The organism is Mesorhizobium sp. M0848 (assembly GCF_040319805.1).
Taxonomy (GTDB): Bacteria; Pseudomonadota; Alphaproteobacteria; order Rhizobiales; family Rhizobiaceae; genus Mesorhizobium.
Window position 1 is genome coordinate 1 of record NZ_JAMYOM010000029.1, and the last position, 56011, is coordinate 56011.

The 56011-nt window shown below is 63.3% G+C and carries 55 protein-coding genes (1 of these 55 cut by a window edge); 28 read left to right on the forward strand and 27 right to left on the reverse strand.

Annotated elements, in window-relative coordinates; genetic code table 11:
- Window positions 1-255: 255 nt before the first annotated feature.
- On the forward strand, window positions 256-1062 hold the full coding sequence (locus NKH95_RS27555) for a C40 family peptidase (protein ID WP_352628847.1): 807 nt from the start codon (window positions 256-258) through the stop codon (window positions 1060-1062).
- A gap of 58 nt (window positions 1063-1120) precedes the next feature.
- On the opposite strand, the gene NKH95_RS27560 is transcribed toward NKH95_RS27555, so the two are convergent.
- Window positions 1121-2122, reverse strand: coding sequence for a helix-turn-helix transcriptional regulator (locus tag NKH95_RS27560; RefSeq protein WP_245486339.1), 1002 nt, complete (start codon window positions 2120-2122; stop codon window positions 1121-1123).
- 146 nt (window positions 2123-2268) lie between these two features.
- On the opposite strand from NKH95_RS27560, the gene NKH95_RS27565 reads away from it, so the two are divergent.
- Genes NKH95_RS27565 through NKH95_RS27580 form a run of 4 tightly spaced genes read left to right on the forward strand, consistent with a single transcriptional unit; the run spans window position 2269 to window position 3742 of the window.
- The gene (locus tag NKH95_RS27565) at window positions 2269-2412 is read left to right on the forward strand and encodes a hypothetical protein (protein ID WP_023813481.1); all 144 of its coding nucleotides are present in this window, start codon (window positions 2269-2271) and stop codon (window positions 2410-2412) included.
- 11 nt (window positions 2413-2423) lie between these two features.
- Window positions 2424-2768, forward strand: coding sequence for a hypothetical protein (locus NKH95_RS27570; protein ID WP_128305307.1), 345 nt, complete (start codon window positions 2424-2426; stop codon window positions 2766-2768).
- A complete protein-coding gene (locus NKH95_RS27575) occupies window positions 2761-3279 on the forward strand; it encodes a hypothetical protein (RefSeq protein ID WP_023813479.1) in 519 nt (172 codons plus the stop codon). The genes NKH95_RS27570 and NKH95_RS27575 overlap by 8 nt, the downstream gene beginning before the upstream one ends.
- A gap of 22 nt (window positions 3280-3301) precedes the next feature.
- Window positions 3302-3742 carry a hypothetical protein gene (locus tag NKH95_RS27580; protein WP_164893054.1) on the forward strand — a complete coding sequence of 147 codons (441 nt, stop codon included), beginning with the start codon at window positions 3302-3304 and terminating at the stop codon, window positions 3740-3742.
- Between the two features lie 13 nt (window positions 3743-3755).
- On the opposite strand, the gene NKH95_RS27585 is transcribed toward NKH95_RS27580, so the two are convergent.
- Window positions 3756-4553 (reverse strand): helix-turn-helix domain-containing protein, encoded by a 798-nt coding sequence (locus NKH95_RS27585; protein ID WP_128305308.1) that lies wholly within the window; start codon window positions 4551-4553, stop codon window positions 3756-3758.
- 113 nt (window positions 4554-4666) lie between these two features.
- Here NKH95_RS27585 and NKH95_RS27590 point away from each other — a divergent pair, with 113 nt between their 5' ends.
- Complete coding sequence (locus NKH95_RS27590; protein ID WP_352893850.1) at window positions 4667-5527, forward strand: SMP-30/gluconolactonase/LRE family protein; 861 nt, start codon at window positions 4667-4669, stop codon at window positions 5525-5527.
- A gap of 354 nt (window positions 5528-5881) precedes the next feature.
- Here the strand turns inward: NKH95_RS27590 and NKH95_RS27595 are convergent, their stop codons facing one another.
- A complete protein-coding gene (locus NKH95_RS27595) occupies window positions 5882-6775 on the reverse strand; it encodes an NAD(P)/FAD-dependent oxidoreductase (protein WP_352893852.1) in 894 nt (297 codons plus the stop codon).
- A 106-nt stretch (window positions 6776-6881) separates the two neighbouring features.
- On the opposite strand from NKH95_RS27595, the gene NKH95_RS27600 reads away from it, so the two are divergent.
- Entirely contained in the window at window positions 6882-7553 is a 672-nt protein-coding gene (locus tag NKH95_RS27600; RefSeq protein ID WP_502895366.1) for a TetR/AcrR family transcriptional regulator, read from the forward strand.
- A 270-nt stretch (window positions 7554-7823) separates the two neighbouring features.
- Here the strand turns inward: NKH95_RS27600 and NKH95_RS27605 are convergent, their stop codons facing one another.
- The 4 genes from NKH95_RS27605 to NKH95_RS27620 form a co-directional block, all read right to left on the reverse strand.
- Entirely contained in the window at window positions 7824-9545 is a 1722-nt protein-coding gene (locus NKH95_RS27605; protein WP_352893853.1) for a SulP family inorganic anion transporter, read from the reverse strand.
- A gap of 69 nt (window positions 9546-9614) precedes the next feature.
- The gene (locus NKH95_RS27610) at window positions 9615-9893 is read right to left on the reverse strand and encodes a helix-turn-helix domain-containing protein (RefSeq protein WP_023813472.1); all 279 of its coding nucleotides are present in this window, start codon (window positions 9891-9893) and stop codon (window positions 9615-9617) included.
- 150 nt (window positions 9894-10043) lie between these two features.
- A complete protein-coding gene (locus NKH95_RS27615; protein WP_128305314.1) occupies window positions 10044-10757 on the reverse strand; it encodes a phosphatase PAP2 family protein in 714 nt (237 codons plus the stop codon).
- A gap of 14 nt (window positions 10758-10771) precedes the next feature.
- Window positions 10772-11113 (reverse strand): hypothetical protein, encoded by a 342-nt coding sequence (locus NKH95_RS27620; RefSeq protein WP_013528672.1) that lies wholly within the window; start codon window positions 11111-11113, stop codon window positions 10772-10774.
- Window positions 11114-11285: 172 nt separating this feature from the next.
- Between NKH95_RS27620 and NKH95_RS27625 the strand changes: the two genes are divergently transcribed.
- Both NKH95_RS27625 and NKH95_RS27630 read left to right on the forward strand, forming a co-directional pair.
- The gene (locus NKH95_RS27625; RefSeq protein ID WP_128305315.1) at window positions 11286-12680 is read left to right on the forward strand and encodes a sensor histidine kinase; all 1395 of its coding nucleotides are present in this window, start codon (window positions 11286-11288) and stop codon (window positions 12678-12680) included.
- Window positions 12677-13336, forward strand: a complete 660-nt coding sequence (locus tag NKH95_RS27630) for a response regulator (protein ID WP_023813468.1) — start codon at window positions 12677-12679, stop codon at window positions 13334-13336. The genes NKH95_RS27625 and NKH95_RS27630 overlap by 4 nt, the downstream gene beginning before the upstream one ends.
- Window positions 13337-13616: 280 nt before the next feature.
- On the opposite strand, the gene NKH95_RS27635 is transcribed toward NKH95_RS27630, so the two are convergent.
- Window positions 13617-14093 (reverse strand): hypothetical protein, encoded by a 477-nt coding sequence (locus tag NKH95_RS27635; RefSeq protein WP_352893855.1) that lies wholly within the window; start codon window positions 14091-14093, stop codon window positions 13617-13619.
- A 557-nt stretch (window positions 14094-14650) separates the two neighbouring features.
- Here NKH95_RS27635 and NKH95_RS27640 point away from each other — a divergent pair.
- Window positions 14651-16654, forward strand: a complete 2004-nt coding sequence (locus NKH95_RS27640) for a PhoX family protein (protein ID WP_352893856.1) — start codon at window positions 14651-14653, stop codon at window positions 16652-16654.
- 226 nt (window positions 16655-16880) lie between these two features.
- Entirely contained in the window at window positions 16881-17105 is a 225-nt protein-coding gene (locus NKH95_RS27645) for a hypothetical protein (RefSeq protein ID WP_013528677.1), read from the forward strand.
- Here the strand turns inward: NKH95_RS27645 and NKH95_RS27650 are convergent.
- The gene (locus NKH95_RS27650; protein ID WP_023813465.1) at window positions 17097-18287 is read right to left on the reverse strand and encodes a flavin-containing monooxygenase; all 1191 of its coding nucleotides are present in this window, start codon (window positions 18285-18287) and stop codon (window positions 17097-17099) included. The two genes, NKH95_RS27645 and NKH95_RS27650, sit on opposite strands and share 9 nt — an antisense overlap.
- Before the next feature lie 351 nt (window positions 18288-18638).
- Here NKH95_RS27650 and NKH95_RS27655 point away from each other — a divergent pair, with 351 nt between their 5' ends.
- Entirely contained in the window at window positions 18639-19676 is a 1038-nt protein-coding gene (locus NKH95_RS27655) for a phosphatidylglycerol lysyltransferase domain-containing protein (RefSeq protein ID WP_352893857.1), read from the forward strand.
- Window positions 19677-19829: 153 nt separating this feature from the next.
- On the opposite strand, the gene NKH95_RS27660 is transcribed toward NKH95_RS27655, so the two are convergent.
- Both NKH95_RS27660 and NKH95_RS27665 read right to left on the reverse strand, forming a co-directional pair.
- Window positions 19830-20591 carry an ABC transporter permease gene (locus NKH95_RS27660; protein ID WP_128305642.1) on the reverse strand — a complete coding sequence of 254 codons (762 nt, stop codon included), beginning with the start codon at window positions 20589-20591 and terminating at the stop codon, window positions 19830-19832.
- 14 nt (window positions 20592-20605) lie between these two features.
- The gene (locus NKH95_RS27665) at window positions 20606-21532 is read right to left on the reverse strand and encodes an ABC transporter ATP-binding protein (protein WP_023813461.1); all 927 of its coding nucleotides are present in this window, start codon (window positions 21530-21532) and stop codon (window positions 20606-20608) included.
- Between the two features lie 259 nt (window positions 21533-21791).
- Between NKH95_RS27665 and NKH95_RS27670 the strand changes: the two genes are divergently transcribed.
- Both NKH95_RS27670 and NKH95_RS27675 read left to right on the forward strand, forming a co-directional pair.
- On the forward strand, window positions 21792-23153 hold the full coding sequence (locus NKH95_RS27670) for a cytochrome ubiquinol oxidase subunit I (protein WP_352554369.1): 1362 nt from the start codon (window positions 21792-21794) through the stop codon (window positions 23151-23153).
- Window positions 23154-23162: 9 nt separating this feature from the next.
- Window positions 23163-24167, forward strand: coding sequence for a cytochrome d ubiquinol oxidase subunit II (locus NKH95_RS27675; protein WP_128305637.1), 1005 nt, complete (start codon window positions 23163-23165; stop codon window positions 24165-24167).
- A gap of 37 nt (window positions 24168-24204) precedes the next feature.
- Here NKH95_RS27675 and msrA read toward each other — a convergent pair whose 3' ends face one another.
- From msrA to NKH95_RS27695, 4 genes are all read right to left on the reverse strand, one after another.
- The gene (gene msrA / locus NKH95_RS27680; RefSeq protein WP_352893860.1) at window positions 24205-24942 is read right to left on the reverse strand and encodes a peptide-methionine (S)-S-oxide reductase MsrA; all 738 of its coding nucleotides are present in this window, start codon (window positions 24940-24942) and stop codon (window positions 24205-24207) included.
- Window positions 24943-25084: 142 nt separating this feature from the next.
- Window positions 25085-25342 (reverse strand): hypothetical protein, encoded by a 258-nt coding sequence (locus tag NKH95_RS27685; RefSeq protein ID WP_352442941.1) that lies wholly within the window; start codon window positions 25340-25342, stop codon window positions 25085-25087.
- Between the two features lie 104 nt (window positions 25343-25446).
- On the reverse strand, window positions 25447-26145 hold the full coding sequence (locus NKH95_RS27690) for a DUF1223 domain-containing protein (protein ID WP_352893863.1): 699 nt from the start codon (window positions 26143-26145) through the stop codon (window positions 25447-25449).
- Window positions 26146-26490: 345 nt separating this feature from the next.
- Window positions 26491-27660 (reverse strand): TadE/TadG family type IV pilus assembly protein, encoded by a 1170-nt coding sequence (locus NKH95_RS27695; RefSeq protein WP_352893865.1) that lies wholly within the window; start codon window positions 27658-27660, stop codon window positions 26491-26493.
- A 259-nt stretch (window positions 27661-27919) separates the two neighbouring features.
- On the opposite strand from NKH95_RS27695, the gene lepA reads away from it, so the two are divergent.
- Both lepA and NKH95_RS27705 read left to right on the forward strand, forming a co-directional pair.
- The gene (lepA, locus tag NKH95_RS27700; protein ID WP_128305633.1) at window positions 27920-29725 is read left to right on the forward strand and encodes a translation elongation factor 4; all 1806 of its coding nucleotides are present in this window, start codon (window positions 27920-27922) and stop codon (window positions 29723-29725) included.
- A gap of 448 nt (window positions 29726-30173) precedes the next feature.
- A complete protein-coding gene (locus tag NKH95_RS27705) occupies window positions 30174-30695 on the forward strand; it encodes an AAA family ATPase (protein ID WP_352893867.1) in 522 nt (173 codons plus the stop codon).
- On the opposite strand, the gene NKH95_RS27710 is transcribed toward NKH95_RS27705, so the two are convergent.
- Window positions 30679-31170 carry a hypothetical protein gene (locus NKH95_RS27710; RefSeq protein WP_352893869.1) on the reverse strand — a complete coding sequence of 164 codons (492 nt, stop codon included), beginning with the start codon at window positions 31168-31170 and terminating at the stop codon, window positions 30679-30681. The two genes, NKH95_RS27705 and NKH95_RS27710, sit on opposite strands and share 17 nt — an antisense overlap.
- Before the next feature lie 57 nt (window positions 31171-31227).
- The gene (locus NKH95_RS27715) at window positions 31228-32379 is read right to left on the reverse strand and encodes a hypothetical protein (protein ID WP_352893871.1); all 1152 of its coding nucleotides are present in this window, start codon (window positions 32377-32379) and stop codon (window positions 31228-31230) included.
- 327 nt (window positions 32380-32706) lie between these two features.
- On the opposite strand from NKH95_RS27715, the gene NKH95_RS27720 reads away from it, so the two are divergent.
- Entirely contained in the window at window positions 32707-33219 is a 513-nt protein-coding gene (locus tag NKH95_RS27720; protein ID WP_352893873.1) for a hypothetical protein, read from the forward strand.
- A gap of 635 nt (window positions 33220-33854) precedes the next feature.
- Here the strand turns inward: NKH95_RS27720 and NKH95_RS27725 are convergent.
- From NKH95_RS27725 to NKH95_RS27765, 9 genes are all read right to left on the reverse strand, one after another.
- A complete protein-coding gene (locus NKH95_RS27725; RefSeq protein WP_352893875.1) occupies window positions 33855-35495 on the reverse strand; it encodes an ABC transporter substrate-binding protein in 1641 nt (546 codons plus the stop codon).
- A gap of 482 nt (window positions 35496-35977) precedes the next feature.
- A complete protein-coding gene (locus tag NKH95_RS27730) occupies window positions 35978-36925 on the reverse strand; it encodes an alpha/beta hydrolase (RefSeq protein WP_352893876.1) in 948 nt (315 codons plus the stop codon).
- A gap of 67 nt (window positions 36926-36992) precedes the next feature.
- On the reverse strand, window positions 36993-37673 hold the full coding sequence (locus NKH95_RS27735; protein WP_352893878.1) for an isochorismatase family protein: 681 nt from the start codon (window positions 37671-37673) through the stop codon (window positions 36993-36995).
- Between the two features lie 259 nt (window positions 37674-37932).
- Entirely contained in the window at window positions 37933-39237 is a 1305-nt protein-coding gene (locus tag NKH95_RS27740) for a M24 family metallopeptidase (protein ID WP_352893880.1), read from the reverse strand.
- A gap of 318 nt (window positions 39238-39555) precedes the next feature.
- Complete coding sequence (locus NKH95_RS27745) at window positions 39556-40527, reverse strand: GlxA family transcriptional regulator (RefSeq protein ID WP_128305626.1); 972 nt, start codon at window positions 40525-40527, stop codon at window positions 39556-39558.
- A gap of 296 nt (window positions 40528-40823) precedes the next feature.
- On the reverse strand, window positions 40824-42005 hold the full coding sequence (locus NKH95_RS27750; protein ID WP_352893882.1) for a trans-sulfuration enzyme family protein: 1182 nt from the start codon (window positions 42003-42005) through the stop codon (window positions 40824-40826).
- Window positions 42002-43423, reverse strand: coding sequence for a pyridoxal-phosphate dependent enzyme (locus NKH95_RS27755; protein ID WP_352893883.1), 1422 nt, complete (start codon window positions 43421-43423; stop codon window positions 42002-42004). The genes NKH95_RS27750 and NKH95_RS27755 overlap by 4 nt, the downstream gene beginning before the upstream one ends.
- Window positions 43424-43783: 360 nt before the next feature.
- Window positions 43784-45118, reverse strand: coding sequence for an FAD/NAD(P)-binding protein (locus NKH95_RS27760; RefSeq protein WP_352893909.1), 1335 nt, complete (start codon window positions 45116-45118; stop codon window positions 43784-43786).
- 31 nt (window positions 45119-45149) lie between these two features.
- The gene (locus NKH95_RS27765) at window positions 45150-45653 is read right to left on the reverse strand and encodes an RrF2 family transcriptional regulator (RefSeq protein ID WP_128305622.1); all 504 of its coding nucleotides are present in this window, start codon (window positions 45651-45653) and stop codon (window positions 45150-45152) included.
- A gap of 909 nt (window positions 45654-46562) precedes the next feature.
- On the opposite strand from NKH95_RS27765, the gene tauA reads away from it, so the two are divergent.
- The 9 genes from tauA (at window position 46563) to NKH95_RS27810 (ending at window position 54100) form a co-directional block, all read left to right on the forward strand.
- Complete coding sequence (gene tauA, locus NKH95_RS27770; RefSeq protein ID WP_352893885.1) at window positions 46563-47576, forward strand: taurine ABC transporter substrate-binding protein; 1014 nt, start codon at window positions 46563-46565, stop codon at window positions 47574-47576.
- A 116-nt stretch (window positions 47577-47692) separates the two neighbouring features.
- The gene (locus tag NKH95_RS27775; protein ID WP_352893887.1) at window positions 47693-48502 is read left to right on the forward strand and encodes a taurine ABC transporter ATP-binding protein; all 810 of its coding nucleotides are present in this window, start codon (window positions 47693-47695) and stop codon (window positions 48500-48502) included.
- Window positions 48499-49359: an ABC transporter permease subunit gene (locus NKH95_RS27780; protein WP_352442347.1), complete on the forward strand. Its 861-nt coding sequence runs from the start codon at window positions 48499-48501 to the stop codon at window positions 49357-49359. Before NKH95_RS27775 ends, NKH95_RS27780 begins: the two co-directional genes overlap by 4 nt.
- Window positions 49360-49388: 29 nt before the next feature.
- Window positions 49389-49574, forward strand: coding sequence for a hypothetical protein (locus NKH95_RS27785; protein WP_013528709.1), 186 nt, complete (start codon window positions 49389-49391; stop codon window positions 49572-49574).
- 181 nt (window positions 49575-49755) lie between these two features.
- A complete protein-coding gene (locus NKH95_RS27790) occupies window positions 49756-50043 on the forward strand; it encodes a GIY-YIG nuclease family protein (protein ID WP_352893889.1) in 288 nt (95 codons plus the stop codon).
- A 255-nt stretch (window positions 50044-50298) separates the two neighbouring features.
- On the forward strand, window positions 50299-51270 hold the full coding sequence (locus NKH95_RS27795) for a sulfonate ABC transporter substrate-binding protein (RefSeq protein WP_352893891.1): 972 nt from the start codon (window positions 50299-50301) through the stop codon (window positions 51268-51270).
- Window positions 51271-51361: 91 nt separating this feature from the next.
- Complete coding sequence (ssuD, locus tag NKH95_RS27800; RefSeq protein ID WP_352893911.1) at window positions 51362-52525, forward strand: FMNH2-dependent alkanesulfonate monooxygenase; 1164 nt, start codon at window positions 51362-51364, stop codon at window positions 52523-52525.
- Window positions 52522-53298, forward strand: a complete 777-nt coding sequence (locus NKH95_RS27805; RefSeq protein ID WP_352893893.1) for an ABC transporter permease subunit — start codon at window positions 52522-52524, stop codon at window positions 53296-53298. Before ssuD ends, NKH95_RS27805 begins: the two co-directional genes overlap by 4 nt.
- Before the next feature lie 10 nt (window positions 53299-53308).
- Window positions 53309-54100, forward strand: a complete 792-nt coding sequence (locus tag NKH95_RS27810) for an ATP-binding cassette domain-containing protein (RefSeq protein WP_352442350.1) — start codon at window positions 53309-53311, stop codon at window positions 54098-54100.
- A 205-nt stretch (window positions 54101-54305) separates the two neighbouring features.
- Here NKH95_RS27810 and NKH95_RS27815 read toward each other — a convergent pair whose 3' ends face one another.
- Complete coding sequence (locus NKH95_RS27815; protein ID WP_023813429.1) at window positions 54306-54482, reverse strand: hypothetical protein; 177 nt, start codon at window positions 54480-54482, stop codon at window positions 54306-54308.
- 309 nt (window positions 54483-54791) lie between these two features.
- On the opposite strand from NKH95_RS27815, the gene NKH95_RS27820 reads away from it, so the two are divergent.
- Window positions 54792-55151, forward strand: coding sequence for a septal ring lytic transglycosylase RlpA family protein (locus tag NKH95_RS27820; RefSeq protein ID WP_023813428.1), 360 nt, complete (start codon window positions 54792-54794; stop codon window positions 55149-55151).
- 234 nt (window positions 55152-55385) lie between these two features.
- A protein-coding gene (locus tag NKH95_RS27825) for a polyhydroxyalkanoate depolymerase (RefSeq protein ID WP_023813427.1) crosses the window boundary here: on the forward strand, window positions 55386-56011 show its beginning. 652 nt of this gene lie beyond the right edge of the window; 626 of the gene's 1278 nt are visible here — the first part of the coding sequence; it begins with the start codon at window positions 55386-55388; the stop codon falls past the right edge of the window.

The following is a 56011-nucleotide window of genomic DNA, read 5'->3' on the forward strand; positions in this document are numbered from 1 at the left end:
TCCTGGTCATCCTCAATGCAAAAGCACGCGATGCGCGCAACGAGTTCGTAATTGCAACTTGACACCCCAGATAGTCGCTCTCCCCGATCGACGGGGAGAGGAAAAGCGCGCGTTCACCGGCTTCATTCCTCTGCCTTCAGCGGGGAGACGGTGGCCGCGAAGCGCGCCGGATGAGGGCCTGCGCCCTATCAGCAACCCTGTCGCTCCACCCGTGCGCTAGCCCTCATTACCCGCCCATGCTAATCGCCATGGAGCATGACCGAGCCCGGCGACACGCTTCTGGATCGACTTGGCCGCTGGCTTGCCGGCCGGCTGCAGGAAGAATCGTCCGGCTACGAGCCCTACACCCCGTCCGATGCCGAAACGCTGCGCCGCACGCTTGAGCCCGGCGACATCCTGCTGATCGAGGGCAACCAGAAGATCTCGGCGGCGATCAAATACCTGACCCAGTCGACCTGGTCGCATGCGGCCTTCCATGTCGGCGACGCCTTGCCAGAGCCGCAAGACGGCTCGGAGCGGCCGCGGCTGATCGAGGTCACGATCGGCGAAGGCTGCGTCGCCGTGCCATTGTCGCGCTACCGCACCTACAACACCCGCATCTGCCGGGCGAGCGGGCTGGCGCCGGAGGATCGCGACAAGGTCGTCGCGTTCATGATCGGCAGGCTCGGCCTGAAATACGACCTCAAGAACATTTTCGACATGCTGCGTTTTTTCTTCCCGACACCGCCGGTGCCGGTGCGCTGGCGGCGCCGCATGCTGGCCTTCGGCTCCGGCGACCCGACACGGGCGATCTGCTCTACGCTGATCGCCGAGGCCTATGGCCAGATCCGCTATCCGATCCTGCCCGAGATCACCCGTGCGCCCGGCCGCGCCTCGGCGCAGTCGAATTACTCGCGCAAGGAGATCCTGCACATCCGCCACCACTCGCTCTACACGCCGCGCGATTTCGACCTGTCGCCCTATTTCCGCATCGTCAAGCCGACGCTGGAATATGGTTTCGACTACCGGGCGGTGACCTGGGATGACAAGGTTGCCGATCCCGGGGCGAAGGCCGCCGAATAAACGCGATCAAATGAGTCCAGCCGCGTGCACGGGAGCGCCGGCCGGCGGCGCTTTGGCGTCAGTGCTTGCAAGCCGCAGCGCGCACGTCCGAGGGAGTAGCGTCATAACGGCGACGGAACGCCCGGTTGAAATAGGAAAGGTCGTTGAAGCCGGCCTCGTAGGCGATCGCGGTGATGCTGCGTCCGGCATGGCGTGGATCGCCGAGCATGCGATGGGCGCGCGCCAGCCGCTGGTTCATCATGAAATCAATCAAGGATGTGCCATCGCTCTCGAACAGCTTGCGGACGTAGCGGGCCGACAGTCCGTGGCGGGCGGCGACGTCCTGCGCCGACAGGTCGACATGGCCACCATGCGCGACGATATCGGCCTTGATGGCGCGCAAGCGGGCAACGCTGACGCCACGGCCGCGTGCGATCTGGGCCGCATCCCTGGTCGCGCCCATGGCGAGTGCGGCAAGGTCGAAGACATGCGTCGCCGCAAGGTGGCAGGCCTCCGCGGTCAACTCGTCTCCGACCTCCTGGATCGAGCTGATATAGTCGAGCAACAGCCGCATCGCCCCGCTCTGGGTCGGCAAGGGCCGCATAAGGACCGCGGCCGGATCGCCGATCAGAGGCGAAAGCTGCTTGCGCGAAAAACTGAGATTGACGAAGCGGAACCCGCCGGCGCCGATCAGGTTGAGGCCAACCTCTTCACCGCTCATCATGAGCGCCTGGCCGTTGCCGACCGCCTCCTCGCGGCCGCGATGCTTCATCACACTGCCCCCGTCGAGGGCCGCCAGAAGAACGAAGTCGTCGTTGTCGATCAGCGACGACGTATGATGCACCCGGAATTCCGATGAGCTGCCGGTGGCGATGCCGAGGCCCGGCAACGCGCGCACCCGCATGTCGATCTGCGCCGGCGCCAGCGGATCGAGGTCCACCCTCAGAACGGTGCGGCCGTAAACCTCGCGCGTAATCTCGACGCGATCCCGCTCCGGAAACATCTCCGTCGCCAGCCTGAACGAAGCTGACGGCCCCATCGTCGCAGTCATCGACACCCCCATGCCCAAGAGCGCGGTCATATGCGCCGCGGCCTGCAAAACGTCAATCCCGGGCCGTTTTGGCCGCTTTCAGTGCCGTTCTGTCCAAGCTGACCCCCTTCGATGCCCCTAGTTTGCGGCGCGATTCCAAAACCGGAACCGCATTGGCGGCAATCCAAGGGGGCACGATGTTTCATTTGCAATTGTTCAAGACGCTGTCGGCACTGGCCGCGGCGGGCTTCAATCCGCGCGTCTATCTGCTGTCGATCGCCTTGGGCAACGCGGTGACCGATCATCGCGAGGCCAAGCTGCCGCCGCGCGCTGCCCGATGATGAGCAGCACCATGAAAAGGATCATTTTCCTGGCCCTGACCCTTGCCCTGGCGGGCTGCCAAACGGGCCAGGCCGACAACAACCCGGCATCGATCGCGAGCGCGGCCGGCAGCAAGAAGGCCCAGAACGAACCGACGACGGAAACGGCCTGCGCCGATGCCGCCAAGAAGGCGGCGAAGGCGCAGACCAATGCGGCTCTGCTCGGCGGTGTCCTGTCGATGGCGGGGGGTCTTGGCGGTCTGGCTGGCAATGGTGGGGTCATTGCCGGCCAGGCCGCCTCGATCGGCGGCTCGGTTCTGCAGTCCCAGGCGACGAGCAGTGCCCGGGCCGGCATTGCGGAGGATTGTTATGGCTGAGCGGCGTTTCGCAGCCATGCGCCGGCTGGCCGGCGCGCTCGCACTTGCCGGCATGATCTTCGACAGCCCGCAGGCCTTGGCGCTGACAGCGCGGGATGCGTCGGCGGTCGTCGGCCTGATCGAGGCCTTGCAACCCGAATTCGGTCAGTTCGCCTATGACGAGGAGATCGCCGCCGACTGGTACGAGCGCGATGCCGCGGACAAGGGCTTGATCGACACAGCCGGTTTCACCGCCGACAGCTGGAAGATCGCGCTTGGCGAGACCATGCGCGGGTTCCTGGCGACGATGCCGGTCGCAGAACTCGATGCCATTTTCGCCAAGCTCAGGAATGCCATATCCGGCATGAAGGAGCTGACCGACGCGCAGAAGACAGAGACCATCGACGCCATCAACGAAGAGGTCGAAGGGTTGATGGCTTTGCGGGCCGAGGGCGGCCCCTTCGCCGATGTCGTCAGGCCGCTGACGCCAAAAATCCGCAGCCTCATCCTCGGCCCGGCGATGGGGCGATAGGATGTTGGGCAACAGGAAACGGGTGGCGGGAAAAGCAACTCCGAGCGGGAGCCTCGAGGCCGAACATCGCGGCATTTTTCCAACCACGGCACGTGTCAGGCGGGGCAGCCCGATCGCGATGCTTATCTGCCTGCTGGCGTCCAGCTGCAGCCAGACGGCCGCCAGCCCGCCGATCACGCCAGAGCAGCATGCGCAATTGGCGGAGCTGGCGGCCGGCCCGGACTCGCCGGAGGGCCTTGGCGAGGCCCTGGCTGCAGTCGAGGCGACCAGGAAAATGCAGGACTGCAGGGCCAGCATGAACGAGACGGCCGGGCAGATGAAGATGATGGGCGCGGTCAATGGCGCGGTCGGCATCGCCGGCCGCATGGCAGGCCCAGGCGGCAAGACAGCGGCGAAAATGGTGGCCATCGGCACCGCCAGGGCCGTGCGCGGCAAGCTCAGCCGCCAGATGCAATCATGCTGAGACGATTGGCCGATCAGGCCGGCAGCGGCCGCCGTGTCTTGGCGGCCGGGTCGGTTGCTCTCGCACCGGCATCTCGCGCGTGCGGCCCGATCGGCATGATCGCCGGGAATGGCGTCGCGCCAAAGGCAAACGTCCATTTGTAGCCGACCAGCCCGTCTTCCGGCGTCGTGTGCTGGTCGTGATGGGCCAGCAGTTTGGCGCGATCGGCGAGGTCCTGCGCCTCGCGTCGCACCATCTCCGCCGTCTCCGGCCGCATCCGCCTGCTAAAGCTGACGAAGGTCGCTTCCTTGTCGATATGGGTGATCGCCCAGCCGATGAAGTTCTTGTTGGTCATCTCGAACAGCGGCCGCAGCGGCCCTTCGAAATTCCACTGGATCGGCGTCTCGACAAGCAATCTCGCCGTGAGCCCGCGGCCGAGCGCGATCAGGCCGAGCTCCTCGAGATCGCGCAGATAGAGGAACATCGAGGCTTCGCTCAGGCCTTGCGAGCGCATGATGCCCTCGGGCGTGAATTTTTCCGACAGCATGACGAAAATGAACAGCAGTGCCGGCCGGCCGGCGAGCCTGCGTTCGATCTCCGGCGCGATGTGGTTGACCGGCCCTGGCCCCCGGTTCATCGAGCCGAGCACGTTCTCCAGCTCGACACCGGCGGCAGCGCAGATCTCCACCAGCCGGTCGAGCTTGCAGTTGCGCTCGTGGAAGATGCGCTTCACCGTCGGCTCGGAAACCCCCATGCGTTCGGCAAGCTCGCGATAGGTGACGCCCTTCGCCTTCAGCGTCCGCTTCAACGCGTCGAAGATAAGGCCGTTCATGGAATGCACCTCTTGCCGTGGGTTTCGTATCGACTTTCGATACTAGCGGTTATCGGCCTTTCCGGAAAGTATCGAAAATCATAGCTCTCCGCCGTCATCACAGGAGAGCAGCCATGAACACCCTCGTCACATCAGCCTTTCTCGCCGTCATCGGCATCGCAGCCGCGCCTGCCGCCGAGGCTGGAGAACTCTGGCGCGCCACCGGCCTCGAACAACCGGAATCGGCACTGTTCGACGCAGCCAACAATCGCCTTATCGTTTCCAATATCGTCGGCAATCCCGGCGACGCCGACGGCAACGGCTATCTCAGCGTGCTGTCCGTGGACGGCAGGACGGTCACCCGGCACTGGACCGACGGCATGGACGCGCCCAAGGGTATGGCGATAGCGGGCGGCAAGCTCTATGTCGCCGACATCACCAAGGTTCGCGTCGTCGACCTCGCCAGCGGCAAGCTCGTCGCCAGCATCACGGTGCCGAACGCTGTTTTCCTGAACGACATGACATCGGACCAATCAGGCAACGTCTATGTCACGGACATGCTGGCCGACACGATCTATCGCATCGACGGCGAACAACCAGAACTGTTCGCTAGGGATGCGATGCTGGCTTCGCCCAACGGCGTCTTCGCCGATGGCGACAGGCTGATCGTCGCCTCCTGGGGCAAGGACATCAAGTCCGACTTCAGCACGGCGGAGCCGGGTGGGCTGCTGTCGGTCGACATCGCCAGCAAGGTGGTTTCGCCCTTGCCGGGCGCGCAGAAATTCGCCGATCTCGATGGCGTCATCGCCATCGGCGACACCATCTACGCCACCGCCTACATGACCGGCACGCTCTACCGCTATCAAGCCGGCGGCGCGCCGGAAGCGTTGGCGCACTTCAAACCGGGCAGCGCCGACATCGGTACCGACGGCAAGTCGATCCTCTATGTGCCGTTGATGAACGAAGGCGAAGTGGCTGCGCTGAAGCTCGACTGAGAGCCATGATCGGTGCCTCAGGGGCCGATCTCCGAGACGTTCGCCAACAGCCGATGGACTGTCGTTCATCGGCGAGGATCGCCAACTCGAACTCTTATTGTGGCTAGTAAACGACGTCGCCCGGATCGGCCCGCCAAGCGCCAATAGCGGACATTGCCGAGCAGATATTTTGATGTCGCCTTTGGGCCGGTAGCAGTCCGTCAGCTTCTAGTGGAGAGGCATCGAAAGCGGACATCGGGTTGCGGGCGTACCCACGGCTCAATTGGGGCCGGCAGCAGACTGGCTGGTATTGTCGGGCAGCCGACGGTGGCGACGACGTAGGGAGGCCGGTGCGGGAGAGGGGAATCTGTGTTCTCAAACCAGCATCGACTGCTGGGCGGAGATACCCGCCGTCGCGCCTTGCGATATTGCCGTGGTGACCGAGGCCATGGCCGGGTTCGCAAGATCGCCGGCAGCATAGATGCCGGCTGTGCTGGTTTCGCGGCGCTCATCGACCTTGATGGCGATGCCGAGGGGCGTATTGACCGTGGCGAGGCCCACTAATTCATGCAGGCTTGCGGACGGCTTGTTGCGCGGATGCGCGAACAGGATGTCGACCGCGGCATTGCGGCCGCTCTCGAGATTAACGGTGGTGATATGGCCCCGGTGATGGGCGATTTCGGCGATCCGGCCATCAACGACAGGTATGTTGCGGCGCGCCAGATCGGCCCGAACATCGGGTGAAATGTCGTGACCATCGGCGAAGACCGTCAATGTTTCGGTCCAGTCGTGGTACAGCCTGACATAATTGTGCGACGGCGGGCCGGACCAGACGACGCCCCAATGCTGGTCGGCGACTTCAAAGCCATCGCAATAGGGGCAGGGCACAATGGATGTGCCCCAGCTTTCGGCAAAGCCCGGAACATCCGGCATCTGGTCGGCGACGCCATAACTCAGGATCAGGCGGCGCGCCCCAAGGCGTTCGCCATCGCCAGTGAGGACCGAGAAATCGTCGATGGTGCCGGAGATGCTGTCGGCCCGGCCATTGACCAGCCTGATCGTGGGATAACGCGCCAGTTGCTTCCGCGCTTCGGCCAGGATGTCCAGCGGTGGCTTGTGATCGTGGCCGAGCAGACCATGCGAGTGGCCGGCGAAGCGGTTGCGCGGCAGGCCGGTATCGAGAACGGTGACCTTGCGGCGGGCACGTCCGAGCTGCAGGGCGGCGGCGAGACCGGCAAAGCTGCCGCCGATGATGATGACGTCATCCATGGTGATGGGCTCCGTGTGTGGATGAGGGATGGCTTGGCCTGGCTTGCACATTTTTGACACTGCGTGGTATCGTAATTCAAGAATTATGATACTGTCAAGGACTGGAATTGTCGTGACCGAAAACAGCCAGGGCCGGCGCGGCCGGCCCGCCAATGAGGCGCTTGGCCAAACGATAGTCGACGCCGCGTGCGAACTCTTTGAGGAATTGGGTTTTCATGCGACGACATTGGACAAGGTCGCCCAGAGAGCGAAGATATCCAAGCTCAGCATCTATCGGCACTTCGAGAACAAGGAGGCGCTGTTCAGCGCGGCCATCGCGGCCCGCTGCCATCAGTTTGCACCACAGGCCCTTTTTGAAGGCGTCGACGGTTCGGCCGAAGATCAGCTCATGGTGGTGGGATCATCCCTGCTTCGCACGCTGTTGAACCCGGACGTCCGCAGTGTCGAAGCCATGATCATGGCCGACAAGACGAATCAAAAGTCGTTAAGCAAGCTCCATTACGAAGCCGGCCCCGCCCATGTCATCGCCCAAATCGAGGCCCTGTTGCGTCAGTTGCACGCGAAGGCGGTTCTGAACGTGACCGATCCTCTCCGGTCCGCCCGCCTGTTTGCCGCGCTTATCAAAGGATCCGATCTCCTGATTATCGCACGCTTCGATGAGGCGAGAGCAGAGGACGACAACGAAATCGAATCCTATTGCCGGTCGGCCGTCGCCATGTTCATCGCCGCGCACGGTGGCACGACCACCCGGGCGGATAGCCCAGGAGTACTTGCATGATATTTGGGGCTCGCATTGACATCAACGCGACTATTATCGTTGGGCAGCGGGCTGACCGGCGGCGTAACCTGCTACCACCCCATTCGAGGCCTTAGTGCTGGCTTAGCAGACCGTCAGCTTTCGGGAAGCTGCAACGATAGTCTGAATGGCGGAAACGAGGGCGCAAAGCGGCCGTTCACGTCGCGCCGTGCGTGAGTCAACCCAGGGCCAAAACGTTTGCGTTCAACCGGCGGACACCTGTGTGGCCCGCCGACCGGCAAATCCCGATTTCTACTCTGCCTCCAGCTTCCCTTTCAGCTGCGCCCGCGCATCCTTGATCGAGGCGGCATAGGTCACCAGCGGGCGCTTGACGCCGTGGTTGATCAGCATACGCCGGATCTGCGGCGCGGCACCTGATATGATGAAGCGGACGCCGGCGCGTTTCGCCTTGTGGGCGGCGCCCTCGATGACGTTGGCCGCCGTCGAATCGAAGAACGGTACGGCCGAGCAATCGAGGATGAAGTTTTTGCGCTGGTCGGCGATGCGGTCGAGCACGGTGCCGACGGTCGACGCGGCGCCGAAGAAGAAAGCGCCGGAGATGCGGTAGACCACGGTGTCGGCGTCGGTCGCCTCGCTGGCATCGTAGGCGTTGGTGCTGTCGGCGACATCCTCCTGCACCAGCGGCTGATCGGCCTCGACCGCAATCGATTTGGCCATGCGGTCGATGAACAGGATCGACCCCAGCACGAAGCCGACGACGATGCCTTCAGTGAGATCGCGGAAGATGACGAGCAGGAAGGTCGCCATCAGCACCAGCGCGTCGCCGCGTGAGGCACGCAGCAAGGTGGCGAAGGCCTGTTTCTCGAACATGTTCCAGCACACGACCGCCAGCACGCCGGCAAGGGCGGCGAGCGGGATGTAGCTGGCGAGCGGCGCCGCCACCAGCATCAAAGCGAGCAGGATGGCTGAGTGGACGATGCCCGAAACCGGTCCGTGGGCGCCGGCCCGCACATTGGTCGCCGTGCGGGCGATGGTGCCTGTGGCGCAGATGCCGCCGAACAGGGCGGACGCGATGTTGGCGAAGCCTTGCGCCACCAGTTCGCAGTTGGAACGATGCCGTCGGCCCGTCATTCCATCGGCGACCACCGCCGACAGCAGCGATTCGATGGCGCCCAGCAAGGCGAAGGCGATGGCATCCGGCAGCACGTCAATCATCCTGTCCAGGCTGACCGGTGGCAGAGCGGGCATTTGCAGGCTGCGCTGGATGCCGCCAAAGCGGGTGCCGATCGTCTCGGCGGGCAGCGAGAGAAGCGCCACGACCAGCGATGCCAGCCCGATGGCGATGAGCATTGCGGGCGATGTCGGCCGCCAGCGTTTCAGGCCGGCGATGGTGACGATGGTCAACACCGCCACCAAGGTCGCCGCCGGGTTGATGGTGCCGGCCGCCTCGGCGACCGCGATCAGCTTCGGCACCAGCGGTCCCGGCTCCTTGCCGGCAAGCTTCAGCCCGAACAGTTCGACGATCTGTCCTGAAAAGATGATGACGGCGATGCCGGCGGTGAAGCCGACCGTCACCGGATAGGGAATGAATTTGATGTAGGTGCCGAGACGAAGATAGCCGATGGCGAGCAGGAAGACCCCTGCCATCATCGTTGCCAAAAGCAGCCCATCGATGCCGACGCGGGCAACCGTCGCTGCCACCAGCACAATGAAGGCGCCGGCCGGACCGCCGATCTGGAAGCGGCTGCCGCCGAGCGCAGAAATGATGAAGCCGCCGACGATCGAGGTGTAGAGGCCGCGCTCGGGAGCGACCCCCGAAGCGATCGCGATCGCCATCGACAAGGGCAGCGCGACGATGGCGACCGTCAGCCCGGCAATGGCGTCCGCCTTGAAGTCGGCGAACGTGTAGCCCTCGCGCCAGACCGTCACCAGCTTCGGTGTGAACAATTCGGAAAATGTCGGCTTTATCGACCTGTGGGCCGGTTCATGCACTGCCCGCTGCGTCTGATCCATGGACTGCCTTTCGCACCCTGAAAGGCGGCGGGATCGTCGGCAGGGCTGTCGGCGGTCGCCGTCGCGACTTTATGCCGGCTCAGCCTTGGGACCCCGCGGCACGGCAGGCTTGAGGCGCACGCCCCGGCCGCCGCGCTCGCTGGTCTGGTTCTCGCCGATCAGCTCCACCCCGGCCTCGTCGAGAGCCTGGATGACCTTCATCAGCGTGTCGACCACGCCCCTGACCACGCCATCGCTCGCCTCCATGCGCTGGATGGTCGGAAGCGAAACGCCGGCGCGCTCGGCGAGCGTCTTCTGATCGATGCCGGCCAGCGCCCTTGCGGCACGCATCTGCGCGGCAGTGATCATCGGCCGGAATCCCCGTCTGAGTCTGCAGAAATGAGGTATAATACCATCATTGTGATGTTTCAAGCATTAGTATGAACGTCTGGACGTAAGGCGCGGCGCATTGACTGACCATTTTTTCAGATACTTTCCCGGGCTGATCAACCGGCTGATCTAGTCTCCAGTCTCGCCGTCCGGGTGCTGCCCACGCCATCGCTGCCACGCCCGGGCAGCGAGCCAGCAAAGCATCGCCCAGACGAAGCCCGCGCACCAGCCGGCAAGCACGTCCGATGGCCAGTGGACGCCAAGATAGATGCGGCTGATGCCAACCAGCAGCGTCGTCAGCACCGCCAGCGACAGCACATAGATCTTCGTCGTTCGACCGGGCAGGAAGCGTGCCGCCAGCGCGCCGAGCGTCAGATAGGTCACCGCCGACAGCATGGCGTGGCCGCTCGGAAAAGACAGCGTCGTTTCGTTGACGAGATGCGAGACGAGTTCGGGGCGCGGCCGGTCGATGCCGGCTTTCAGCAGGCTCGACAGCACCTGACCGCCGGCCACCGCCACGAAGATGAAAAGGGCGGTCGCCGGCCTGCGGATAAGCAGGAGATACACGATGACCGCCGTCACGATCAGCACCAGCACGCTGCCGCTGCCGAGGCTGGTGATGTCGCGCATCGCCCCTTGCAGCCACAGCGGGCCGACCGGGCTGTCGGGGCGGCCCGCCTGGCGGAAGGCGAGCAGGATTTCGGTATCGAAGGCGTGCGGCGTGGTGGCGCGCGCCATCTCCATCAGCTCCTCGAATCCCCACAGGCCGGCGGCGATGACCAGGCCGGCCAGCAGCACCGGGAATTCAACCCGGTTGAGCAAAGCGTTCGCGGCGTTCTTCATCGGCAATTCGCCCGTTACAGCCGGCCTTGCAGATAGGGTCCGAGCGTGATCAGCGCCACCGCTGCGATCGCCAGCATGATCCCGGTCGCCTGCAGCGCATTGACGCGCTCGCCGAAGAAGACCAGTGCCACGACGTTCACCGAGACCAGCTGGATGACGGCGGAAAGGCTGAACGACACCGACATGCCGAATTCGCGGATCAGCCGCAGCATGATCAGATTGCCCAGCGAATAGAGTGCCAGCGTCAGCGCGATCTTGCCAAGGCTCGGCGCCAGGCCCCATTGCTTGGCGGCTGTCGCCGCCAGCAGGAAAATGACCGTCGAAAAGCCGAGCTGCAGCAATCCTGAAAAACTCAACGCTCCGTCCCCTCTCGAAGCGGCTCCCGCCGCGTGTGTCGCGGACGTTGTTTCCCAAGCGCGCCGGGACGTCAAGCGACCTTGACCAAACGAAGCTCTTGGCAATGGCAAGCCGGAAGCTCAAAGTACTACCATCGCCCAATCTGTCGGTTCGAAGGGCGGTCAGGGGCTCATGATTCGCAGTTTTCAAAACCTGGTGCGGCGCTGGAGCGAGCTTTCCCTTGCCCTGCAATTCGTCATTGCCGGCGGCTTTGGCCTGCTGGCTGTCATGTTGGTGGTGGGCACCTGGGTGACGGCGCAGATCCGGGACGGCGTCATCCGCAATTCGGCCGCCACGACGGCGCTCTATGTCGACAGCGTGATTGCGCCGCTGCTTCCCGACTTGCGCAAGGAGCAGGAGCTCAGCGAGTCCGTCAAGCAGGCGCTGGACGAGACGCTTGGCCAGGGCGCGCTTGGCAAGCGCCTCGAATCGTTCGTGCTCTGGCGCCGCGACGGGACGGTTCTCTACGCCAAGGAGACGGCCCTGATCGGCCGCCGCTTCGGTCCGAGCGACAATCTGCGTTCCGCCTTCGAAGGCAACGTCGTCGCTGAATTCAATACATTCGATGATGATGAACGCGAGGAGAAGGCTACCCGCTTGCCCTTGCTGGAGATCTACAATCCCGTGCGCGAGCCCTGGTCGGGCGAGGTGGTGGCGGTCACCGAGTTCTATGAGATCGCCGACGATTTCCAGGCCACCCTGGCGTCCGCTCTGTGGTCGAGCTGGCTGATCGTGGCCGGCGCGACCCTGGCGGCATTCCTGCTCCTGTCGGGCATCGTCCTGCGCGGCAGCCGCACCATCGACGACCAGCGTGGGGCGCTACGCCGCCAGGTGTCGGAGCTGCAGGATTTGGTGGCGCAAAACAGTGCCTTGCGACTGCGCGTGCAACGGGCCTCTCGCCGCGCCACCGCGCTCAACGAAAGATATCTGCGCCGCATCGGCGCCGACCTCCATGACGGCCCGGCCCAACTCGTGGCCCTGGCGGCGCTGCGCATGGACAGCCCGATATTTTCCAGCGATGGCCATTCGGGCGTAAGCCGTTCGACCGAGGTCGCGATGATCCGCAAGACACTGGAGGATGCGATGCGCGAAATACGCGGCATCTGCACCGGCCTTGTCCTTCCGCAGATCGAGACGGCTGCCGCAAACGACATTCTGCGGCTGGCCGTCAAGGAACACGAGCAGAGGACGGGAACGTCGGTGACGCTGACGCTGGCCGGACAGTTGCCGGAACCCGGCGCTTCCGAGAAGATCAGCATCTATCGTTTCGTTCAGGAAGGGCTGAACAACGCCTATCGCCACGGGCTAGGCAAGGATCAGGCGGTGAGCGCCGGGATGAAAGGTGGCAGGCTTTTTGTCGAAGTGTCGGACGGCGGGCCGGGTTTCGATCCGGCGGCACGGGTCGAGGGTCTCGGCCTCGCCGGCCTCAGGGAGCGGGTCGAAAGCATTGGCGGACAGTTCGAAACCTTGACCGGGCCGCAAGGTACGCGTTTGGTGATCCGTCTGTCGGTCGAGGAGCAAGCATGACTGGTACCATCCGCATCGCCATTGTCGACGATCATCCCCTCTTTCGCGAAGGTGTGACGCGCAGCCTGTCGGAGATCGGGGGCTTCGAGATGGTTGGCGAGGGCGCCACGGCGCAGGATGCCGAACGCCTCGCCACGACGGTGCGGCCCGACATCTTGCTGCTCGATATCTCCATGCCGGGCGGCGGGCTGACCGCGGTCGCAAGCATCCTCGCCAGCCATCCCGCCCAGAAGATCGTCATGCTGACCGTTTCGGAGGCCAATGCCGATGTGACAAAGGCGCTGAACGCAGGGGTGAATGGCTATGTCCTCAAAGGCGTCGGGTCGCGCGGGCTCGCCGACATCCTGCGCAATGTTGCAGCCGGCGAAAGCTATCTGTCGCCGACGCTGTCGGCCCGGCTGCTTTCGGATCTCCAGTCCCAGCAGCCGACCGACGGCATTGCGGAACGGCTGCGGCAGCTCACCGATCGGCAGACGGAAATCCTGCGGCTGGTGGCGGAGGGGCTGAGCAACAAGGAAGTCGCCTTGCGGCTTGAGCTGCAGGAGAAGACCGTCAAGCATCACATGACCGGGGTGCTGTCGAAGCTCAATGTGCGAAACCGCACCGAAGCGGCCTTGATGATGCGTGAGTTGCGCGACCGCGACAGGCCTTCTTAGAGCATTTCACCGTTTCACGGAAACGGCGAGCTGCTCTAATTCTTTGTTTTGACGCGATTCTAGACGGAAAACCGCTTCACACTTTTCCTAGAATTGCTCCAGGCCAGGTACGGAGAAATGCGCAGCGGTTTCCCGTCCCGGATTGCGCAAAAGCACGTCGCGCCTCGGGACTGCAGCCATTGCGGTGCCGAAAACCGGGACGCTGGCCAAAAACGAGGTCACCTCCGCCGGGGGGCGGCGGAGGTGACGTGCAAAGCTGACCGTTGCCTGTTGGCCAGCTTCACAAGGCCTTGAGACGATTGGCATCGGCCGGGGTAGCCTGGCGGTCGATGATCGTGCGACCGAGCGCGTCCTTCATGCTGAAACGACCGTTCTCGAGCTTTTCCGTTATGCCGTCGGGGTGCCGGACCGTGATCTTGTTGCCGGTCACGTCGACCTTGTCACCGGTCTTTGCATTGACATGGCTCCCGCTCTTACCCTGATTGGATCCTGATTTGCCGCTGTTGCCGCTGTTGCCATTCCCATTGCCGTTGCCGCTATTGCCGCCGCCGGAATTGCCGCCGTTGCCGCCCCCACTGTTGCCTCCGCCCCCACCACCACCGTTGCCGCCGCCACCTTTGCCGGCGTATGCGCTGGCGGTCTGGATGCCGGAAACGGAGCCGTCCAGGACAATTTGGTAGGGAGCAATCGTCAACGCCAGCGCCGCTGCCGATTTGAGCGCCAGCCGGCAACAACGGGTCGTGACCGATCTGTGCATTTTGATCTCCGACGACTGAGCCCGGCGCGCCCCACCCCAACGTTGCAGTGCAACAACATTGCCGAAAGACGCGGCGCCCGGAAGCGACCTCCGACCGTTGCGGTTGTCAACTAGGACCTTTGCAAGCGCAAGATTGGACTAAAGTCCCAAGCCTATGCTACATTAGCTTTGCATGAACGGCGCCGCGACCGCCATCGCTAAACGGGAGACTCGCTTTCCCGACGCCTGACGACGGCAGACGCCGAACATCAAGTCACCTCCGCCGGGGGCGGCGGAGGTGACTTGTCGAGCCGGCTTTGTCCGTTGATCCGTTGGCAACGACTGACGTCATGCGCCGTTGTAAGATGCGCGCGAAACATGCCGCCGAAGGTCTCCTTCCTCTCGAAAAGACGATTCCGGAGCAGCTCACGGCCTTCGGGAATGCTGAGCCAGCGCTGCGCGCAATGCCTGTCGCGTCTGAAAGGTCTCCCGATGTCACGAAAATGTGACCCGGCGATTATAAGGGGGTCAACAGGTACCCCACGCTCCAGCCACCCGACAGCCAGAGGCAAGCCACGATGACTGACCTTCGCTCCCCCGACACCCGATTCCGCACCAGCCTGCTCGAGGAAAACGACGGCCCGGCCATCAACGCCTCCGACAACCGCACCATGGGCGAGATCATCGCCGCGCGGTTCTCGCGCCGCGGCTTCCTCAAGGGCTCGCTGGCCGTCTCGGCCATCGCCGCCACCGTCAGCCCGCTGGCGCTGATCAGCGCCGACGAGGCCAGGGCAGCGGGAGGCTCGGCCTTCGCGTTCGACGAACTCGAGGCCGGCATCGACGACAAGCACCATGTCGCGTCGGGTTACGATGCCGATGTCCTGCTGCGCTGGGGCGATCCGTTGTTTGCCGATTCGCCCGACTTCGACCCGACGAAACAGTCGGCCGAGGCCCAGGCGAAACAGTTCGGCTACAACAATGACTATGTCGGCTACATCCCGATCGACGGCTCGGCCGAACATGGCCTGCTGGTGGTCAACCACGAATACACCAATCCGCATCTGATGTTCCCGGGCATCGTGAAGATCGTCGAAAAGGACGGCAAGAAGTCGGCCGAAGTCGCACCCCTCTCGAAGGAGCAGGTCGATGTCGAGATGGCCGCCCATGGCGGCACCATCGTCGAGATCCGCAAGGACGGTGGCAAATGGCAGGTGGTGCGCGACGGCAAGCTCAACCGCCGCATCACCTCCAACACCGAAATGACGCTGTCCGGCCCGGTTGCCGGCCATGACCGCGTCAAGACCAATGCCGATCCGTCCGGCACCAAGGTGTTCGGCACGTTCAACAATTGCGCCGGCGGCGTCACGCCCTGGGGCACCTATGTGATGGCCGAGGAGAACATCCATGGCTATTTTTCCGGCGAGCTGCCGGAAGGCCACAAGGAAGCCGCGAACTACAAGCGTCTCGGCATTCCCGAAGGCGCCTATGAATGGGCGGCGCATTACGAGCGTTTCGACCTCGCCAAGGAACCCAACGAAGCCAACCGCTTCGGCTGGATCGTCGAGGTCGATGTCAACGACCCGACCTCGACGCCGAGGAAGCGCACCGCCATGGGCCGCTTCAAGCATGAGGGCGCCGAATCGATCGTCGCCAAGGACGGCCGCGTCGTCTTCTATCTCGGTGACGACGAGCGCTTCGACTATGTCTACAAGTTCGTGACCAGGGCCGCGTTCAATCCGAACGATCGTGCCGCCAACAAGGACCTGCTCGACGATGGCACGCTGCATGTCGCCAAGTTCGCCGAAGACGGCACGGTCGAATGGCTGCCGATCGTCTTCGGCCAGGGGCCGCTGACGGCTGAAAACGGTTTTGCCAGCCAGGCCGACGTGCTGATCGAGACGCGCCGCGCCGCCGACCTGCTCGGCGCCACCAAGATGGACCGCCCGGAAGACGTCCAGCCCAATGGCGTCAACGGCAAGGTCTATGTCATGCTGACCAACAATTCGAAGCGCAAGGCCGACCAGGTCGACGCTGCCAACCCGCGCGCCGAAAACGCCTTCGGCCACATCATCGAAATCGCCGAGGACGGCGGCGATTTCACCGCCGCCAAGGGCAAGTGGGAAGTGCTGCTGAAATGCGGCGATCCGGCGGTCGCCGATGTCGGCGCCACCTTCTCGACAGCAACGACGGCCAATGGCTGGTTCGGCATGCCCGACAATTGCGCGGTCGATTCGGCCGGGCGTCTCTGGGTCGCGACCGACGGACAGGGGCCGAAAGCCACCGGCCGCACCGATGGCCTGTGGGCAGTGGACACCGAGGGGGCGGCGCGGGCGACCTCGAAACTGTTCTTCCGCGTGCCGATCGGCGCCGAGATGTGCGGTCCGCTGTTTGCGCCCGACGACCAGACCGCCTTCGTCGCCGTCCAGCATCCGGGCGACGGCGGAGAGGACTGGGAAGCGTTCGGGCGCCCCTCTTACTATGAGGACCTGTCGACGCGCTGGCCCGACTTCAAGCCCGACATGCCGGTGCGGCCGTCGGTGGTCGCCATCACCAGACAGGGCGGCGGCAAGATCGCGGTCTGATTGCCCACTCGCATGGGCAGCAGCGGAGCAGAATTTGCGCCGCTGCTGCGCCTTGAAGCCGCGGCATGTATCCCTTGGGCTGCGGAGCAGCTCCAGAGGTCTGCGCCGCGTCGCTTCGCTCCTTGGCTCCGCCCCAGGATGACGAGGCGACGGGGGAAGTCGGTCAAGCCTTGGGAAAGATTGGCAATTTAAACGTGGCGCTCTAGGTCTTTATCAGGAGATCGCCATGTCGAAGTCTGTCTATGACCGTGGCTTGCTCAAGCCAGCCGATATCGCCAAGCTGCAGCGCGTGTTCGACGAGGCCTGCCGGCGGCGCGAGGCACATCCCGATTCCGCCGACGCGCGGGAAATCGCGCTTAACCTGCTCGCCCTGCACAATGCCGGCATGGTGGAAGAAGACATGCTGATGGAAGCCGTCGGTTTCCGGCGGCTGGAACCGAAATCAGCGTGATGCGCTGGATTGGTGCGGGGCCGACCTTGCAATTCGTTTGGCGATCGCCTTGGCCAGGATGCCGGCATTGGCGAAGCAGCCGCGAATGCTTGGCCGCATGCCGGTGAACCACAGACCGGGCAATTTTGGATCGGCTTGGCCACCGTTGAAGAGCGGAACGCCCTTGGCGTCGAGCACGCCGAGCTTGCCGACCATGGGCTCCAGCCCGGTGCGGTAGCCTGTCGCGGCAATGACGATGTCGGGATAGATCAGGCTGCCATTGGCCAGGATCACGCCATCGCGGGTGAATTCCCGTATGCCCGGCACGACGGTGATCTTGCCGGCCTTGATGGCGCCGACGGCGCCGTCATCGGCGGCGATCGCGGTATAGTCCGAGGTCAGGCGGCTGGCGCCGCCCGCAGGCGCGGGCGGCAGGCCGAATTTGGTCAGGTCGCCGAAAACCAGCCGCTGCGTTGCCGCCATCACGGCATCGGCGATCCGCAAAGGCAGGCGCGCCATGAGCGGCGAAAGCCTATGCACGGCGATCTTGGCAATCCGCTTGGGCAGCAAAGCGGGGCCGCTGCGGGCCGACAGCCAGATGGCGGCCGTGTCTATGCCGGCCAGATGATTGAGCGCGTCGAAACCCGAATTGCCGGCGCCGACGACCAGCACTCTTTGGCCCGCATAGGCTTGCGCGTCACCGAAATCCGCCGAATGGATGATGCGCCCGACGAAATCCTTCATGCCTTTCCATTCGGGGGTGAATGGCTGCCTGTCGCGGCCGGTGGCGATGACGACATTGCGGGCGAAGCGCAGTCCGGCGCTGGTGCGCAATGCCCAGTGATCGCCCTTGAAGGTGATCTCTTCGACCGCGACGCCAAACTGCACCGGCAGCCGGTTCTCCTTCTGGAAATCGTTCATGTGGCGGATGACGACCATCCTTTGCGGAAAGGCGGGCGTGCCAGGGGGAAAGGCGAGACCAGGCAGCGAAGAAAGATCGCGATGGGTGTTGAGATGCAATTGCTGGTGGCGCCGGTGCCAGGGCTCGGCCAGCCGGCTTTCCTTTTCCAGGATCGCCGTCGGCACGCCGGCGTTCATCAAGGCATGCGCGGCGGCCAGCCCAGCAGCACCGGCGCCGACGACGATTGCCGGCTCGACCATGGCCGGCAGATCCGCAACCGATCTGATTGTCGTATCCGTCATTCACTCGAATCCCATTGGACGTCCCGCCGCAAGGCTCGCAGGACGCTGTAACCGTTTGATCGCGCGCAGGATCCCTGCAGCAAACCGCGGCCGAATTTCGAGCGATGCGATTTAGAGCCACACGCCGGGCCGCGGTTGCGCTCTATATGGCATATGCGCGATATCAACGGTAATCAGGTCGCGGCAATGTGATTGATTCGAGGCCTTGGGTGGCTGGCGGGTCTCGGTTATCCCCCACGCGCATGTCCGAAATCGAGTCCGATTTTCGAGTCATGCGCAGAATCAAAGTGTTACAGCACCTTGGCGCGTCCTGGACGGCCGGCGCTGTAGGCGGCACGCGGAATCTCGACCATGCCCTCCTTGCGGTTCCATTTCGACAAGATCCTTGAGGCTGCCGCGCCCGAGGTCGAGCGGCAGGCGCTGACCCATGTCGAACGCCTGGCACTGGTGCGCCGCTATGGCGACTTCTCGCTCGCCTATTCCACCGCCGTGCAAGGCAAGCTTTCCTATTTCGGCGACGCCGACGGCTACATCGCCTTCGGTACCAAGATGAAGCACCATTTCGCGCTCGGCGACCCGGTGGCGGCTCCGGCGCGTCGGGCCGATTACATCAAGCGCTTCGTCGAGACCGCCGGCAGCCCATGGTTCGTGCAGGTGGGCGAGGACACCGCACGCGTGCTGGCCGGCCTTGGCTACAAGGTCAATCGCCTCGGCATCGACACCCGCCTCGCCCTGCCCGAGCATGATTTTTCCGGGAAGCGCAACGAGACCGTGCGCTACTCCGAGCGCTGGCTGCTGAAGAAAGGCTTTTCGTTCGAAGAGGACAAGCGCACCATCTACCTCGACGAGATCGCCCGGCTTTCGGAAAACTGGCGCGGCGACCGCATCGTCAAGCGCTGGGAGATGGGCTTTCTCAACCGCCATTTCGCCGACCATCTCGGCACCGACATGCGCCGTTTCGTCCTGCACGGTCCCGATGGCGAACTGGTCGCTTTGCTCGACTTCGACCCGTTGTTTGCCGACGGCAAGGTCATCGGCTACACCACCGCCTTCAAGCGCAAGCATCTCGACGCTTCACCGCATGCCGAGGTCGGCCTGACCAAATTCGCCGTCGACCGTTTTCGCGAAGAGGGCATCTCGGTGGTCACGCTCGGCCTGTCGCCGCTCGTCGATGTGGGTCCGAGCGGATTTGCCGAAAGCGATTTCTGGCGCAATGCCTTCCAGCGCGCCTATTCTTCGCCCTGGGTCAACCGCCGCAGGTTCAACCTGCAGGGCCAGGCGGCCTTCAAGCGCCGCTTCCACGGTATGGAAGAGCCGGTCTACATCGCCTTCCGCAAGGGGACCTATGCCGAGATGCTGGGGCTGCTGCGGCTGGTCAAGGCGATCTAGGTCTGCTGATATTCAGGTGATGCCGGCCTGCAAATGGCGGCTTCCTGCGCTTCCGGTGCTCACGTACGAAAAGTACGCTCCGCTCCGGTTCTCGGAATCCACCATTTTCGTCTCGGCCTGACCTGAATCTCAACAGACCTGTACTTTCGCCGCTCAATTCCTCAGCCGATAACCGGTCCTGAAGATCCAGGCGACGATGCTTATGCAGACCAGCAGGAAGACGACCGTCATGCCGAGGCTGACGCCGACCGAAACGTCGGACTTGCCGTAGAAGCTCCAGCGGAAGCCGCTGATCAAATAGACGACCGGATTGAACAGCGTCACCGTGCGCCAGATCTCGGGCAGCATGTTGATCGAATAGAAGCTGCCGCCGAGGAAGGTCAGCGGCGTGATGATCAACAGCGGCACCAGCTGCAGCTGCTCGAAACTCTTCGCCCAGATGCCGATGATGAAGCCGAACAGGCTAAAGGTCACCGCCGTCAGCACCAGGAAGGCGAGCATCCAGAACGGATGCAGGATGGTCAGCGGTACGAACAGCGAGGCGGTGGCCAGGATGATCAGGCCGAGGATGATCGACTTGGTCGCGGCGCCGCCGACATAGGCGATGACGATCTCCAGATAGGAGACCGGCGCCGACAGAAGCTCGTAGATCGAGCCGACGAATTTCGGGAAATAGATGGCAAAGGAGGCGTTGGAGATCGACTGCGTCAACAGCGACAGCATGATCAGACCCGGCACGATGAAGGCACCGTAGCTGATGCCGTCGATCTCGGTGATGCGCGAGCCGATGGCCGAGCCGAAGACGACGAAATACAGCGACGTCGAGATGACCGGCGAGACGATGCTCTGCAGCACGGTGCGGAAAGCACGGGCCATTTCCATCCGGTAGATCGCCCATACTGCGCGAAGGTTCATGGCGGCGCGCAGGTTCATGGCTCCCTCCTCACCAGATTGACGAAGATCTCCTCGAGCGAAGAGTTTTGCGTGTCGATATCGCGGAACTGGATGCCGCCGGCCTCGAGATCGCGCATCAACGAGGCGACGCCGGGCCTCTCGGCCTGATTGTCATAGGTGTAGGTCAGCTGCCCGCCATCCGGCGACAATTCCAGCGCATAGCGCGAGAGCGCCTCGGGAACGGCCGTCAGCGGATTGCGCAGTTCCAGCACCAGCCGCTTGCGGCCGAGCTTGCGCATCAGTTCGGCCTTGTTCTCGACCAGGATGATCTCGCCGCGATTGATGACGCCGACGCGGTCGGCCATCGCCTCGGCTTCCTCGATATAGTGCGTGGTGAGGATGATGGTGACGCCGTCCTCGCGCAGCCGGCGCACCATCGCCCACATGTCCTGGCGCAGCTCGACGTCGACGCCGGCGGTCGGCTCGTCGAGGAATAGGATGCGCGGCTCATGCGACAGCGCCTTGGCGATCATCAGCCGGCGCTTCATGCCGCCCGACAAGGTGATCGCCTTGGCGTCCTTCTTGTCCCACAGCGACAGGTCGCGCAGCACCTTCTCGACAAAGCCGGGGTTGGCCGGCTTGCCGAACAGGCCACGGCTGTAATTGACCGTCGCCCAGACGCTCTCGAAGGCGTCGATGGTCAGTTCCTGCGGCACCAGCCCGATCAGACCGCGCGCGGCGCGATAATCCTTGTTGATGTCGTGGCCGTCGACGGTGACCGTGCCCGACGAACGGTTGACGATGCCGCAGACGATCGAGATCAGCGTCGTCTTGCCGGCGCCATTGGGTCCAAGCAGCGCGAAGATCTCGCCGCGCTGAATGTCGAGATTGACTTCCTTGAGCGCGGTGAAACCGGTTGCGTAGGTCTTGGAGACCCCGGAAATGGACAGGATGGAAGGCATGGATGAAAACGGCTGCTTGAAAGAGGTCCCCTGATATAGGACGAATGTCGGTGCTTGCAACCGCAAGTCAATGCCCTGCTGACAGTTCTCGACAATCGTGCCGGCCGGCCGTTGCAGGTGCGGCGCACAGGCCGGAGTTGCGCGGCACGCAACCGGCAAAATTGTCCTGTGGCGTTCAGCCTCGCGGCAGGACGCCGCTTTGACGTGAACTCGCTTCGGGCCTATCCTTCGCGAGTATTTGCAGCAGCCGGAGCCCATCATGGACCCGCTCATACTTTCGCGTATCCAGTTCGGCACGAATATTTCATTCCATATTCTATTTCCGACGATCACCATTGCGCTGGGTTGGGTGCTGCTGTTCTTCAAGCTGCGCTACAACGCGACCAACGATTCCGCTTGGATGCGCGCCTATTTCACCTGGGTGAAGGTTTTCGCGCTGTCCTTTGCCATGGGCGTGGTTTCGGGCGTCACCATGAGCTTCCAGTTCGGCACCAACTGGCCGGGCTACATGGAAAAGGTCGGCAACATCGCCGGGCCGCTGCTGGCCTACGAAATCCTCACCGCCTTCTTCCTCGAAGCGGCCTTCCTCGGCATCATGCTGTTCGGCTTCCGCCGCGTCTCCAACCGCATCCACACGCTGGCGACGGTGCTGGTCGCCGGCGGCACCACCGTCTCGGCATTCTGGATCATCGCGCTCAATTCCTGGATGCAGACGCCGGCCGGCTTCGAGATGCGCGACGGCGTGGCGCATGCGGTCGACTGGTGGGCAATCATCTTCAACCCGTCAATGCCTTACAGGCTGACCCACATGCTGCTGGCGTCGGGGCTGACGGTGTCGTTCCTGATCGCTGGCCTGTCGGCGCTGCGCTATCTCACCGGCGACCGCTCGGAATCGATGTGGAAGGCGCTGCGCACCGGCGTCTTCACGGCGGCGACCCTGATCCCGATCCAGATCTTCGCCGGCGACCAGCATGGGCTGAACACGCTGGAGCATCAGCCGCAGAAGATCGCCGCCATGGAGGCCAACTGGAACACCGGCCCCAACGTGCCGCTGGTGCTCTTCGCGCTGCCCGACGAGGCAGCCAGGGAGAACAAATTCGAGATCGCCATTCCCGATGGCGCCAGCCTGGTGCTGCGGCACTCGACCAGCGGCGTGGTGCCGGGGTTGAACGACTATCCCGGCAATCATCCGCCGGTCTTTCCGGTGTTCTGGGGTTTCCGCATCATGGTCGGCACGGGCATATTGATGCTGCTCGTCTCATGGTCGGCGGCCTTCTTCCTCAAGCGCCGGCACAGCCTGCCTAAGCCGCTGGCCATGCTGATGGTGCCGATGGCGCTGTCGGGCTGGCTGGCGACGCTGGCCGGCTGGTACACCACCGAAATCGGCCGCCAGCCCTGGCTGGTGACCGGCGTGCTGAAAACCGCCGACGCGGTCGGCCCGGTGGCCGGCAGCCATGTCGCGCTGACGCTCGCCATATACCTCGTTCTCTATGTGCTGTTGCTGATCGCCTATCTCGGCGTGCTGGTGCACCTGGCGCTGAAGGCGGCGAAGGACGGCGATTCATCGCCGCTGCCGGGCGTCATGAACGCCGCCATGTCGCAGCCGGCGGCTGGCGAGTAGGAGAAGAAAATGAGCTTCGACTGGCCAACCGCGCTCCCCTTGATCTTCGCCGGCCTGATGGGCCTCGCCATCCTGATCTACGTCATTCTCGACGGTTTCGATCTCGGCATCGGCATCCTGTTCGCCGCCGCTGAAGACGCCGAACAGGATACGATGATTGCCGCGATCGGCCCGTTCTGGGACGCCAACGAAACCTGGCTGGTGCTGGCCGTCGGCCTGCTGCTGGTCGCCTTCCCGCTGGCGCATGGCGTCATCCTGACGGCGCTCTACATTCCGGTCTTCGTGCTTTTGCTCGGGCTGATCCTGCGCGGCGTCGCCTTCGATTTCCGCGCCAAAGTGCCGACCGAGCGCAAGCACCGCTGGAACCGTATTTTCTTCCTCGGCTCCATCATCGCATCGCTGGCGCAGGGCTATATGCTGGGCGTCTATGTGCTGGGCCTCGATGTCGGCCTCGGCGGCGTGGCGTTCGGCGTGCTGGTGGCGTTCTGCCTTGCCGCGGCCTATGCGGCGATGGGCGCCGCCTGGGTGATCTACAAGACTGAAGGCGAGTTGCAGAGGAAGGCCGTGCGCTGGCTGCGCACCGCGCTGGTGCTAACCGCGCTCGGCATGGCGGCGGTGTCGCTGGCGACGCCCTTCGCCAGCCCGCGTATCTTCGACAAATGGTTCGTCTGGCCGGAAATGCTTTATCTGTCGCCGCTGCCGATCCTGTCGGCGCTTTTGTTCCTGTGGCTGTGGCGGCAGACCTTCCATCTGCCGAAGCCCGACGACCGCCATTCGTTGATGCCGTTCCTGACGCTGGCCGCCATCTTCGCGCTCGGCTTTGCCGGCCTCGCCTGGTCGTTCTACCCGTTCGTGGTGCCGGATCGCCTGACCATCTGGCAGGCGGCTTCCGCGCCGGAGAGCCTGGCCATCATTCTGGCCGGCACCGTGGTCGTGCTGCCGGTCATCATCTTCTATTCGTTCTATGCCTACCGGGTGTTCGGCGGCAAGGCGACGGATTTGACTTATGATTGACCTGCCAATGCAGGCGCGAGGCACCCCCCTCTTCGACTCAATTGCTCGCCGACAGCACCAGCACGGGCTTTTCGCTGTAGAGCGTCGGGAACAGTGCCTTCAAGTTCGCCACCTTGGGCAGGTCGTTGTAGACGATGTAGGGATAGGTCGGATTCAGCGTCAGGAAATCCTGATGGTAATTCTCGGCCGGATAGAAGGTCTTGCCGGTTTCCAGCGTGGTGACGATCGGCTCCGGGAACACCTTGGCCTGGTCGAGCTGGGCGATGTAGCTTTGCGCGATCTTCCTCTGTGCATCGGTTTCGGCGAAGATCGTCGAGCGGTATTGCGTGCCGGAGTCCGGACCCTGGAAATTCAGCTGGGTCGGGTTGTGGGCGACCGAAAAATACACCTGCAGCAGCTGGCCATAGGTGATTTTCGATGGATCGTAGGTGATCTCGACGGATTCGGCATGCCCGGTGCGGCCTGAGCCGACCGTCTCGTAGACGGCGGTGTGCTTGTCGCCGCCGGTGTAGCCGGAGACGGCCTTGGTGACGCCCTTGACGTGCTGGAAGACGCCCTGCACGCCCCAGAAGCAGCCGCCGGCGAAGATTGCCTTTTCAGTGCCGGTGGCCGCCTTCTCGTCGATTGCCGGCGGCGGGATCTTCACCGCGTCCTCGGCTGAAACCGCCGGCGTCAGCCAGAAGGCGGCGCCCGCTGCGGCAAGTGCCAGGGCGGCGAGCGCGCTGCGGAAGACGTTCGACGATTGTCTGGTGACTGGTTTTTGAATGTCGGTCATGGCTTGAGCTCCTGTGACGTCCATCATGTGGAGTCTATTGGATAAGATACGATCATGCGACGGGCGAGTTGCGGCCGAAGCCTCACTTTCACGTGCATCCGGCTTCGGACCCGCGGGACCGAAGCCGGAAACAGCACCACCTTTACTTGGCCGGAGCCATCGCATCCGTTGCCGGCTTCATGGCGTCGGTTCCCGGCTTCATGGAATTGGTGGCCATCGGGTCGGCCGGCTTCATCGCATCGGTTGCAGGCTTCATCGCATCCGCGGCCGGTTTCATCGCATTTGCAGCCGGCTTCATCGCGTTGGTCGCGTCGTCGGCACGGGCGATGCCGCCGGCAAACAGTGCCGTCGAGCACAAAGCGAGAGCGAGCGCCGGCAGCGTCAGGCGGGAAATGGTCATGATGGTCTCCTTGGGGTTGGGTCGTTGAAGGCGCGCCCTCTTGGCGGCCGTGCTATGCGGCGCCGCTCCATGCGGCGTTGCGCAATCTCTTGCCGAAGCGCGATCTAGTCGGCCGCGGCAGCCAGGATCGGCCCGCCACCGGGCGACTGCACGAGCACGGCGGTGCTCAGGCCGCCGGATGCGGCGGGCAGCGGATACGTCGTGGCCGCGCCGGTCCAGCTGCCGAGGTTATCGAGCGCATGCACGACATTGGCGTGCGGCAAGGTGCGGCCGGTGTTTTCGCCGCGCGCCACCGGCACCTCGACGACGCCCTTGGCATAGCGCACCAGCCAGACATCGGCGTGGCCGCCAGGTGCGGCGCCGGCGCCGATCCTGATCTTGCCGCCATCGAGCGACAATGCCGGGCCGCCCGTCCGGCAGCTCTCCGAGATCAGCTTTTCGATCTCGCCGGGTGCGGCGCCGACAACATCGGCATGGCCGTTGACCACCACTTGCGGCGTGAACGGCCCGTCATGGCCGAGCGCCGGCTCGTAACTGACCTGGCGCCGGGTGAATTCCTGTTTTCCGAAAATATCCTTCCAGCCGAGATAGTCCCAGTAGGTGACGTTGAACGACAGCGCCAGCACACCGGGCTGGTCCTTGACCTTGATCAGATTGGCATTGGCCGGCGGGCAGGACGAGCAGCCCTGGCTGGTGAACAGCTCGACCACGGTGAGCGGCTGGGCGGCGGCCGCACCGAGCGACGCCGCCAGCGCGAGCGCTGAGAGGCTGGACACTGTGACGAACTTGCGGGATCGCGACATCGGCTTGCTCCGTGGGCGGCGGCGCCTGGATGCACCACTCATCTCCCCACTTCGCCGCTGCTTGCTGCTTCGTTACAGCGCTCACTGGTTTGTGATGAAGGTTCGGGAGATCGCAGGGAAAGCCGGAGGGACAGCACCCCCCTCTGGCCTGCCGGCCATCTCCCCCGCAAGGAGGGAGATCGACCCTCATCACGGCTTTCGCCTATCACTAGCTTCGCAACAGGAGCGCGGCCGACGAAGCTGCCAATCTCCCCCCTTGCGGGGGAGATGTCCGGCAGGACAGAGGGGGGTGTGAAGGATCGCCAAGCCTCACAAGCCCATAGGGCGTTTAGCCTGGGGCAGCGTCTACTGCGTCAGCACCGTGTTGGAGGGCCGCTTGTTGAAGTCGCACTTGCCGGTCACGCTGTAGAAGAAGTCGGCGTTCGTGACGTCTGGCAGTGGAGGATTGTTGCCGCCGTCTTCCCATGCCTGGTCGCTGGTCTGGCTGCAAGGCACCACTTTGAAGATGTCGACGTCCGTGTTGCTGGCAACCTCGACGGGGAGGTATTTGGAAGGGTCCAGTGCCTTTTGTGCCGCGGTGCTGTACCCGGCGCCGAGGTAGAGCCGGTTCGACGTGTCTGTATTGTTCGACTTGAGCGGGTTGACCGGTCCGGACGGCACATCCATCTGCAGATAGAGCTTGTCCACCGTGCTCACGTTGATTGTTGCGCCACTGCTGTTTCCGGCGGTATTCGTGGTCGCGCACGTCGTCTTGAAATAGATGGTGGCGCTCGTCTTTCCGCTTTTTGCCACCGCGGTGCTTCTGTAAACTCCCGCAGTGGCAGTGAAATCGGTTACCGATCCTACCGTCGTGCACACTTGGGTCTGAACCAGCGTATTGGTTGGTCCCGTGGTAATAGTTGTCGTCCCGTAACCTTTCGGCTCGGTAGCCGTATAGGTCTTACCCCCGCTCGTATAGGAATAACTATACGCTTTGTAGTTATAGTTGGCCTTCATCATGGCCGTCGGTGTGGTCGTGGAGGTCCAACCGTAGGGAAGGCCGTACAAGGTCATGGTCTTGTTCCAGTAGCCTGAAACGTGATCGACGTTGAATGTGGCCTCCACCAGTGCGGGCGTCTTGCTCACCGCCGACGAGACACCGACCGGCACCGTGGTGATCCGGGCGATCTGCATGAACACGGTCGGCATGGCGAAACTCGCCGAGGCCCGCGCTGTGGCGGTGCCGTTGGCGCTGACGTCGAAGCTGTTCAGCGTCGCTGTGCCCTGTCCGCCGTTTTCTCTGTAGGTATCCTGGAGCACCACCTGGCGCTGCGGCTTCGTCGAGGCCGTTTCCATCGTGGTGATCGACAGGATCGCGGCGTCGAGTGCCGCCTGCTCGGTCGACCTGGTCTGGACCGCGGAGGTGTAGTCGACGGAAAAGCCGATCGCGGTGATCAGCGGAATCATGGCGAGAACAAGTATCGGTGCGAACGAGCCGCTCCGCGACTCGATAAAACTGCCTGCAAGCCCCCGCATGCCTTCGTCCTTACATCAGATATTTCCCCCCGCTAACATGCCGATCACAAATTATGCTCTAACGCGCGTGGTTAAAATTTATCGATTTTTCGAGGAATCCGGGGGAAAAGGCGACAAGCGCCCGCACCGCTTGCCCCGACAGCCGGCTGCTCTGCTTTTCCGGCAGCGCCTGTACGGCTTGCAAGGCAACGGGCCGCGCCACATATGCGGCGGCAGCCTGCCGCTTGCTCGGGCAAGCCACCCCTGCTAAACGCGCGCCATGAGCACGCCCCTCGACCACATCCGCAATTTCTCCATCGTCGCCCATATCGACCATGGCAAATCCACGCTTGCCGACAGGCTGATCCAGCTGACCGGCGGGCTGGAGCTGCGCGACATGAAGGAGCAGGTGCTGGACTCGATGGACATCGAGCGCGAGCGCGGCATCACCATCAAGGCGCAGACGGTGCGGCTGAAATACCGCGCCAACAATGGCGAGGACTATATCCTCAATTTGATCGACACGCCCGGACACGTCGACTTCGCCTATGAAGTGTCGCGCTCGCTGGCCGCCTGCGAGGGGTCGCTGCTGGTGGTCGACGCCTCGCAGGGCGTCGAGGCGCAGACGCTGGCCAATGTCTACCAGGCGATCGACAACAACCACGAGATCGTCGTGGTGCTGAACAAGGTCGACCTGCCGGCCGCCGAGCCCGAACGCATCCGCGAGCAGGTCGAGGAGGTGATCGGCATCGACGCCTCCAACGCCGTTCTGATCTCGGCCAAGACCGGCCTTGGCATTCCCGACGTGCTGGAGGCCATCGTCCATCAATTGCCGCCGCCGCGCGAAGGCGACGCCACGGCGCCCCTGAAGGCGATGCTGGTCGACAGCTGGTACGACGCCTATCTCGGCGTCATCGTGCTGGTGCGTGTCATCGACGGCGTGCTGAAAAAGGGCCAGACCATCCGCATGATGGGCACCGGCGCCAAGCACCTGGTCGAGCGCACCGGCGTGTTCACCCCGGCCCGCATCAATGTCGACGAGCTCGGCCCCGGCGAATTCGGCTTCTTCACCGGCTCGATCAAGGAAGTGGCCGACACCCGCGTCGGCGACACCATCACCGAGGACAAGCGCACCACCGCCAAGGCGCTGCCCGGCTTCAAGCCGGCGCAGCCGGTGGTGTTCTGCGGCCTGTTCCCGGTCGACGCCGCCGATTTCGAGGATCTGCGCGCCGCGGTCGGCAAGCTGCGCCTCAACGACGCCAGCTTCTCCTTTGAAATGGAAACCAGCGCGGCGCTCGGCTTCGGCTATCGCTGCGGCTTCCTTGGCTTGCTTCATCTCGAAATCATCCAGGAACGGCTGGAGCGCGAGTTCAACCTCGACCTGATCGCCACAGCACCCAGCGTCGTCTACCGGCTGGCTCTAACCGACGGCTCGATGAAGGAGCTGCACAACCCGGCCGACATGCCCGACGTGGTGAAGATTTCGGCGATCGAGGAGCCGTGGATCCGCGCCACCATTTTGACGCCCGACGACTATCTCGGCGGCATATTGAAACTCTGCCAGGACCGGCGCGGCATCCAGGCCGACCTGTCCTATGTCGGCAAGCGCGCCATGCTGATCTACGATCTGCCGCTCAACGAAGTCGTCTTCGATTTCTACGACCGGCTGAAATCGATCTCCAAGGGTTACGCCTCCTTCGACTATCACCTGACCGACTACCGGGAAGGCGACCTCGTCAAGATGTCGATCCTGGTCAATGAGGAGCCGGTCGACGCGCTCTCCATGCTGGTGCACCGCACGGCGGCGGAAAAGCGCGGCCGGCAGATGTGCGAGAAGCTGAAGGAGCTGATCCCGAACCACCTGTTCAAGATCCCGATCCAGGCCGCGATCGGCGGCAAGGTCATTGCGCGGGAAACCATCTCGGCGCTGCGCAAGGACGTCACCGCCAAATGCTACGGCGGCGACGTCTCGCGCAAGCGCAAGCTGCTGGACAAGCAGAAAGAGGGCAAGAAGCGGATGCGGCAATTTGGGAAGGTCGATATTCCGCAGGAGGCGTTTATCCAGGCGCTGAAGATGGGGGATTGAGGGGTTCTAAGAAAATGCATTTGAGCCCGGCCACAGGCCGCGTGCTGCTATTCAGCATTAAGCCACGATGGGTTGATGAGATTCTCCTAGGAAAGAAGACCTACGAGTTAAGGCGCCGTGCTCCATCGCTATCCGAACCTACGTCGACGTTAGTATATTCTACGTCGCCCGACCGGCTTCTCCGTGCTCATTGTATTTTTGGACCCGTTATCGCTGAAGAGCCCACCGAACTGTGGAAAGCCGTGGGCAAGTTGGCCTGTGTAAGCCGTGCTGAGTATGATTCCTATTTCGCTGGTGCTGATAGGGCCCATGCGATCAAAATTACACGCGTCGAGGAGTTGCCCTCGACATGGAGCTTTTCTACGTTGAACCGTGAGATCGGCTTTAAGGCTCCTCAATCCTGGAGTTGGGCCAAAGACGATTTGTGCCGTCTCGTGTGGTCAAGAAAATGATACTGCTCGTCTGCGGTCTTTCGCAAAGCGGAAAATCCAATCTCATCGAGCGCGCGCAGCTTGAAGGATTGGGCATTCCAAGTGTGAAAGCGAGCACACTGTTGCGGACAACAGGCCGCCCAACTGTCGAGTTGGATGTCATTGATGCCATCGCGAATCAAGACTACTTGGCCAAACAGGTGCTGCAAGCCACAGGATCGAATGCGGAATTGACTATCTTAGATGGTCATTTGTTGATTGAGACAATTGGCGGCCCGCAGCTGGTGCCAGATGCCTCACTTGCCCCGCTACCAATAGTCGGTGTTATTTTCGTGCAGGCAGACTCTAATGTGATATCAAAACGACGAGAAGGTTCTACCTTTTCGCGTTCGATCGACGAAATAACTGACCTAGCGCAAATTGAGCTTTCTCAAGCTAGGCGGTTTGCGAGAAAAAGAGGAGTTCTGTTTGAGGTCGTGGATGCAGGTGACGTAAAGACGTTCACGCAACATATTACCAAATTCAAACCGGCAAATTGAGATTGCCGGAGCCGTTGAAAATATATTCAATCTTTCCTGGACGATAATAACCAAGCATTCTTTGCGGTTGACCGAAATCCCACAGCCGCAAGAGTCCTCTAAATTCGTCCAAGCGCTCCTCGGGGACGGTAAACAGCGGCTTCTCGGTACCAATCCAATCGAAAACGTCGGAGGCAAGAGACCGGGCGACACCGCTATGCCGGCCTATGGGAGAAACCCAAAGCGTACAGAGTTTCGCCTCGGCTCCTCGCTTCGCGATTGCGACGCCATTGATGGAGCACTGGTCTCTCGATACAAAAATTCGACGCGCCGGTCCGTCTATCTCACCGATCACGCGCCCACGAAACCATTGCGAGAATCCTGGATAAAAGGAGTTCACAGAACTCAGTGCTGTCAGGATTTCCGTCTCTTGCCAGCCAAAATTCCCTCCGCAGGGGAGATGTGTCGTCTGATCGTTGTTGGATAGAGGTATCAAAATTTTCTCTCCAGTCTCGACTCCAATTGTGCCATGTTACTTCGTGAAAGGGAATCGTCAGGGGACAACTTTCTTGGCCAGCGCCTTGATCCTATCCCAAACAGAAGGCGCAGCAGTCTGATCGCTCCGCGGTCGCAAGCACCAAAAAGCGCCGAATAACACCAATAATACAAGCGACAGTGCAGTTAGAGCCATTGCCTGTACCGGAGCTTCTGAGAAATCTGCGGGTAGGTACCGTCTCGCTATCGATGCACTTAGTGCTTGTATGCCGCTACCAAGCGCGCCAACCGTGACAAGAAGAAGAAGAACGAGCCACTTTGGGTTTAGAAAATTTCGGCGAAACGTTGCTAAGGCAATAAAATCTTCGATAACTCCATCTGTTTTAATGGACTTTCTCCAATGGTATATAACCATCTTTTCAGGATCAATGCGCTCGAGCCGCTCCAGATAGTGATCCCAAAGTCTCGGCTCAAGCCGACGCATTCTATGAAAATCAGCGTGAGCCCGCACCAGTTCGGTGCCTATCTCGCATATTAGAACGTAATGTACCGCACTGATGGTAGGTGTGGTCATATCGGGGTAGGCCTTTCGCAAAGCCGCTCCGAAGTTACGCCGTTCATTGACTCGTATTTCGACCACATCCGTTCTATAGAACGCGGTATGAAACACTCTATCGAGTGGATAGTAGGCACTGCTAAAAAGCTGGCGAAGTGATTTCGACAATTCAAGCCGAAACCTTATATAACAATCTCCCATCGATGACTTGAATTTTTTGAAGAAATTTTCCGAGAATGCAAGGATCGTATTGACGGTTCCGTCAGATTCTTCCACATACAGAAACTCTATATCTTCAAACACGCTCAGATAGATAACTTCAAAAAGAAGAACGTTGCTCGAATCTTTTATCGCGTGAAAGGAGTAGCCCGTATCTTTTCCAACAGCTAATGTGTCATTGAAAACGGCCGACAGGGTTAAGTCGTTCTTAAGTGCTCTTGAAAGATCTTTAATTTGGTCCTTTTCGACCCTGCTCGGAATCAGGAAAAAGAACTTTTTTATAGTGCGCCAGTCCTTGAGCCGAAAGCCCACGTCCAGCACATCAACCGAGCTAGGTAGATCACGCCACATATTGAAGTGGAGCTCTAGACTTGGAGGGTGGCCGTCGACCGCTATGTCGTTGACCTCGCACCAAACCGCCAAGCTACCGCGCATTGTTTCTCTCGGGTTGGTAAAGGTCGAGGTAGCGTAATAGTAAAATAGCTATATCAGTATTTTCGCCATCGCAATGGCGCCAAGCAGAAAGATTGCCAGGTATCGCGCGATCACCCTTGTGGCTTCCCATGTCCGCCCCCGTCGAGATCCACAACAGCACCTCCGGCAAGCTCTTTCCGGCGCTGGGCCATTCATCGGCGCGGCGCTCTTTGGGTTCTTCATGCTGAAGGGGCTGGCCATCGGTGCGCCTAGTTCATCGCGCACGGGACCACTCTTTGAGAACGCCCCACCCGGGAGTATCCTCCCCACCGCTTGGGGAAACATCACATGCGCATCACTTCAGACACCGTCGCCGCGATCAGCCTCGCCATCGGCGGTGCTTTCGGTCTCGCCGGCACCTTCGTCGCCAGCGCTCCGCTGCGCCAAACACTCTGGACCATCGACGGCGCGGCACTCGTGGTGGCGACCGCGCTGCTGACGATGAAATACCAGCGGCTGGGCGATGACTGCGTGGCTGCCGGGTTCCTGACCTTCCTCGCCGGCGAGAGCCTGCTGCTGGCCGGCAATGCGGCGGGGCTGGAGGCCAGTGTGCCTTCCTATGTCGGCGGCATCTCGCTGTGGGCGGCGGCGCTGGTCATGGTCAGCGCGCCGAAGACCTTCGCCTTGTGGATGCGGCTTACCGGGCTCGTGGCCGCCGTGCTGTTTGTCGTGTCGGCTTGTATGATCCTATGGGGCGCGCCCTTGCTGCCGACCTCGGCGCCGCTACCCGCCGCCGCTTATCCGTTCCTGGTGCTGACTTTCGTCGGCTGGATCTGGACGCTGCTGAGGGCGGAGCGGTGAGTTGGTCGGGACGCGCGCATTGACAGGCGCTGTCGCCGGACGGCGTCTTTTTCAATGACGCAACGGGCATACAGTCCGCACCAACCCTGAGTTGGTTGATCGCGCAGATTCGGAGCGGTAGAAAACTCGGGCGGCGGACCCTTATCAGGTCGCCAGTGGCCGGCGCGGGCTCAGGCAACTGCCTCACCGGCATTCGCGCCGGCCATTTCTGCTTCACTTGCGAATGATCCAGGCGACGAGGCCGCTGTCGACATGCGCCTTATCTGTGAGTTCGCGCACCAGCATCGCCGGAAAGCCGTTTCCGGAGACGGCTGGCTCCGCTTATGAAGGGTGGGCGCCGACGCTGCTGACCTTCTCCCCTTGTGGGAGAAGGTGGATCGGCGCGCAGCGCCGAGACGGATGAGGGGTGTTCCAGCGGAGTGAGGCGTTGGTGTTTTTACTTTGGCTCGGTGACTGTCGACGAAGCGCCAAGCTGGAACACCCCTCATCCGACCTCGCTTCGCGAGGCCACCTTCTCCCACAAGGGGAGAAGGGAAGAACGCGCTTCACCGTCGCCCGGCCCTTCGCTGGCTCAGGGCGTTCGAGGCTCGGAAAGCCAAGCAATTGGCTTTCCGTCCGCTGATGCGGAACGCCTCTCACCCCACAATCCACACCTTCTCAAAATGCTGCTCCAGCGCCTGGTGCTGTTCGCAGCCTTCGACGCCCTTGCGATACGTCCGGTAGACCGAGCGCCAGTAGGGTTGGATGATGATGCCTGAGTCGCGCAAATTCTGCTCGATCTTGCCCATGATCTCCTTGCGCGCCTTGGCGTCGGGTGTGGCCAGCGCCTTGTCGAGCAGGGTGTCGAATTCGGGGTTGGCGTAGGCGCTTTCGTTCCAGGCGGCGCCCGATTTATACGCCAACGCCAGCACCTGGACGCCGAGCGGGCGGCCGAGCCATTCGGTGCAGGAGAAGGGGTATTTGCTCCAGTCGTTCCAGAAGGTGGCGGCCGGAAGCACCGTGCGCTTGATCTTGAGGCCGGCCTCGCGCATCTGCGCGCCGATGGCGTCGCCGGTGCTCTTTTGCCATTCGACATCGACGGAGATGAGCTCGAATTCGTGGTCGGCCTTACCGGCTTCGGCGAGCAGCTTTTTCGACTGGTCGACGTCGCGCCTGGCCGGGCCGATATCGGCATATTCGGGATGCATGGGGCCGACATGGTGGTTGTCGGCGGGCTTGCCGCGGCCGCCGAGGCCAAGCGCCAGCACGGCGGAATTGTCGACGGCGAGCTGGGCGGCGCGGCGCACCTTGACGTCGTCATAGGGCGCGTTGCCGATATTGAAGCGGGCGACGATGGTGGAGCCGGTGGCGATCTCGGAGTTCATCAGCCCCATCTGCTCGGTCTGCGAGACGGCGTCGGAGGCGGTTTCGTGGTCGGTGTCGATCTCGCCGGATTCGAAGGCCGACAGCATGGCGTTGGGGTCGGAGCCGTAATCGACCCATTTGATGCCGTCGAGGTAGAATTCGCCCTTCCACCAAGGCTTATCCCTGCGCTTCACCTCGGCACCCGTCTCGGCATCCCAGCTGACCAGCTCGCAGGGGCCGGTGGTGATGGCAAGCGCCTTCAGCGGGTCGCCGTCGCCCTCATAGGAGCGATGCATGATCAGTGCCGGATAGTCGGCCATGCCGGCGATCAGCGAAATGTCGGGCTTGGGCAGATTGAGCTTGATGGTGAAGTCGTCGACCTTGGCGATGCCGCCGTCGACGACCTTCTTGGTGCCGTCATTGACCAGCGCGCCCATGCGTGCGGCGACCGAATTGCCCGGCACCGATGCATCGCACCAGCGGGTGAGGTTGTGAATGACATCGTCGGCGTTGAAGGCATCGCCATTCGACCAGGAGATGCCCTTGCGCACATGCAGGGTCAGCGTCCTGGCGTCGTCGCTCGCCTCCCAACTTTCGAGCAGCCAGGGCTCGAAGGAGAAGTCGGTGTTCCAGCGCACCAGATATTCGTTGCAGTGGCGGGCGACATTCGACATCTCCACGCCGTCGAAGGTGCGCGGGTCCTTGAAGCCCTTGACGTTCATGGCGACGCGCAAGACGCCGCCCTTCTTCGGTTCCGCCGCGCGGGCAGGGGTGGTGCTCAGCCCGCCCAGCGCCAGCGCGCCGGCGGCGCTGACGCCGAGGCCGGCCATCAAAGCGAGATATTCGCGACGGTTGATGCCGCCGGTCCTGAAATCGTCGGCGACGGGCTTGGCTTGCGGGTGCAATTTGCGGTCGGTCAGCATGAATTTCATCGTCGTTCCCCTGTTGTTGATGCATGCCGCCCAAAAGTGCCCAGCGGTTTTGGGACAACGGCATGCACAGAAAAATCGCCCCGGCCGATCGACAGACGCGGGGGCGGACGCGACCGCCGGGACGCCATTGCCTGAGGGGAATGATAGAGCGAGGTGACGCCGGGAAGTGTTCGGGAATCCGCAGTGATTGTGCGGGGTTCCGCAGGGGCCAAGCGAGGGCCTCCCCTTCGAAAATTGGCGAAGGGTGACGTGACAGCCAATCTCCCCCCTTGCGGGGGAGATGTCCGGCAGGACAGAGGGGGGTGTGAAGGATCGCCAACCTTCGATCCCCAGATCATTTAAAATCGGTCTGAGAGCGCGGCTGGACTTAGCTGATTAGCTGAAAGGTCAGCGGGACAGCACCCCCCTCTGTCCTGCCGGACATCTCCCCCGCAAGGGGGGAGATTGGCGCCTCACCGCCGGCGCCTTCCTTCCTCAGCCACTCAATACGGCCACTCACCCTTACCCAGCGCGGCAACCGCCGCCACGATCCGCGCAAACGCCTCCGCCGCTGCCGGCACAGTGGTGCGGGCGCGCAGGAAGCTGTGCACCAGCCTCGGCTCCTCGTGCCACCAGGCCTTGCCGCCGGCAGCCAGAATGCGGTCGCGGTAGGTTTCGCCATCCGACGACAGAGGATCGCATTCGGCGGTGACGATCACCGTTGGCGGCAGGCCGGAAAAGTCGCGGTCGCGCAGTGGCGAGAAGGTCGGATCGTCGGGCGATTGCCGCTTGGCCAAGCGGACGTCGCGGTAGAAGGCGATGTCGGCCACCGAGAGCAGCGGCGCCTCGGCGTGCTCGATATAGGAGCCGGCTCTTTCATCGCCGCCGAGGCCGGGATAGATCAGCACCTGGCCGATGGCGGCTCTGATATGGCGGCGCGTCGCCTGCGCCACCGCCGCGGCGAGGTTGCCGCCCGCACTTTCGCCGCACAGCACCAGCGGCAGGCTGGTGGCCGCCGTCGCCCATTCGAAGGCGGTGACGGCATCGTCGTAGGCGGCCGGGTGCACGTGCTCAGGCGCCAGCCGGTAGTCGACCGACAGCACGTCGAAACCGGTGCCGGCGCAGAGCTCGGCGCAGATGTCGTCATGGCTTTCGAGCCCGCCGAGGATGAAGCCGCCGCCGTGGTAGTAGATCACCATCGCCTTCGCGGCACTGCCGGCGAGTTGGTAACGCCGGACCGGGATGTCGCGGCCGGCGGCGGCGATCACACCGTCGCTGGCCGTGACGCCTGCCGGGCGGCCCTGGTGGAAGGCCCGGCTCATCCTGTCATAGACGGCGCGCTGTTTGTCGATCGGCAGGCCGAGGATTTCGGGCGGATACCAGGCGTTGACCGCGTCGATATAGGCCCAGAGCTCTGGGTCGAGCCGGGTTTCGTAGGGGCCCCTGGTCATGCTTTGCCGGCTTCCTTTTATGCATGTCGTTGTCCCAAAACCGCTGCACACTTTTGGGCGACATGCATTACAGCTCGGCGTAGAGCGCGGCCGCATTGTCGAAGGTGAAGCGCAGCGGCACCGAGCCTTCGACCTGCCAGGCGGTGACGGTCTCGCCGGCCAGCAGCCGGCAGGCGCTGACGGTGTCGGTGACGGCGCCGCCATAGAGCCGGTTGGCGAGGTTGAGAATGCCGGTCTGGTGCATGGCCGCGCTGCCGCTGCCGCAGGCATCCTTGACCAGCAGCACGCGAAAGCCTTTCGCCACCGCATCCTTCACCGACGCGTCGATGCAGGCCTCGGTCCAGACGCCTGATACGACCAGCCATTCGATGCCGGCGGACTTGATGTCGCGGGCCGCCGGCCCGGTGCGAAAGGCGCTGGCCTCGGCCTTGATCAGCAGCGCCTCGCCCCTGGATGGCGCCACCTCATGGCAGATCTCGGTCAGCGGATCGCTCTTGTCGGAGAAGGCCGACTTGCCGTCCTCACCGACCGGGTGGAACGGCCGGTCCTGCTTGTCGAGATCGACGATATAGGCCCAGTGGTAGAGCGGCACATGGTTCTGCCGCGCCGCCGCCTGCAGGCGCTGGACGTTGGCGAGGACCGTTGCGTAGCCGTCGACCAGATAGCGCTTGTCCTGCCGGTGCTCTTCCTGCAGGTCGATGAAGATCGCGGCCACCGTGCCGCGCTTGATGGCGATGGGGGTTTTCATGCTGCTTCATTATCCACGGGCGGAGCAGTCCAAGACTCCTGCCTGTGCCGGTGGGACAGCACCCCCCTCTGCCCTGCCGGGCATCTCCCCCGCAAGGGGGGAGATCGGCCGTCGCGAATGCCCTCGCCAATCGTCAGAGTTGCAGGAAAAAGCGCTCCAGGCGACGCTGCCAATCTCCCCCCTTGCGGGGGAGATGTCCGGCAGGACAGAGGGGGGTGCGACGGAATGAGGCGCTTGTTGTGAGCGTTAGTTGCGCGTATCAAACCTGCTTCTCCAGAAACTCATCCTCATAGGGAAAGCGCGACAGGAGTTCGGTGCCGGTGTCGGTGATCAGGATCTCGTCCTCCAGCTTGACGCCCTCGCGGCCGCCTTTCTCGCCGATATAGCTTTCGACGCTCACCACCATGCCTGGCACGATATGGCCGTCGCGGCCATAGGTCTCGTAATCCATGGAATGCGCAATGAACGGCGTTTCGCCATGCATGCCGACGCCGTGCATGACCGAGGTGTAGCGCTGGTCGACGAAACGGTCGGGGATTTTCCACGCCTTCTCGGCAATCTCGCGGAACGCCATGCCGGGTTTGACGACCCCGATGTTGTGCTGAACCTGGTCGTGCGCCATGCGGTAGAGCGACTTCTGGTAGGGGGTCGGCTTGCCCGGTCCGCAGCGGAAGGTGCGCGAGAAATCCGAATAATAGCCGTAGCAGCCGATGGTGTCGGTATCGAGCGCCAGCAGTTCGCCGGGGCGGATCTTGCGGCCGCTGGCCTCGTTGAACCAGGGGTTGGTGCGCTGGCCGGAGGTGAGCAGCCGGGTCTCGATGAACTCGCCGCCCTGGCGGATGACCTCGCCATACATGATGGCGAACAGGTCGTTTTCGGAAACGCCGGGCTTGATCGCCTCGCGCACCGCATAGACGGCGGCCTCGGCGCCGGCCATCGACACCTGCAGGCATTTGACTTCCTCGGGCGTCTTCACGGCGCGCACCGCCAGGATCTCGCCCTGGCAATCGCGAACCTCGCAGCCGCGCTTTTCCAGCGCCAGCGCCTGCAGATGGCTGCAGCGGTCGAGGCCGAGCTTCATCGAGCCGCCGCCATGCTGCTTCAGAAGCTCGGCGATCTCGTCGGCGAAGGGACCGGCGGTTTCGTCGTCGCGGCCCGACACCGACGACCAGACGAGCTTGGAAGGACGCGCCTCGTCGATCGTGTCGAGCACCATGGAGACATGATAGCTCTGCGGGTATTCGAACAGCACGATCGGCCCAACGGTCGGGATAAAGAAATAGCGGGTCGAGTTGCGCAGGAAATAGCCGAACATGTTGCGCGAGCCGGTGGCGTAGCGCTGGTTATAGGGGTCGAACAACACGACGCCGCCATAGCCGGCCTCACGCATCCAGCCGCGCAGTTTCGCCAGCCGGCCCTTGCGCAGCGCATCGGCATCGATGAAGGACGGCTCGGTGTCCGACAGCCACATACCGCCGGCCGGATCCGCGGCGGCCGGATGGCGCATGCGGTCCTTGAAGTCCACGTCCTCGGTGCTGTCGGGGTCGAATACGACGATGCTCATTGGGGTCGGCCTTGGCTGGGTTGCGAGGTCGGAGCATGACGCAGGAGGGGCGGAGGGATTGTGCGGAAAACCGCAGGTGTTGTGCGGGATACCGCTGGAGCCTAATGCCGAACGCTAGAGGGACAGCACCCCCCTCTGTCCTGCCGGACATCTCCCCCGCAAGGGGGGAGATTGGCAGCTTCGATCCCGCCGCTTTTCTTGCAACATTCGAGATTGGCGAAAGCGGAGGTGCAGTCAATCTCCCCCCTTGCGGGGGAGATGTCCGGCAGGACAGAGGGGGGTGTGACGGAACTCGTCGCGGCGCGATTAGCAAGTCCCCTAATGCCGCCTCGCCAATCTCGGCGGATGCCCGTGCTCCTCGCGAAACGCCCGGGCAAAGCTCGACATCGAGGCGAAGCCGCAGGCCAGCGCCACGTCGCGCACGGCGAGCGTCGAATGCGCCAAAAGGTCGGCGGCACGCTTCAGCCGGAGCCGCCGGTAATAGCCATTGGGCGAGATGGCGAGTTCGGAGCGGAAGGAGCGTTCGAGCTTGTCGGAGGAGACGCCGAGCTTCGCGGTCAGCTCGGCCATGCCGAGCCGCTCCTCGACCGCGTCCTCCATGATGGCGATGGCCGACAGCACCAGTTCGTTCTGGACGCCGGTGCGCAGCCGCAGCGGCATCATCTTGCGGTCGATGCTGGAGCGCAGCTGGCTGTGCACGAACCATTCGGCGACGCCGGCGGCAAGCTCGGCGCCGTAGTCGCGGGTGATGATCTCCAGCATCATGTCGAGGCTGCCGACGCCGCCGGCCGAGGTGAAGCGCTTGCGGTCGATGACATAGAGGTCGCGCCTGAGCTCGATGTTGGGGAAGGCTTCGGTGAAGGCGGCCTGGCTGGTCCAGTGCAAGGTGCAGGCATGGCCGTCGAGCAGGCCAGCGCGGGCGAGGAAGAACGCGGCATCGGCCACCGCGCCGATATGGGCGCCGTTGCGCAGGCTCTTGCGGATCCAGTGTGCTGCGTCCTCGGCGACGAGATGATCGGCATCGCCGCCCGAACAGACGACGATGCGATCGACCTTCGGCGCATCCTCGGCGTAAAAACCCGGCTGGATAACGACGCCGTTCGACGCCTCGACCGCGCCTTTCGTGCCGCCGACGATGATCCAGCGATAGCATTCTCTTTTCGCCAGGACATTGGCGGCACGCAGCGGCTCGATGACCGAGCTGAACGCCATCATCGGAAAGCCGGGAAACACCAGCACCGCGAAGGTGAGCGGGGTGTCGGTGGGTTTGGGTGGGGCGTGTGTAGCCATGGGGCGCTACACTTCGGGCAGATGGGGTTCGGGGTCAACGGGGCTTGGCTGAACGATGCGCGAAGCGCGGTTTGCCGTTGACCGTTGTCGCGGCGAAGAGATCGGTCCGACGTCGGCGGGACAGCACCCCCCTCTGGCCTGCCGGCCATCTCCCCCGCAAGGAGGGAGATTGGCAGCTTCGATGGCGCCGCTCGTCTTGCAACGTTCGAGATTAGCGAAAGCGGAAGTGACATCTGATCTCCCCACTAGAGGGGGAGATGTCCGGCAGGACAGAGGGGGGTGTGAAGGATCGCTGCCTATCCCCCCAGCGCCTGATCCAGATCCGCGATCAGATCGTCGCCATCCTCGATCCCCGCCGACAACCTTACCAGCGAATCCGATATGCCGATCTCGGCCCGTTTCTCGGCTGGTATGGACCCATGCGTCATCAGCGCGGGATGCTCGATCAGGCTCTCCACCCCGCCGAGGCTTTCGGCCAGCGTGAACAGTTGCGTGCGTTCGAGGAAGCGTTTGGTGCCGGCAAGGTCGCGGTCGAGCACGGCTGTGATCATGCCGCCGAAGGCGTGCATCTGCTGGACGGCGACGGCGTGCTGCGGGTGGCTGGCGAGGCCGGGATAGATGACGCGGCGGACGTCGCGGCGCGCTTCCAGCCATTGCGCGATCTTGAGGCCATTGGCGGAATGACGCTCCATCCTGAGCGCCAGCGTCTTGAGGCCGCGCAGGGCGAGAAAACTGTCGAACGGGCCTGAAATGGCGCCGATGGCGTTCTGCAAGAATTTCAGCTGGGCGGCGAGCTCCTTGTTGTCGCCGACGACGGCGACACCGCCGACCATATCGGAATGGCCGTTGAGATATTTGGTCGTCGAATGCACCACGATATCGATGCCGAGCTCCAGCGGCCGCTGGATATAGGGGCTGCAGAAGGTATTGTCGGCGACCGACAAAATGCCCTTGCGCTTGGCTAGGGCGGCGACGCCTTCGAGGTCTACGATGCGCAGCAGCGGGTTGGTCGGCGTCTCGACCCAGAGCATTTTCGTCTCGGGCCGGATCGCGGCTTCCACGGCGGCCAGGTCGGTGAAGTCGACGAACGAGACCTGCAGATTGGCCGAGCGCTTGCGCACCCGCTCCATCAGCCGGAACGAGCCGCCATAGATGTCGTCGGTGGCGACGATATGGGCACCGGAATCGAGCAGCTCCAGAACGGTGGCGATCGACGCGAGGCCGGACGCGAAGGCGAAAGCGGCCGAGCCGCTTTCGAGATCGGCCACCGCGCGCTCGAAGGCAAAGCGCGTCGGGTTCTGGCTGCGGGCATATTCAAAGCCCTTGTGAACGCCGGGCGACTGCTGGGCAAAGGTCGAGGTGGCGTAGATCGGCACCATCACCGCGCCTGTCAGCGGGTCGTGGCTCTGGCCGCCATGGATGGTGCGCGTCGAGAAGGCCAGGCGGTTTTTTCCGGCTGGCGGTGTGCTGCTGGTCATCGTGCGCGCCTCAAATGGTTGATCAGGTCGATGCGGGTAATCAGGCCGACGAATTCGTCGCCGTCGAAGATGATGGCGACCTCGTTGCGGTCGAAGACAGGCAGCAGCGCGTCCAGCGTCTGGCTGGCCTGCAGCGTGTGCAGATTGGAGGTCATGGCCGTGCGCACCGGGCCATTGAAACGCTCCCAGCGACCATCATAGGGGCCGTCGACATGAGCAAGAATATCGCTTTCATCGACGATGCCGACCAGTCTGCCATTGTCGAGCACCGGCAGCTGCGAGACATCGGAGCGGCGCATGCGGCCATAGGCGTTGAGCAGGCTTTCGTCCGGGCCGACATAGACGGTGTCGCCGGTGCGGTGCGAACGCATCACCAGGTCGCGCAGGTCGCCATGCTGTTCGTGCTCGGCCAAACCCTGCTCGGCCAGCCAGAAATCGTCGAACACCTTCGACAGATATTTGTTGCCGCTGTCGCAGACGAAGGTGACGACGCGTTTCGGCACCGTCTGCTCGCGGCAATAGCGCAGCGCGGCGGACAAAAGCGTGCCTGAGGACGAGCCGGCGAGGATACCTTCCTTCGACAAGAGGTCGCGGACCGCCAGCATGCTCTGCTTGTCGGGGATGGAATAGGCCTTCTTGACCAGCGACAGATCGGCATTGGGCGGCACGAAATCCTCGCCGATGCCTTCGACGGTCCAGCTGCCAGCCTCTTCCATCTTGCCGGTCTTGATCAGCGGCGCCAGCACCGAGCCGACCGGGTCGGCCAGCACCATTTCGGTCTTCGGCGATACCTTGGCAAAGTAACGGCCAAGCCCGGTCAGCGTGCCGCCCGAGCCGACTCCGACGACCACGGCATCGACGTCACCGTCGAGCTGCGAAAAGATCTCCGGGCCGGTGGTGGTTTCATGCGCCAGCGGATTGGCCGGGTTGGCGAACTGGTTGGCATAAAAGGCGCCGGGCGTTTCCGCTGCGATCTTCTCGGCCATGTCCTGGTAATATTCGGCATGGCCCTTGCCGACGTCGGAGCGCGTCATACGCACCTCGGCGCCGAGCGCGCGCAGATGCTGGATTTTCTCGCGCGACATCTTGTCGGGCACGACCAGCACGATGCGGTAGCCCTTGGGGATGCCGACCTGGGCGAGGCCGAGGCCGGTGTTGCCGGCGGTCGCCTCGACAATGGTGCCGCCACGCCTGAGCCTGCCCTGCTTTTCAGCCGCGGCGATCATCGACAGTGCGATGCGGTCCTTGATCGAGCCGCCGGGGTTCTGGCTTTCGAGCTTGATGAACAGCCGGCACTTGCCGGTGTCGAATTTGGTCAGCTCGACCACCGGCGTCTGGCCGATCAGGTCGAGAACCGACGCATAGGGCGGACGCAGGCGGGACAATTCGTCGGCTGCGGCGATCTCGTGCTCGCTCATATCGATGCTCCATGACCAAGCGACCGCCTCGAGGCAGAGCGGCAGCGTATCCTCTTTTCCAGCCCTTTGCAGTCGGAAAGAAGATAGATCGTGCCAATCAACCGGCCAGATGTGGAATGAAATTCCGGGTTGTGGCTGTGGTCTCAAACTAAACGCTACCGCAGCACTCCGTCACACCCCCCTCTGGCCTGCCGGCCATCTCCCCCGCAAGGGGGGAGATCGGATGTCGCCGCCGGTTTCGCCAATCTCCAACGCTGAAGAGAACGTGCCAAAAGTGAAGCTGCCAATCTCCCCCCTTGCGGGGGAGATGTCCGGCAGGACAGAGGGTGGTGCTGTCCCGCCGGCATCAAAAGGTTCTGCCTAACCCAGCAGCTGCTTGCTCAGCCTCGCACACTGCACGCGGATATCGGGAATGGCGTCGATCTCGAAGAAGGTGCCGCGCGTCAGCGGGCCGACGGCGAGGATCTTGGCCGAGACGGTTCCGTCGCCGGCGATGATCTCGCATTTGGCCGATACATCGAGGCCGATGCGCAGCGGATCCGGCCGTGCCAGGCCGCGGTCGACCAGCGAGCGCACGACGCTGTTCGACGAGGTCGAGATGTCCCTGACGATACCAGAGCAATCGTAGATGCGGGCGACCTCGAGGGTCTCGAGGCGCTGCGTGTGGCGCGACTGGACCTGGACGGTGAATTCGCCGTTGCGCGCGATGTCGACGACGCGGCCGGCGACCAGGCGGATGCGGCCGGACCGCACGGCTTCGGTGACGCGGGCGTAGACCTCGGGCGCCATGCGATGGCGGTGGATGTCCCACCAGGCCTTGGTGTGCTCGACGAAGCGGCGCTTGGCGGAAGCCGGCCAGTTCTGCCAGATCTTCTGGTTGAACGGCCGCAAGCCGTCGACGACGTCGCGCCAGTCGATGCCGGCCTTCTGGTTTTCCTTGATCAGGTCGCGGAACCAGCCGACGAAATAGGAGAGCTGCGTGCCGAGCGGAATGTCGGCGACGTCGAGCTTGATCGGATTGCCCTTGCGATGCGGCGAGGGCAACAGGCCGCGCCGCGACACAGCTATGATATCGCCGCGATGGCCGCGCTGTTCCAGCGCCAGGAAGGCATCGACCATGCTCAGGCCGGTGCCCAGCACCATGACGCCGGCGTCGGGGGGAAGTGCTGTGTCGGCTTCCGATCCCATCCTGATGGCATGGCCCTGCGCCGGCTCCTCGTCGTGGCCGGTGGCCAGCACGGCGAGATGCGCAACGACGCTGGTGCCGTTGGCCAGCGCCACTTCGACACCGGATGCGGTGGGCGTGATCGAGAGGCTTTCCTCGCGGATCAGCCGAAGCCGCCCGGTCAGCTTTTCGCGCGCCTGCAGCTCGTCGAGCAATTCGCCGAGGTAACGGGCATAGATGCTACGCGGCGCATAGAAGGGCGCCTGCTCGGCCGTTGCCAGGCCGCGCTCCTGCAGCCAGCGCCAGAAATTGCCGGGATCGTCGGCATAGGCGCTCATGCCGGCGGCGCTAACATTCAAGACATGCGCCGAGAGCAGCGTCGAATAGGCGATGCCCTGGCCGAAATGCGGGCGCCTTTCGATCAGCGTGACGCGCAGGTCGGGATTGGGCGACTTCAGGAGATGCGCGGCCAGCACGACGCCGCTGGCGCCGCCGCCGACAATGATGATGGAGTTGGCACGCCCGGTCATAGGCATGCCTTCGCTCTGCGCAGCGCCAGTGTCAGGCCTGGACCTTCACCGCGACCGGCAGACCGCCGATGTCCCTCGCAACCGGCAGATCGTCGATGCCCTTCGCGACCGATAGGTCGTCGAGGACGATATCGCGCATTTCGGCGAGGCTGCGCTGATCGAGCACCTCGGCGATCGCCTGCCGGACCTCGAGCATCAGGTGTCGGACTTGGCATGTCGCCTCGTTGCAATCTTCACAGCGCTGGTACTGGGTGCGGCTGGCGCAGGGGATCGGCGCCAGCGGACCGTCGAGGACGCGCACGACATGGCCGACCTTGATCTCGTCGGCGGGGCGCGCCAGGCGATAGCCGCCATCCTTGCCCTTGCGGCTCTGGACGAAGCCGGCATTGCGCAACTCGCCCAGGATGGCGTCGAGAAATTTCTTCGGGATGTTGTTGCCGGTGGCGACGTCGTTGACGAAGGCAAGCTGCCCGGCCGGCAATCGCGCGAGATGGACGAGCGCCTTGAGGCCGTACTTGCCCTTTTTCGTGAGCATGAGATCAAAATTTCTCTGTCATGCGACGGCGTGGAACCATCGGTTGCAAAACACCTGGCGTGCGTTGCCGCCGCGTCCAAGCCCGCATGACACATAAATTCTAGTGACATGATGTACAAGCCGAGAACTGTTGATTTTGCTTCGTTTTCAAGCCGCTTTGGCCATTTTAGCCCGACCTTGTGCCCTCGAAAGCACAAAAATGCCTTTAAGAGCAGTGGGATGGCAAAATGGTCCTCCAGGGCCGGATGTGGTCGGCATCGACTGACGCGACGGCGAAAGCCGATCCATGCCGCGAGCGATCATGGTGATGTGGTGGCCGCTCATCGCCGACTCCAACTCTCTCATGTCGATCAGAATACTATACTTATGCTGGAGCACTGTGGAAGGTGTTTTCGAATCCATGGCTTTTTTGGGTATGGATTTGCCTGACAGGGGCAAGACTAGGAATTCTCGTTCGCGATCGAGGTCATGCCATTCCTTCGAGCGTTGGTGCGTGCAGGACCTTGCCGGACGCTGGCAGGACAGCACCCCCCTCTGCCCTGCCGGGCATCTCCCCAGCAAGGGGGGAGATTGGCAGATCCACCGTAGGTTCAACACCTGCAACGATGGCGATTGGCGAAAGCCGGGATGACAGCGATCTCCCTCCTTGCGGGGGAGATGGCCGGCAGGCCAGAGGGCGGTGCTGTCCCGCCGACATCGGAAGACTTCGGACGGTAGCCGAGCCCCCAACGTCACGGCTTGGATCAAGCCAGGAAATCGCTTGCAGCCGCCCTATCCGCCTCGCCACCCCACCATCGACAGCTTTTTTCTAACAAGCTCGCCTTGGTTGGAAGGATTTAACTCTACAAGAACGATAGAATTAGCTGACTATCATGAGGCATTCCGATTTTCTCTTTTCAGGAGCCCTTCATGTCCACGATTTCGCGACGCATTGTTCTTCTCTCGTCCGCCGCACTAGCCGGCGCCGCCTTCCTCGGCCCTGCCCTTGCCGACGACCTCAAGATCACCATCGGCTACCAGACAGTGGTCGAACCCTCGAAAGTGCCGCAGGCCGACGGCGCCTATGAAAAGGCGACGAAGGCCACCATCGAATGGCGCAAATTCGATTCCGGCGCCGATGTCATCGCCGCGGTCGCTTCCGGTTCGGTCGATATCGGCTATGTCGGCTCGAGCCCGCTGGCGGCGGCGGCGAGCCGCGAGCTGCCGATCCAGACCATCTTTATCGTCGGCCTGATCGGCGAATCCGAGGCGCTGGTGGCGCGCAACGGCGCCGGCATAGAGAAGGTCGCCGACCTTGTCGGCAAGAAGGTCGCCGTGCCGTTCGTCTCGACCACGCATTACAGCATGCTCGCCGCGCTGAAGCATGAGGGCGTCGATCCGAAGTCGGTCGAGATCCTCAATCTCAGGCCACCGGAAATCGCGGCGGCCTTCTCGCGTGGCGACATCGACGCGGCCTATGTCTGGGATCCGGCGCTCGGCCAGATCAAGACGACCGGCAAGGTGGTGGTGGATTCCTCGCAGGTCGCCGCCTGGGGCGCGCCAACCTTCGACGCCTGGATCGTGCGCACCGACTTCGCCGAAAAGAACCCCGAGGCAGTACGCGATTTCGTCAAGGTGACGGGCGCGGCCTATGCCGAGTTCCTGGCCAAGCCCGACGCCTGGTCGGTGTCGTCGCCGCAGGCGGCCGCGATCGCCAAGATCACCGGCGCCAAGCTGGAAGAAGTGCCGCAGTTGCTCAAGGGCTATGTCTTCCCGACGCTCGAAGAACAGGCCTCCGACAAATTCCTCGGCGGCGGCACGGTCAAGGCGGTGGAAGCGACATCCGCCTTCCTCAAGGAGCAAGGCAAGATCGACGCCGTGCTTCCCGACTATTCGAAATACGTGTCGTCGAAATACGTCACAGAGGCGCTCGCCTCGAACTGAACGCCTGACGCCAAACGAACGCGCGCGGATCTTCTTCCCTGACGCCGCGTGCTGACTGCCCCGGAACCGCTGACGAGGGCCGGGGCAGTCGGATTTCAACGAACCGCGAGGCATCCATGCCGCATCTCGTACTGGACCCCCATCTTGTACTGGACCCCCATCTCGTACTGGACAAGGTCTCGATCCACTATGACGGCCAGGCGGAGCCCGCCGTCGAACGGGTGTCGATCGATGTCGCCAAGGGCGATTTCGTCGTGCTGGTCGGCCGTTCCGGTTGCGGCAAGACCTCGCTGCTCAACGTCGCCGCCGGCCTTGTCGCGCCGGCGCGAGGTACGGCTTCCATCGACGGCAAGCCGATCACTGCGCCGGGCTCGGACCGGGCGGTGGTGTTCCAGAACGACGCGCTGTTCCCATGGCTGACGGCGCGCGAAAACGTTGCCTTCGCGCTCAGGCTGCGCGGTGTCAGGCCAGCCGAGCGGGCCCAGCGCGCCGATGAGCTGCTGGCGCTGGTGAAGCTCACCGACGCCGGCGACAAACGCATCTGGGAGCTTTCCGGCGGCATGCGCCAGCGTGTCGGCCTGGCCCGGGCGCTCGCCGCCGAACCCGAATTCCTGCTGCTCGACGAACCGCTCGGCGCGCTCGATGCGCTGACGCGCGAACGCATGCAGACGACGCTGCTCGATCTGTGGACGGCAAGCGAGGTCGGCGTGCTGATGGTGACGCATGGCGTCGAGGAGGCGCTGGTGCTGGCCACCCGCATCGTCGTGCTGGCGCCCGGCCCGGGCCGCGTGGTGCGGAGCTTCGAGCCCGGTTTTTCCCGACGCTACGCGTCTGGCGAAGCCATTCGCACGATCAAGGCCGATCCGATTTTTTCCGAAGCCCGCGCGGACTTGACCGATGCGATCTTCGAAGGAGAAGCGGCATGACCGTTACTTCCTACACGGAGCGACCGGGACACAAGATCGACGAGGCCGACGGCCTGTCGGTGCCATGGTCGCGCCCCAGCCCCAAGCGCAAAGGCGTTTCGGCCCGCGCGGTCAGCGCTGTCACCATCCTGGTGGTGCTGGCGCTGTGGGCGCTGTCGGCCCGCCTGCAACTGGTGTCGCCAGTGTTTCTGCCATCGCCTGCCGCCGTGTGGAACAAGTTCATCACCGTCGCTCGTGACGGCTTCGTCGATGCGACGCTGCTGCAGCATGCCGTCGCCAGCCTGTGGCGGGTATTCGCCGCGCTGGTCGCCGCCATCCTCATCGGCGTGCCGGTTGGGCTCGCCATCGGCATCAGCACGATCGGGCGCGGCATCTTCGATCCGCTGCTGGAATTCCTGCGGCCGATCCCGCCGCTCGCCTACCTGCCGCTGGTCATCATCTGGTTCGGCATCGGCGAACCGTCCAAGATCCTGGTGATCGCCATTGCCATGCTGGCGCCGGTGGCGCTGTCGACCGCGTCCGGCGTTCGCGGCGTCTCGCAGGAGCGCATCAACGCGGCGCGCTCGCTGGGTGCTACCCAGCGCCAAGTGGTCCGCCACGTCATTCTGCCCAGCGCGCTGCCGTCGATCCTGACCGGACTGCGCATCGCGCTCGGCGCCGGCTGGTCGACGCTGGTCGCCGCCGAACTGGTGGCGGCGACACGCGGGCTTGGCTTCATGATCCAGTCGGCCGCCCAGTTCCTCGTCACCGACGTGGTGGTGATGGGCATATTGGTGATCGCGGCCATCGCCTTCGTGCTCGAATTCACCATCCGCAGGATCGAGCGCGTGCTCGTCCCGTGGGCGGGACGCGAATGATCGAAGCCCAGAGGAGCAGGAGAATGACGATGACCCATTCCACCGCCGTGCTGTTCGCCCAAGCCGGCAACTGGCTTCTCGCCTGGACCAGGGAAAGCCAGCCGCTAGAACAGCAACCGAAATCGCCAACGCCGGTCCGCTGGGACGCCGAGCGCGACCGCCTGCCGCCACGCGACGAGAGTTTTTACTGGGCCTGGCAGTATTGGTCGCAGTGAAGGGCGTGGGGCACGACTTGTGTCACGAAGACGGCTTAACTTAAGCTTCGTCATCCTAGGGCGAAGCAAGGAGCGAAGCGACGCGGCGCAGGCCCTAGGATCCATGCCGTGACATTGGTCGTAGAATGCGGCGGATCAGAATGGCGCTTGTGCGCGTACCGACGCTCGCTACCCTGAAACCATGACCGGTTACGTCTATATGACCGCAAGCCAGAAGCGCGGCACGATCTATATTGGCGTCACCAACGATCTCGGTCGTCGCATGCCGGAACACAAATCAGGCACCGGCTCGCGCTTCACCAACCATTACGGTGTGCAGCGGCTGGTCTGGTATGAAGAATATTTCGACATCACCGACGCCATCCAGCGCGAAAAATCACTGAAGCGCTGGCCGCGACAATGGAAGATCGAGCTAATCGAGAAGGCCAACCCGGAGTGGTTCGAGCTCTTTCGTGGAACCGGCTGGTAGGCGCTCGGTTTCTTGCACCGCCGGAGCATAGCATCACCGTCACGGCATGGATCCTAGGGTCTGCGCCGCGTCGCTTCGCTCCTTGCTCCGCCCTAGGATGACGAAGGGATGGTTGCCGCAGAAAACATTTCCACGAGATATCGCTAACTCGCAAAATCATTCCTCTACTAAATTTATAGAAATACCTAGCCTGATCCATCTTCCAACCGGCGAGGCCATTTCCCGGCGCCGATCCGCAGCGAAGGAGAGGGATCAATGTTCAATCTGACCAAGCCTTTCAATCTAACGAGACGTGTTTTCGGCATCGGCCTGCTGGCGGTGACGGTTGTCCTGTCATCCGGCGCCACAGCGCAGGAGCTGAAGCAGCTCAGCATCGGCTATCAGAAGACCGGCCTGCCGGTGATCGCCAGGCAGCAGCAGGTGATCGAAAAGGCACTTGAAGACAAGGGCGTGACGGTCAAATGGGTCGAGTTCACCGCCGGGCCGCCGCTGGTCGAGGCGCTCAATGTCGGCGCCATCGATGTCGGCTGGACCGGCGACGCACCGCCGATCTTCGGCCAGTCGGCCGGCGCTAACATCGTCTATGCGGCGGCGCTGCCGTCGAACGGCGACGGCGAGGCGATCTTCGTCAAGCCGGCGTCGCCGGTTCAGTCGGTGGCCGATCTCAAGGGCAAGCGCGTCGGTGTCGGCAAGGGCACCAGCGCGCATAATCTGCTTGTCGCCGCACTGGAAAAGGCCGGTATTCCGTTCGACCAGATCACGCCGGTCTATCTCAGCCCCGCGGATGCAGCCGCAGCCTTCGCCAGCGACCAGATCGATGCCTGGAGCGTTTGGGATCCGTTCTTCGCCATCGCCGAAACCCGCTACCAGCCGCGTGTGCTGGCCCGCTCCAGCGAGGTGCTCAAGGTCAACACCTATTTCCTCGCCAACAAGGATTTCGCCAAGGCGCACCCCGAAACCATCACCACGACGATATCGGCCCTTGGCGAGGCGGCGAAATGGGCCGACCAGAACCGAGACAAGGTGGCCGCGGCGCTGCATGAGGTGACCGGTGTGCCGCTCGACGCGCAGATCATCGCCGCCAACCGCACCAAGTTCGGCATCTTTCCGATCACCGACGAGATCATCGCCGGCCAGCAGGCCACCGCCGACCGCTTCTATAAGCTCGGGCTGATCCCGAAAGCAGTCCGCATCTCCGACGCGGTGTGGACAGCACCCGGCAACTAACTTGTCCCCTGACGGCGCCGGGTGAGAACGCCCGGCGCCATTTGCGTTTGCACCCATATCTCCAGGAGATCCGCCCGTGACTGTGCCAGACATGACCGCGCCTGCCAGCACCGCACCGCTCGATTTCTTCTGGTTCATCCCGACGCATGGCGATGGCTCCTATCTCGGCTCCGAGGAGCAGCAGCGGCCGCCTGAATTCGGTTACTTCAAGGAGATCGCGCAAGCGGTCGACCGGCTCGGCTTTCCCGGCGTGCTGCTGCCCACGGGTCAGAACTGCGAGGATTCCTGGATCACTGCGACAGGTCTCGCGGCGCTGACCGAAAAGCTGAAGTTTCTCGTTGCGCTGCGGCCGGGCGTCACGCTGCCGACTTTCGCCGCGCGCCAGACCGCCGCCCTCGATCGCTTGAGCAATGGCCGCCTGCTGCTCAATGTCGTGGTCGGCGGCAACCCGACCGAGCTCGCCGGCGACGGCGTCTTCCTGCCGCATGACGAGCGCTATGCCCAGGCGCATGAGTTCCTGACCATCTGGCGCGGCCTGGTGTCGGGCGAGCGGGTCAATTTCGACGGCAAATATTACCGCGTCGAGAGTGGCCGCCTCGACCTTCTGCCGCACCAGGAGCGGCCGCCGCTCTATTTCGGCGGGTCGTCGGACGCAGGCCAGGACCTCGCCGCCGACCTCGTCGACATGTATCTGACCTGGGGCGAGCCACCGGCGCAGGTAGCCGAGAAGCTGGCCGCGGCGCGCGCAAAAGCGGCACTGCGCGGCAGAAAACTACGTTTCGGCATCAGGCTGCATTTCATCGTCCGCGAGACCGAGGACGAAGCGTGGCGCGCCGCCGACCGGCTGATCAGCCATGTCACCGACGCGCAGATCGAAAATGCGCAGGCGCGCTTCCTCAACCAGATGGATTCAGTCGGTCAGCGCCGTATGGCGCAATTGCATGGCGGACGCCGTGACAGGCTGGTCGTCTCGCCCAATCTGTGGGCCGGTGTCGGGCTGGTGCGCGGCGGCGCCGGCACGGCGCTGGTCGGCACGCCGGAACAGATCACCGAGCGCATCCGGGAATACCAGGCGATCGGCATCGATACCATCATCGGCTCGGGTTATCCGCATCTCGAGGAGGCCTATCGCGTCGCCGAGCTTCTGTTCCCGAAACTCGGGCTCGGCACCAGGCGGCAGCGGGCGCATGAGAACATCGCCAACGAATTCTCGGTCGGCTTCCATGGCGCCAACCGCCTGCAGGCTTCGTCATGAGCTTTTCCACACGCCTGCATAACAATGCCATAGGCTGGCTGCTCCCGGCGCTGGTTATTGCCGGCTGGGAGGTTGCCAGCCGCGCCGGCGTCATGCCCGCCAACGTGCTGCCGGCGCCAAGCGCGGTCGCCGAAGCCTTCTGGCGGCTGACGCTGTCAGGCGAACTGACCCGCAACATCGGCGTTTCGACCGCGCGCGCCCTTGCCGGCTTTGCCGTCGGCGGCTCGATCGGCTTTGCGCTTGGCCTTGCCAACGGGCTGTCGACGCTCAGCCGCGGCCTGACCGACACGACGCTGCAGATGATCCGCAACATCCCGCACCTGGCGCTGATCCCGCTGGTCATCCTGTGGTTCGGCATCGACGAGGAAGCCAAACTGTTCCTGGTGGCGCTTGGCGTGTTCTTTCCGATCTACGTCAACACGCTGCTCGGCATCCAGAGCGTCGACCCGCAGCTGGTCGAGATGGGCCGCGTCTACGGCATGGACCGGCGCGCCCTGTTCTTCCGCGTCATCCTGCCCGGCGCGCTGCCGGCGATCTTCGTCGGCCTGCGGTATGCCCTGGGCATCATGTGGCTGACGCTGATCGTCGCCGAAACCATCTCGGCCAGCTCCGGCCTCGGCTACATGGCCATGCAGGCGCGCGAATTCCTGCTGATCGACGTCGTCGTGCTGTCGATCCTGATCTACGCGCTGCTCGGCAAGCTCGCCGACAGCCTCGCCCGCCTGCTCGAGCGGCTGTCGCTCGGCTGGCATCCGGCCTTCCAGAACGGATGAGAGATTGCCCATGACCGCCGCCAGCCTGACCGCAGCCCGTTCCTTCGTCGCCACGCCGGTGCGGCCGATCGGCTCCGTCGAAGGGCAGCGGGCCTTTGCCTTCAGGCAAGCCGGCAAGCGCTTCGGCGACAAGACCGTGCTCGACGGCATCGACCTGGACGTGCCGGCCGGGCAGTTCCTTGCCGTCATCGGCAAGAGCGGCTGCGGCAAGAGCACGCTTTTGCGGCTTCTGGCCGGGCTCGACCGGCCGACATCGGGATCGCTGACATTCGGCGTGGCAGAGGAAGGACACAGCCGCACGCGCTTCATGTTCCAGGAGCCACGGCTCCTGCCCTGGGCCAGCGTGGTGAAAAACGTCGAGGTCGGGCTGACCGGGATTGCTTCCGGCGCGGAGGCAAGGCAACGCGCGCTCGACATTCTCGGCGAGGTCGGGCTTGCCGATCGGGCCGACGAATGGCCTTCGGTGCTGTCCGGAGGTCAGAAGCAGCGCGTGGCGCTGGCCCGCGCGCTGGTCGGCCACCCGCAGATCCTGGCTCTCGACGAGCCGCTCGGCGCACTCGACGCGCTGACCCGCATCGAGATGCAGCAGCTTCTGGAACGCATCTGGATCGCGCAGAAGTTCACGGCTGTGCTGGTCACGCATGATGTCGCCGAAGCCGTCGCGCTGGCCGATCGGGTCGTGGTGATCAGCGAAGGCCGGATCGCGCTTGATCTGGATGTGCCCGTGGAACGGCCACGGCGGCGTGGTTCGGTCGAGCTTGCGCGGCTTGAGGGCAAGATACTGGACCGGCTGTTCGGGTAGGCTGTCGGGGGCGGCGGCGCAATTGGTGAGCGGCTTCCCCCACTCCGTCGCTGCTCCGCAGCGCCACCTCTCCCCCCTCCGGAGGGAGAGGAAAGGGGCCTGGGTCGGCAAGCTCGCGCCTTTCCTCTCCCCCGTCGATCGGGGGAGAGGTGGCGAGCGAAGCTCGACGGAGTGGGGGTCGATCTTTCTTCGAAGCTCACACCCCCTACCGGTTCGCCCACACCAATCCCACCAGCCCGACCAGCATGGTGACGACGCCGATATAGAGCCATTGCGACTGGCCGGTCATGAAGCTGCCGCCGACCACGCCGATGCCTTGCAGCGACCACAGCGCGCCGACGGCAAGCACAATCAACGCCAGCAGATTTTTCGTCAGCCTCATTGCAGGATCTCCCTTTTGAAGTCGATTGGCTGCAGCATCGGGGCCGCGATAAAAGAGCCGAAGGAAGTGGCCCGTCCGTGCCGGACTCTACTTGGATATTAATGTTCGATCTTGTCAAACGGATGCCTGTCAGCAGGACAAAGATCATCATTGATTGATCATCGCGCGGCGGAAAATCCCTGACAGACTGTTACTCAGCGACTCCAAACGTGTGCCATTGCCACGGAACCGCCAGATGACTGCCGCATTTCGCGCCTTATTTGGCACCTAACGGCTGGGGTCTGTCAAAAACGGAGCCATCCCCCAAATATGAAGAACCCAAAACAGACCGCGCTTGTCGCGGTAACGATCGCTGCTGGCCTCATGGTCGGCGCTTCTTCGGCGACCGCCGCCGCCCAGTGCGGCCGCGCCTCATGGTACGCCCTGCACTCCAAGACCGCATCGGGCGAGCGCATGAACCCGTCAGCGCTGACCGCCGCGCATCGCACCTTGCCTTTCGGCACCAAGCTCAGGGTGACCAACAAGAACAACGGCCGCAGCGTCGTCGTGCGCATCAACGATCGCGGTCCGTTCATCAAGGGACGCGTGCTCGACCTGTCGAAGGGTGCGGCCGGCCAGCTCGGCTTCATCGGCTCCGGCCATACTTCCGTGTGCATGGCGCGCGTCTAGAGTTTTCTGTGTCCGGCAACATAGGCCGGACACATTGCCTACACATTTCGCAGTCGCACACTGAGCCGGCTGGCACCGTTCGGCCCCGATTTCCACGGTCTTGAACCAAAGAAGCATTGGTCACGCCGCGTGACGTATTGCATCGCAGCAATTAGTTGTTAACTTCCCCGCGAGACATCTAGGGCTCGGCGCGGCTCGTCGTCCCTTCGGTCGCAGGCAGCAGCGGGGTTCTCGATGTTCTACCAGCTCTATGAGATGAACCACGCGGCCCTGCAGCCGGCGCGCCTCTATGCCGACGCGGTGCGGATGTTCTACTCCAATCCACTCAATCCGTTTTCCCACACGCAATGGGGCCGTTCGATCGCGGCGACGGCCGAACTGTTCGAGCGCACCACGCGCCGCTACGGCAAGCCGACCTTCGGCCTGACCAAGACCGTGGTCGACTGGAAGAGCGTTGAGGTCACTGAAAAGACCGTCTGGTCGAAGCCGTTCTGCAATCTCGTCCGCTTCGAGCGCACGGTCCCCGCCGGACGCAAGCCCGATCCGAAGCTTCTGATCGTGGCGCCGATGTCGGGCCACTATGCGACGCTGCTGCGCGGCACGGTCGAAGCCATGCTGCCCTATGCCGACGTGCACATCACCGACTGGGTCGATGCCCGCATGGTGCCGCTTGCCGACGGCCAATTCGATCTCGATGACTACATCGACTACGTCATCGACATGCTGCACACGCTGGGGCCGGACACGCATGTGATGGCGGTGTGCCAGCCTTCCGTGCCGGTGCTGGCCGCCGTGGCGCTGATGGAAACGAAGGGCGACCCCTTCGTGCCCTCGACCATGACCTTGATGGGCGGCCCGAT

Bases quoted from the DNA above. Each gene is read 5' to 3' on its own strand.
- NKH95_RS27555 (WP_352628847.1), top strand. From the start codon at position 256: ATGACCGAGCCCGGCGACACGCTTCTGGATCGACTTGGCCGCTGGCTT.
- NKH95_RS27560 (WP_245486339.1), bottom strand. From the start codon at position 2,122: ATGACCGCGCTCTTGGGCATGGGGGTGTCGATGACTGCGACGATGGGG.
- NKH95_RS27565 (WP_023813481.1), top strand. From the start codon at position 2,269: ATGTTTCATTTGCAATTGTTCAAGACGCTGTCGGCACTGGCCGCGGCG.
- NKH95_RS27570 (WP_128305307.1), top strand. From the start codon at position 2,424: ATGAAAAGGATCATTTTCCTGGCCCTGACCCTTGCCCTGGCGGGCTGC.
- NKH95_RS27575 (WP_023813479.1), top strand. From the start codon at position 2,761: ATGGCTGAGCGGCGTTTCGCAGCCATGCGCCGGCTGGCCGGCGCGCTC.
- NKH95_RS27585 (WP_128305308.1), bottom strand. From the start codon at position 4,553: ATGAACGGCCTTATCTTCGACGCGTTGAAGCGGACGCTGAAGGCGAAG.
- NKH95_RS27590 (WP_352893850.1), top strand. From the start codon at position 4,667: ATGAACACCCTCGTCACATCAGCCTTTCTCGCCGTCATCGGCATCGCA.
- NKH95_RS27595 (WP_352893852.1), bottom strand. From the start codon at position 6,775: ATGGATGACGTCATCATCATCGGCGGCAGCTTTGCCGGTCTCGCCGCC.
- NKH95_RS27605 (WP_352893853.1), bottom strand. From the start codon at position 9,545: ATGGATCAGACGCAGCGGGCAGTGCATGAACCGGCCCACAGGTCGATA.
- NKH95_RS27610 (WP_023813472.1), bottom strand. From the start codon at position 9,893: ATGATCACTGCCGCGCAGATGCGTGCCGCAAGGGCGCTGGCCGGCATC.
- NKH95_RS27615 (WP_128305314.1), bottom strand. From the start codon at position 10,757: ATGAAGAACGCCGCGAACGCTTTGCTCAACCGGGTTGAATTCCCGGTG.
- NKH95_RS27625 (WP_128305315.1), top strand. From the start codon at position 11,286: ATGATTCGCAGTTTTCAAAACCTGGTGCGGCGCTGGAGCGAGCTTTCC.
- NKH95_RS27630 (WP_023813468.1), top strand. From the start codon at position 12,677: ATGACTGGTACCATCCGCATCGCCATTGTCGACGATCATCCCCTCTTT.
- NKH95_RS27635 (WP_352893855.1), bottom strand. From the start codon at position 14,093: ATGCACAGATCGGTCACGACCCGTTGTTGCCGGCTGGCGCTCAAATCG.
- NKH95_RS27640 (WP_352893856.1), top strand. From the start codon at position 14,651: ATGACTGACCTTCGCTCCCCCGACACCCGATTCCGCACCAGCCTGCTC.
- NKH95_RS27645 (WP_013528677.1), top strand. From the start codon at position 16,881: ATGTCGAAGTCTGTCTATGACCGTGGCTTGCTCAAGCCAGCCGATATC.
- NKH95_RS27650 (WP_023813465.1), bottom strand. From the start codon at position 18,287: ATGACGGATACGACAATCAGATCGGTTGCGGATCTGCCGGCCATGGTC.
- NKH95_RS27655 (WP_352893857.1), top strand. From the start codon at position 18,639: ATGCCCTCCTTGCGGTTCCATTTCGACAAGATCCTTGAGGCTGCCGCG.
- NKH95_RS27660 (WP_128305642.1), bottom strand. From the start codon at position 20,591: ATGAACCTTCGCGCAGTATGGGCGATCTACCGGATGGAAATGGCCCGT.
- NKH95_RS27665 (WP_023813461.1), bottom strand. From the start codon at position 21,532: ATGCCTTCCATCCTGTCCATTTCCGGGGTCTCCAAGACCTACGCAACC.
- NKH95_RS27670 (WP_352554369.1), top strand. From the start codon at position 21,792: ATGGACCCGCTCATACTTTCGCGTATCCAGTTCGGCACGAATATTTCA.
- NKH95_RS27675 (WP_128305637.1), top strand. From the start codon at position 23,163: ATGAGCTTCGACTGGCCAACCGCGCTCCCCTTGATCTTCGCCGGCCTG.
- msrA (WP_352893860.1), bottom strand. From the start codon at position 24,942: ATGACCGACATTCAAAAACCAGTCACCAGACAATCGTCGAACGTCTTC.
- NKH95_RS27685 (WP_352442941.1), bottom strand. From the start codon at position 25,342: ATGACCATTTCCCGCCTGACGCTGCCGGCGCTCGCTCTCGCTTTGTGC.
- NKH95_RS27690 (WP_352893863.1), bottom strand. From the start codon at position 26,145: ATGTCGCGATCCCGCAAGTTCGTCACAGTGTCCAGCCTCTCAGCGCTC.
- NKH95_RS27695 (WP_352893865.1), bottom strand. From the start codon at position 27,660: ATGCGGGGGCTTGCAGGCAGTTTTATCGAGTCGCGGAGCGGCTCGTTC.
- lepA (WP_128305633.1), top strand. From the start codon at position 27,920: ATGAGCACGCCCCTCGACCACATCCGCAATTTCTCCATCGTCGCCCAT.
- NKH95_RS27705 (WP_352893867.1), top strand. From the start codon at position 30,174: ATGATACTGCTCGTCTGCGGTCTTTCGCAAAGCGGAAAATCCAATCTC.
- NKH95_RS27715 (WP_352893871.1), bottom strand. From the start codon at position 32,379: ATGCGCGGTAGCTTGGCGGTTTGGTGCGAGGTCAACGACATAGCGGTC.
- NKH95_RS27720 (WP_352893873.1), top strand. From the start codon at position 32,707: ATGCGCATCACTTCAGACACCGTCGCCGCGATCAGCCTCGCCATCGGC.
- NKH95_RS27725 (WP_352893875.1), bottom strand. From the start codon at position 35,495: ATGAAATTCATGCTGACCGACCGCAAATTGCACCCGCAAGCCAAGCCC.
- NKH95_RS27730 (WP_352893876.1), bottom strand. From the start codon at position 36,925: ATGACCAGGGGCCCCTACGAAACCCGGCTCGACCCAGAGCTCTGGGCC.
- NKH95_RS27735 (WP_352893878.1), bottom strand. From the start codon at position 37,673: ATGAAAACCCCCATCGCCATCAAGCGCGGCACGGTGGCCGCGATCTTC.
- NKH95_RS27740 (WP_352893880.1), bottom strand. From the start codon at position 39,237: ATGAGCATCGTCGTATTCGACCCCGACAGCACCGAGGACGTGGACTTC.
- NKH95_RS27745 (WP_128305626.1), bottom strand. From the start codon at position 40,527: ATGGCTACACACGCCCCACCCAAACCCACCGACACCCCGCTCACCTTC.
- NKH95_RS27750 (WP_352893882.1), bottom strand. From the start codon at position 42,005: ATGACCAGCAGCACACCGCCAGCCGGAAAAAACCGCCTGGCCTTCTCG.
- NKH95_RS27755 (WP_352893883.1), bottom strand. From the start codon at position 43,423: ATGAGCGAGCACGAGATCGCCGCAGCCGACGAATTGTCCCGCCTGCGT.
- NKH95_RS27760 (WP_352893909.1), bottom strand. From the start codon at position 45,118: ATGACCGGGCGTGCCAACTCCATCATCATTGTCGGCGGCGGCGCCAGC.
- NKH95_RS27765 (WP_128305622.1), bottom strand. From the start codon at position 45,653: ATGCTCACGAAAAAGGGCAAGTACGGCCTCAAGGCGCTCGTCCATCTC.
- tauA (WP_352893885.1), top strand. From the start codon at position 46,563: ATGTCCACGATTTCGCGACGCATTGTTCTTCTCTCGTCCGCCGCACTA.
- NKH95_RS27775 (WP_352893887.1), top strand. From the start codon at position 47,693: ATGCCGCATCTCGTACTGGACCCCCATCTTGTACTGGACCCCCATCTC.
- NKH95_RS27780 (WP_352442347.1), top strand. From the start codon at position 48,499: ATGACCGTTACTTCCTACACGGAGCGACCGGGACACAAGATCGACGAG.
- NKH95_RS27785 (WP_013528709.1), top strand. From the start codon at position 49,389: ATGACCCATTCCACCGCCGTGCTGTTCGCCCAAGCCGGCAACTGGCTT.
- NKH95_RS27790 (WP_352893889.1), top strand. From the start codon at position 49,756: ATGACCGGTTACGTCTATATGACCGCAAGCCAGAAGCGCGGCACGATC.
- NKH95_RS27795 (WP_352893891.1), top strand. From the start codon at position 50,299: ATGTTCAATCTGACCAAGCCTTTCAATCTAACGAGACGTGTTTTCGGC.
- ssuD (WP_352893911.1), top strand. From the start codon at position 51,362: ATGACCGCGCCTGCCAGCACCGCACCGCTCGATTTCTTCTGGTTCATC.
- NKH95_RS27805 (WP_352893893.1), top strand. From the start codon at position 52,522: ATGAGCTTTTCCACACGCCTGCATAACAATGCCATAGGCTGGCTGCTC.
- NKH95_RS27810 (WP_352442350.1), top strand. From the start codon at position 53,309: ATGACCGCCGCCAGCCTGACCGCAGCCCGTTCCTTCGTCGCCACGCCG.
- NKH95_RS27815 (WP_023813429.1), bottom strand. From the start codon at position 54,482: ATGAGGCTGACGAAAAATCTGCTGGCGTTGATTGTGCTTGCCGTCGGC.
- NKH95_RS27820 (WP_023813428.1), top strand. From the start codon at position 54,792: ATGAAGAACCCAAAACAGACCGCGCTTGTCGCGGTAACGATCGCTGCT.